Raw genomic sequence first — 55580 nt, 5'->3', positions numbered from 1 at the left:
GCGTGGCCTGCTTGGCCACCAGGCCGATGACCTCCGCGACGTACTCCAGGTGACTCTGGGTGTACGTCCGGCGGGGGAGCGCCAGCCGGACCAGCTCGAACGGGGCGAGGGTCGCCGGCTCGCCCTCGGCGCCCTCCTTGCCGAGCATCAGCGTGCCGAGCTCGACGGTCCGGATGCCGCCCTCCAGGTACAGCGCGCAGGCCAGCGCGTGACCGGGGAGGCGCTCCGGCGGGATGTGCGGCAGCAGGCGTCCCGCGTTGAGGTAGACGGCGTGCAGGCCGGGCGGCCGCACGGTGTCGACACCGGCCGCGTTCACGAGTTCGGCCAGGTAAGCCGCCGAAGCCTCGCGTGAGCGGAGATAGTGCGGATCCGTCACCTCCACGAGCCCCTGGGCCAGCATCTCCAGGTCCCGGCCCGCCAGGCCGCCGTACGTGCGGAAGCCCTCGGTCGCGGTCAGCATCACCTCGCACCGCCGTGCCAGGTCACCGTCGCGCATCGCGAGCAGGCCGCCGATATGGGCGATCCCGTCCTTCTTGAGGCTCGCCAGGCACCCGTCGGCGAGGCGGAACGCGGCCTTGGCCACGTCGCGGGGGTCGGTGTTCGCGTACTCGGGGTCACGCTGGGTGACCAGCCAGGCGTTCTCGGCGAAGCGCCCGGCATCGAGGAAGAACGGTACGCCGTGCCGCCGGCACAGCTCGGACGCCGCCTCGAGGTTGGCCATCGAGACCGGCTGGCCGCCGCCTCCGTTGTTCGTGATCGTCATGATGACCAGGCCGACCCGGTCGGCGTCCGGGCCGGTCAGCGTTGTCTCCAGGGCCGCCAGATCGATGTTCCCCTTGAACGGCTCGTGGCTGTCGAGATCCTTCGCCTCCGGGCAGGGCAGGTCCCGGGCCTCGCAACCGATGAGTTCGGAGTTCGCCCTTGTTGTGTCAAAGTGCGTGTTACTAAGCGTTATTTGGCCTGGTTTGAGCAGTGTGGCGAACAGAATCCGCTCGGCGGCGCGTCCTTGATGCACCGGATAGATGTGCTCATAGGAGGTCAGATCCTCGACCACCTCGCGAAAGCGATGGAAGGATCGCGCTCCGGCGTACGACTCGTCCCCGGTCGCCGCGGCCGCCTGCTGGGCGGCGGAGAGCGCTCCGGTGCCCGAATCGGTCAGCAGGTCGATGGTGACCTCGTCGGCGCGCAGCCCGAAAAGGTTGTACCCGGCGCGTGCCAGGGCCTGCGCGCGTTGGGTGCGGGTGGTCACCGGGATCGGTTCGACGACCTTGATCCGGTAGGGCTCCATGAGGGGCATTCGCGGGGACTCCTTGCGTCATGCGGCGCGCCGGCCGGTGGCGGGCGCGGTCGGGGGAACGGCCGATCCGCGGTCGGTGCCGAGGTGGGGGATGGCAGGTCCGAAACCGGGATTGTTGACTGGCCGACAGATGGAATTATGGCGCGTTCCATGCCGATTTGGGCGCATCAAAATCAGAATTAATGGTGAACCGGATGCATCCTGACGGTCGTCCCGCCGTTTCGCCATGCCATGGGCCTGGCCGGAAGGACGTGCCGCCCACGCCGAGGGGGGGGCCGCACGCCTATGATCCTGATTTCGTGTCAACGAACTTCGGGCGGCCGAAGGCCGTCGCAGCCGACTACGCGTGGATCGGAGCCGATGAGGACGGCGGCCTGTTCTCGGCGTACTGCCTGACCCTCGTACGCGGCATCACGCCGAGGGAGTTCATGGACCGGCTCGGCGCGCGGATCATGTTCGAGGCCCTCGAACTCGCCGATGAGTTCTTCGACCTCTCGTTCCAGTACTGGGACCAGCCGCACTACGGCGACGTTCAGTTCATCGGCGCCACGACGGTGGCCGGAGACGGCGGGGACTGGACCCTGGCGCTGGAGGTGAACGGCCATCTTGGCGTGACCCCCTCGACCATGGGCCCGGTCTCGGCGGGGACCCGGCTCGTCTCGCACCGCTACAACGGCGGCAACGGCGTCGGCGGCTTCTCCTGGATCGAGGACGGCGACGTCCGGCTGGAGTTCGAGCCGCTGTTCGCCGGCAACCGGGAGGGCAGCACCCCGGACGCCCTCCTCGAGGACATGAGGCAGATCGGGTTCGACCTGGAGGACGACCGCGAGGAGATCGGCCCGACCACGACGGCCGCCTTCGCGCTGGCCGAGCGGCTCACCGGAGTCCGCGTGACCGAGGCCATGCTCGACGACGCGGTCTACCTGTGCGGCACGGCCGCCGTTCGCTGACGGCCGCCCGTGTCCTCAGGTGTCTCGCCGATGAGCTCGTCGAGGATCAGCACCGGACTGTCGCGGAGCATCGCCCGCGCGATGGCGATCCGCTGCCGCTGGCCGCAAAGGCGCCGGTTCAGGGCCGAAGCAGGGCCTTGATGGCTCGCCGCTCGTCCATCGCGGCGTACGCCTCGGCCACCTTCTCCAGCGGCAGGGTCAGGTCGAACACCTCGCCCGGCTCGATGCGGTGCTCCCAGACCCGCTCAAGGAGGTCGGGCAGGTAGGCCCGCGCCGGGGCCGGGCCGCCGCGCAGGCCGACGTTCTTCCAGAACATGTGCTCCTGCGGGAGGTCGGTGATGTGGGGGACGCCGACCCAGCCGACCATGCCACCGGGGCGGGCGGAGCGGAGCGCCTGCGCCACGGACTCGTCGGTGCCGACGCATTCGAGGACGGAGTCGGCGCCGACGCCGCCGGTGAGCTCCTTGACCGCCTCGACACCGGCGTCACCGCGCTCGGCGACGACGTCCGTGGCGCCGAACCGGCGGGCGACCGCCTGCCGGTCCGCGTGGCGGCTCATCGCGATGATCCGCTCCGCGCCGAGCTCACGCGCCGCGAGCACGCCGCAGAGGCCGACCGCGCCGTCGCCGACCACGACGACGGTGCCGCCGGGCCGTACGTCCGCGCAGACCGCGGCGTGCCAGCCGGTGCACATCACATCGGAGAGGGCCAGGAGGCCGGGCACCAGGTCGTCGGCCGGCCGCTCCGGAGTGGCGAGCAGGGTGCCGTCGGCGTTCTGGACGCGGATGAGCTCGGCCTGGCAGCCGTCGTAACCGGTGCCGTTCTGGCAGTTGGCGTGCGCCCCGGCCCGGCAGACCGGGCAGGTGTTGTCGCTGGTGAGGAAGCCGCCGACGACGAACTGTCCGGGCCGGACCGACGTCACCGCGGAGCCGACCTCCGCGACGACGCCGACGTACTCGTGGCCGATGGGCGTGGGCTGCGGCACCTCGTTGATGCCGCGGTACCGCCACAGGTCCGAGCCGCACACACAGGTCGCGACGGTGCGGACGATCGCGTCGGTGGGCTCGACGATCTCCGGGTCGGGGCGCTCCTCGAAACGGACGTCGCCGGGGCCGTAGATGATCGTGCTGAGCATGGGCAGCTCCTGTCTGGCTAATCGGGGGGATCAGATCGTACGAGGCCGGATGGTCCGGGTCAGCGGTCGATCATGCGCATCTGGGCCTCGTTGTGGTGGTGGTGGATCTTGCCCTCGGTGACGAGGTCGGCGAGGGCGCCGATGGTGTCCTCGTTGGCGTGATCGTTTTCCTGGGTCCTCTCGCTGCCGTCGTGAGCCGCCCGCCGCAGAGGGGCCGGGGCGGCCCGGGCCGTCGACGCGGCCCATCTCCAGGAAACAGCCTTCCGCCAGGTGGCGGCAGTGTCTGTCGTTCCAGGTAATGCCAGTACCTGCTTCGCCGAGCGGCCGTGCGCATACCGTAGGGGCATGGACGATCGCGCCGAGATCAAGGAGTTCCTCGCCTCCCGCCGGGCCCGTGTCACCCCCGAGCAGGCGGGCCTGCCCGCCTACGGCGGCAACCGCCGGGTGAAGGGGCTGCGCCGGGAGGAGGTCGCGATGCTGGCCGGCGTCTCGGTCGACTACTACGTGCGGCTGGAGCGCGGCAACCTGTCCGGCGCCTCCGACGGTGTTCTGGACGGCATCGCCCGCGCCCTGCGACTCGACGACGCCGAACGCGAGCACCTCTTCGATCTCGCTCGGCGCGCTCCCGCGTCCGCCGCGACCCGCCGCAAGGCCCCCGCCCGGCGGCTACGGCCCGCACTCCAGCACATGCTGGACGCCATCGGCGACGCCCCCGCCTGGATCCGCAACGACCACCACGACGTGCTGGCCACCAACCGCCTGGCCCGTGCCCTGTACGCGCCGATCCTGGCCGATCCCCGCCGCCCCGCCAACACCGCCCGCTTCATCTACCTCGACCCCGCCGCCCGCGACTTCTTCACCGACTGGGACAAGGCCGCCGACGACATCGCAGCCATCCTCCGCGCCGACGCCGGACGTAACCCGCACGACAAGACCCTCACCGATCTCATCGGGGAACTGTCCACCCGAAGCGAGGTCTTCCGGCAACGCTGGGCCGACCACAACGTCCGGTACCACCGCACCGGCGTCAAAAGGATCCACCACCCGGCCGTCGGCGACCTCGAACTTCACTTCGAGGCCATGACCCTGACCTCCGAACCGGGCCTCACCATGATCATCTACACCGCGACCCCCGACACCCCCAGCGCCGACAACCTGCGCCTCCTGGCCACCTGGGCCGCCACCCAGGACCGGCCCGACCCCGCGCTCCACGACGACCACCGTTCCTGATCGCGGCGGCCCCGCAGTCCCGCGGGGCCGCGCGGTGGACTCGTCACCGAACCGTGCGGATCTTCCCGCCGGCGCGGTGACGGGTCATTCCGACCAGGAATAGCTGACCCGCACGCGCAGGGGGCTGCCCCAATCGATGGTGGCCCAGGTCCGGATGCCGCCCTGGTAGGGCTCGATGTTGCGGACGGTCATGCGCGCGTCTCCCATAATCGGCACGTTGTTCTCGTCCACCTCCACGATCGAGGCGAACACCAGAGTGGTCGGGGTGATCCAGGGCGCTCCGACGTCGAGGATCACGTCGCCGTTCGCGGTGAAGTAGCCCCAGCCACCGGACATCGCCGTGACGCCACGCTTGGCGGCGGGCTCGATGAGGGTGTTGATCATCTGCAGTGTCATGGTTTCCCTTTCGGTGGGATCTGCGGCCGCGTCACGAGCGGCCTTCCCGCGGGCCCACCACGCCCACCCCGGTGACACACCCGCCCTCGCCATGGCCGGGCAAAACGTCTGGTCGACGAGCCCGACGGGGCAGAGGTCAGCCGAACGGCGCGCGGAAGGTGCGGCGGCCGGCGGTGACGTCTGTCGTCTCGCCGGCCGGCAGGATCACCCGCGCGGTCGCGTTCGGCGGGACCAGCACCTCGACCTGGAGTTCCCGCGTGGCCGGAAGCAGCCGCCAGCCGGCCTCGGCCCGGCCGTACGGGGTGTCGAGGGTGGCGGAGGCGTGGGTCAGCCCGCCGCCCGGACGGGGGCGGACGAGCAGGCGCCGGTAACCCGGCTCGTCGGGGGCGAGACCGGCGACGACGCGGTGCAGCCAGTCGGCCACCGCGCCGTAGGCGTAGTGGTTGAACGACGTCATCGTGCCCGGGTTGACCGTGCCGTCGGGCAGCAGGCTGTCCCAGCGCTCCCAGATCGTCGTGGCGCCCATCGTCACCTGGTACAGCCATGACGGGCACGCGCGTTGGAGCACCAGGCGGTACGCGGTCTCGTGCTCGCCGGCGTCGCACAGCGCGTCGCAGACCAGCGGCGTGCCGACGAACCCGGTGCCGATGCGGTGCCCGTCGCGGCGGACCACCTCGGCGAGGCGCCGGCCCGCGGCCCGGCGGCCCGCCGCGTCCTCCAGCAGGCCGAAGCCGAGCGCCAGCGCGTACCCGGTCTGCGAGTCGCCCGTCAGCCGCCCGTCGGGGCCCTGGTACTCGGCGTGGAACGCCGCGCGGACGCGCCCGGCCAGGTCGTCGTACCGGTCCCGGTCCGCGGTCTCGCCGAGGACCTCCGCCGTACGGGCGACCAGGCCGGCGGAGTACGCGAGGTAGGCCGTGGCGACCAGGCCGGGCGGCGTACGGGTGGCGTCGGGCCGGTCGGGCGGCGCGGCCGGGTCGAGCCAGTCGCCGAACTGGAAACCGGTGTCCCACACGTACCGGTCACCGGCCAGCGCTGCGACGCCGTCCACCCACGCGCGCATCGACGGGTACTGGCGGCGCAGCACGTCCCGGTCGCCGAAGCGCCGGTACATCGTCCAGGGCACGATCACCGCCGCGTCGCCCCAGGCGGCGGCCGGCCGCGCGCCGTCGCCCTCGACCTTCACGTACGGAACGTACGGCGGGACGAGGCCGTCGTCGTGCTGCTCGGCGGCCAGGTCGGTCAGCCAGGAGGCGAACAGGCCGCCGCACGCGTACAGGAACGCCGCGGCCGGCGCGAACACCTGCGCGTCGCCCGTCCAGCCGAACCGCTCGTCGCGTTGCGGGCAGTCGGTGGGCAGGTCGACGAAGTTGCCGCGCATGCTCCACACCGCGTTCTCGTGCAGGCGGTTCAGCATCGGGTCGGAGGAGGTGAACCGGCCGGTGCGGGTCATGTCGGTGTGGCAGACGACGGCGCGCACGTCGGCCGGGTCGAGCGTCCCCGGCCAGCCGCGCACCTCGGCGTAGCGGAACCCGTGGTAGGTGAAACGCGGCTCCCATTCCTCGATCCCGGCGCCGCGCAGCACGTACTCGTCGGTGGCGCGGGCCGTGCGCAGTGGCCGGACGCACAGGCCGCCGCGTTCGTCGAGCACCTCCGCGTGGCGCAGCGTCACCACGTGCCCGGCCGGGCCGCCGACCCGGATGCGCAGCCGCCCGGCGATGTTCTGCCCGAAGTCGAGGATGGGGTGACCGTCCGGCGACTCGGTGACCGCCACGGGTTCGAGGACCTCGGTGCGGCGCACCGGCGGTCCGTCGGGGGCGACCAGCCGGGCCGGGTCGGCGGCCACGACGCGCACCGCCCGCCACGCCTCGTCGTCGAAACCGGGCATCGACCAGCCGGGAGGTACGGCCCGGGCGTCGTGGCGTTCGCCGTCGTACAGGTCGGACGTCACGATCGGGCCGGGCGCGCAGGCCCAGCCGGGGCCGGTGCCGACGCGGCCGGTCGTGCCGTCGGCGTACCGGACCTCCAGCTGGGCGAGCAGCGCGACCTCGTCGCCGTAGTACGCCGAGCCGTCGGCCCAGCCGAGCCGCCCGTGGTACCAGCCGTCGCCGAGGAGGGCGCCGAGCGCGTTCGGCCCGGGACGCAGCAGGTCCGTGACGTCGTACGTCTGGTACCGCAGGCGGTTCCGGTAGCTGGTCCAGCCGGGCGCCAGCACGTGGTCGCCGACCCGCGCGCCGTTCAGCTCGAGCTCGTAGACGCCGAGCGCGGTGGCGTACAACCGGGCGGAGACGATCCCGTCCCGCAGGTCGAAGCCGTGGCGCAGCATCCGGTCCGGGCCGCCGGTGACGAACGCGGCGGTCCAGTCGCCCGGTCTCAGGAGACCCGCCTCGACCGGGACCGCCTCGCTCCACGGCGACGGGCCGGCGTCGTCCGGTCCCCAGACCCGCACCCGCACCCGGCGCCGGTCCCGGGAGGCGAGCGGAGGCGCGGGCCAGGGCACCAGCACGGACTCGCCGGTCTTCTCCCGGCCGGTGTCCCAGACCACTCTGCCGGCCTCGTCGAGCACCTGGAGCTGCCGGACGGTCTGCCGCCAGCCCGTCGCGTCGGTGACCGTCGTCCACGACACCCGCGGCCGGGGTACGCCGATGCCGAGAGCCTCGCGGTGGTGTTCGAAACGGACGTCCGTCACCTTCACGCGGCGCTCCACCGGGTCATCGTGTGGCGGATGTTCGGTCGGTCGTCGGCCATGGGCGGTCCTTCGCTGGACGTTCTGATCCGTCCGCGGCGGCACCGGGCGGGTCCCGGTCCCGTTTCGAGTCCGCCGTCGGGCCGTGGGCACCGTTCCGGCCTCGGACTCTTCGCGTCGTTGGTACTGGATCATGCGCGGCGGCCGGTCCGGCCGAATAGCCCGCAGTGGGCTTCAAGTAGCACGAAATTGATATCGCGCTAATCTCGCCCCATGACCGAGCCGGTGGAGCTGTCGCGGGCCGGCCTGACGTATCTCACCGGCGGCGCGCCCGCGCACGCGGGCCGTTACGTGCACGCGCGGTCCCATGTCGCGCACACGCACAGCTTCCTGGAGATCGCGGTGGTGGTCGGCGGCGTCGGCGTGCACCACTCCCCGGCGGGCCGCCGTGACCTGCGGTCCGGCGACGTCATGGTGCTGCGCCCGGGCGTGTGGCACGGCTACGAACGGTGCCGCGACCTCGCCCTCTACAACTGCTGTGTCAGCACCGGGCTGCTCCAGCACGAGCTGTCCTGGACCCGCGAGGACCCGCTCCTAGGCCACCTGCTGTGGACCGGGCCGATGTCGGCGCAGCGGCGCGGCACGCTGAGCACGACGCTCGACCCGGCCGCGCTGAAGGAGTGCACGGCGCAGCTCCGCGAGTTGAGCCGGCTCGGGCCGGCGGCGGACCGCGGCGCCGTGATCGGGCGGCTGTTGCTGTTCACGACCCGGCTGGCCCGCGCCGTCGCGGCCGCCGAGGGGGCGCCCGCCGGGCGGCCCCCGACCCACCCGGCCGCCGTGCGGGCCATGCGACTGCTGGAGTCGCGTCCCGCGCACGCCTGGACGCTCGCCGAGCTCGCCGGCGAACTGCACATCACACCGAGCCACCTCGTGCGGGTGTTCAAGGCCGCCACCGGCCTGCCGCCGATGGCCTACCTCTCCCGGCTGCGGGCCGAGATCGCGGCCTCGCTGCTGCTGCGCACGGCGCAGCCGATCACGCAGATCAGCCGGTCGGTGGGCTGGCCGGACCAGAACTACTTCGCCCGCCGGTTCAAGGCGCACTTCGGTCTGACCGCGACCGCCTACCGGCAGCGGTTCGCCGAGCAGGCTCCGTTCCCGCTCGTGCCGCGCAAGCCGGTTCTCCCGGACGCCTGATTCGCGCGTTATCTCGGCTTTAAAACCACACGTCAACGCGTGAACTCCGGTCGGCCTGGGCGGGTGCGGCGTGGGTGCCGCCGGGTTACGGCCGGTCTCGACTGGGCTTATGTCCGATCGATAACGGGGCTTGACGTCGGTTACATGCGTGCTACAAGATCCGGAAACCACCCGACGTGGATGTGAAGATCACGGCATTGAGTGTTATGTCGCTGATCTGACGGAGGAGCGGATGGACGGTACCGGAACGCGTGCCGGCAGGCGCGGACCCGCCGGACGGCAAGAGGAGATCGCCGAGCACGTGCTGACCCACGGCTCGGCCACCGCCGCGGAGCTGGCCGAGCGGTTCCAGGTCAGCCTCATGACGATCCACCGGGACCTGGACGAGCTGGAGCACCAGGGCATCGTCCGCAAGTACCACGGCGGGGTGACCGCGCAGCCCTCCGGCGTGTTCGAGAGCAACGTCGCCTTCCGCATGAAGGCCATGCAGCTCGAGAAGGACGCGATCGCCGCGAAGGCCGCCGAGATGATCGAGCCGGGCATGGCCGTGATGCTCGACGACTCCACGACCGCGCTGGCGCTCGCCCGGCGGCTGGCGGGCATCACCCCGCTCACCGTCGTCACGAACTTCATGGAGTCGCTCAACCTGCTGTCCCAGGTGCGCGACGTACGGCTGATGGCCCTCGGCGGCGACTACGACCCGCTGCACAACTCCTTCCTCGGCGTGTCCTGCATCGAGGCCATCGACTCTCTCCAGGTGGACCTGTGCTTCGTGTCCACCTCGGCGGTCTCCGGCGGCTTCGCGTACCACCAGGAGCAGCACATCGTCTCGGTCAAGCGCGCGATGCTCGCCCGCGCCGCGCGCAACGTGCTGCTGCTCGACCACACCAAACTGAGCCGGACCGCGCTGCACCGGGTCGCCCCGCTGAGCGTGTTCCACCGGGTGATCGTCGATGCCGGGGCGTCCGCGGACGCGCTCCGCGAATTCGACGAGCACAAGATCCCGTACGAGGTCGCCGCATGACCGCGGGCCCGGCCCCGGTGCGAGATCACCGCGCACGGCGGCGCTGAAAGAACACATCACGTCTCGGGGGATTCACCGAACCACAAGGAGGACCCGATGACATCGCGATTCGAGCCGAACCGCAGGCAGTTCCTGCGGGCGGCGGGAGGATTCGCCGCCGTGGCGGCGATGCCGGCGGCGCTGACCGCGTGCGGCGGATCATCGAGCTCGGGCGGCGGCGGGAAGACGCTGCGCCTCGTCGGCGTGGCCGACCAGCAGAAGGCGCTCGACGAGCTGACCAAGCTGTACACGCAGGCGAAGTTCGCGACGTCGTACGCGCCGACGGACCAGGTGCAGACCTCGCTGCGCACCCAGCTCGGCGCGGGCAACGCGCCCGACGTGCACGTCGTCTACCCGGGCAGCGGCAGCGCGATGTCGATGGTGGAGATCGCGCAGGCCGGACTGCTCGCCGACCTCAGCAAGCAGCAGTGGACCCAGGTGATCCCGGCCGGCCTCAAGCCGGCGTTCCAGCTCGAGGGCAAGACCTTCCTGTACTCCGCGGGGTCCAGCGTGATCGGCGCGATCTACAACAAGAAGGTCTTCGAGCAGGCGAAGGTCGAACCGCCGAAGACCTGGACCGAGCTCCTCGACGTGTGCGACAAGATCAAGAAGGCGGGCAAGATCCCGATCGCGCTCGGCGCGCAGACACCCTGGGTCACCCAGCTGATCACATACGCGCTCGTGCCGTCGACCGTGTACGCCAAGAACCCGCAGTTCGACGCCCAGATGAAGGCGGGCTCGGCGAGCTTCGCGCAGTCGGGCTGGCGGGACGCGATGAACATGTACCTGGAGCTGCAGAAACGCGGGTTCTTCAACCCGAACCCCAACGGCACGACGTACGAGCAGCAGACGTCCATGGTGGCCACCGGCAAGGCCGCCATGGCCGTCCAGGTGTCGGCCGTGCTGCCCGACTTCCGCAAGGCCGCCACCAACGCCGATGACCTGGCGATGTTCCCGTTCCCGGGCGCGGACACCGAGGCGGGCGTGTGGATCCCCGCGGGCGTCGTCGTCGGCCTGGGTGTGAGCGCGCGGAGCCGGAACGCCGACGCGGCCAAGGCGTTCATCGAGTTCCTCGGCAAGCCGGAGAACATGAACCGCTGGGCACAGGCGGTCGCCTGCATCCCGCTCAAGCGGGACGCGAACTCCAAGATCGACCCGGTGCTGGAGCCGTTCCTGCCGTTCATCGAGGGCAACAAGGCGGTGCCCTTCATGGACCAGGCGTGGCCGAACGCCGAGGTCCAGCCGACCCACTTCGCCGTCGTCCAGGACCTGCTGGCCGGCAAGACCACCGTGGACAAGGGGCTGGCGAAGATGGACGAGATCTACCGGAAGAAGTCATGACGCTCGTTACCCGTCGTGCCACCCGCTCGGCGACCACGCGCCCGGCGGCGCGCGGTCGCCGGACGGGCGCGCTGATCCCGCCCTGGTGGTTCGTCGCTCCCGCCCTGCTGGTGTACGCGCTCGTCGTCCTCTACCCGAGCGTCTCGGGCGTCGTGTACGCCTTCACCGACTGGAGCGGGATCGGCGACAAGTCGTTCAACGGCCTGGCGAACTTCCGGACGCTGTTCGGTGACGAGCGGGCCGTCGGCGCCCTGCGCAACACGCTGCTGCTGACCGTCGCGATCGTCATCGTGCAGAACGGCGTCGGGCTGCTGCTCGCGCTCGGCGTGCACGCGCGGATCAAGTCGCGGACCGCACTGCGAGTGATCTTCTTCGCGCCCGCGGTGGTCAGCCCGGTGATGATCGCCTTCCTGTGGAAGTACGTCTACAACCCCGACCCGCACGCCGGACTGAACGGCATCCTCGGCATGCTCGGCCTCGGCGGGCTGCGGCAGGACTGGCTCGGCGACCCCTCGCTCACGCTGTGGTCGGTGGCCGGGATGGTCGTGTGGCAGTACGCCGGCTACTCGATGGTCATCTTCCTCGCCGGGCTGGAAGGGGTGCCACCGGAGCTGCACGAGGCCGCGATGATCGACGGCGCCGGCCGCTGGCAGCGGTTCCGCTACGTCACCTGGCCGCTGCTCGCGCCGTCCCTGACGATCAACGTGATGCTGTCCACCATCGGCGGGCTGAAGCTGTTCGACCAGGTGTACGCCGCGACCGGCGGCGGCCCCGGCTACGCCAGCGAGACCCTGTCGACGGTGCTGTACAAGCAGGCCTTCGTGTACGGCAAGTACGGGTACAGCACCGCGATCGCGCTCGTGCTCGCCCTGTTCGTCGCGGCGGTGTCGCTCGTGCAGATCGCCTATCTACGGAGAAGGGAGGTCACGGCATGACGCACCTGCGGTACGGCCTGCGGACGTTCGCCCTCGAACTCGTCATGATCGCGGTGGGCCTGGCGTTCCTGTTCCCGGTGTACGCGCTGGTCGTGCTCTCGCTGAAGGACCCCAAGCAGATCGCGAGCACGCCGTTGTCCCCGCCGACCGCGCCGACGCTGGACAACTACTCCCACGCGTGGTCGAGGGCGTCGCTGGGCTCGGCGCTGCTCAACAGCACCATGATCACCGTGGCCGGCCTGGTCTGCCTGATCGCGCTCGGCTCCTTCGCCGCGTACTTCCTGGCCCGCTGCGCCTCCCGGCTCGGCTACGCGCTGTACGTCCTCTTCCTGCTCGGCATCGTGCTGCCGTTCCAGCTCGGGATGATCCCGCTGTTCAAACTGGTCGACCAGCTCGGCCTGCTCGGCACGTACCAAGGCATGATCGTGTTCTACACCGGCATCCAGCTGCCGTTTACGATCTTCCTCTACACCGGGTTCATCCGGGCGCTGCCCCGCGACTACGCCAACGCGGCGCTGATCGACGGCGCGTCGCACCTGCAGGCGTTCACCCGCGTGGTGTTCCCGCTGCTGCGGCCGATCACCGGCACGGTGCTGATCCTCAACGCCGTGTTCATCTGGAACGACTTCTTCACGCCGCTGCTCTACCTCGGCGGCTCCAGCAAGGAGACGGTTCCAGTACGGGTGTTCTCGTTCGTCGGGCAGTACGTCTCCGACTACGGTCTCGTCTTCGCCGGTCTCGTGCTGGCGGCGCTCCCGATCATCGTGGTCTTCCTGGTGCTGCAGCGCTACGTCATCCGTGGCTTCGCCGGCGGGCTGAAGGGATGAGCGGGCTGCCCCCACGGCTGGCGGCGGTGCTGCGCGATCCGCCGCCGGAGTTCTCCCCGGCCGCGATCTGGTGGTGGAGCGGGGAACGCCTGGACCGCGCCCGCCTGCGGTGGCAGCTCGAGCGGTTCGTCGCCGGCGGCGTGCACAACCTGGTCGTGCTCAACCTCGCGCCGTCGGGGCCGATGTTCGGCTCCGACGCCGACGACCCGGCGTTCTTCACCGAGCCCTGGTGGGAACTGCTCGACGGTGTCTGCGCCGACGCGGCGGAACTCGGCGCCTCCCTGTGGTTCTACGACCAGCTCGGGTTCTCCGGCGCCGACCTGCAGGCCCGGCTGGTCCAGGAGGTGCCGGAGTACGCCGGGCGCTGGCTGCACCGCACCGGCGTGGTCCGCCGCGGCTTCGACTACCTGTCGGCGGACGCCTGCGCCACCCTCCTCGACCGCGTGCACGGGGAGTTCGAACGGCGCCTGCCGCACCGGCTGGGCTCGGTCATCGTCGGGTCGTTCCAGGACGAGCTGCCGGCCCTGCCGACGTGGTCGCCGCACTTCGCCGAGGAGTTCGAGCGGCGGCGCGGCTACGACCTCACCCCGTACCTGCCGATCCTGTGGACCGGCGAGCCGGGCGGCGCGGACGTCCGGCACGACCACCACCGCTGGACCGGCGAGCCGGGCGGCGCGGAGGTCCGGCACGACTACCACCGCACCCGCGCCGAGCTGGCCGAGGAGGCGTTCTTCCGCCCGCTCGCCGAGTGGCACGACCGGCACGGCCTCCTGCACGGCTGCGACCAGCAGGACCCCGCCCGCGCCGGGGACCCGGTGGACGGCGTCCGGCTGTACGCCGACTACGCGCGCACTCACCGGTGGTTCGGCGCGCCCGGCTCGGACCACCACGGCGACGCGCGGATCCACTCGTCGCTGGCCCACCTGTACGGGCGGCCGCGCACCTGGATCGAGGCGTTCCACTCCAGCGGCTGGGGCGGCACGCTGGAGGAGACCTTCGACTGGCTGCTGCCCTGGCTGCGGTCCGGCGCGACCCTCTACAACCCGCACGCCGTCTACTACACGACGAAGGGCGGCTGGTGGGAGTGGGCGCCGCCGTCCACCGACTGGCGTCAGCCGTACTGGGCGCACCACAAGGTCTTCGCCGACGCGGTCACCCGGCTGTGCGCCGCGCTGTCCCTCGGCGACCACGTGTGCGACGTGGCGGTGCTGCTGCCGACCACGACCGCGCAGGCCGGCGCCCGGCTCGACGGGGTCGACGACGACGCCGTACGGGCCCAGCGGATCTACCGCGAACTCGTCGGCGACATGGCGTGGTTCCACACGGTCCCCGGTGCCCTCGACCGGCTGCGGCTGGACGCCGACGTGATCGACGACGACTCCGTGCACCGGGCCACCGTGTGCGACGGGCGGCTCCGGGTCGCCGGGGAGGCGTACGCGACGATCATCCTGCCGGGCTGCACCGTGCTGGACGCCGAGACGGCCCGCCGCCTGGACGAGTTCGCCGCCGCCGGCGGCAACGTGATCGCCGTCGGCGCGCTGCCCGAACGCACCGTCGGCGGCTCACCCCTTGCCGTCCGCGACGCGTCGGAGCGCCCACGGTCCGGTTCTCCCGACGGCGCGCCCGAGCGGGCGGCGGAACCCGTCCGCGCGCGGCCCGCGGGGAGCGGCGACGTCCTGACGCGGCTGCGCGAACGCTTCGCCGACCCGTCGCTGCCCGGCGCGGCCTTCGTCGGCTCCACCGGCGAGCTGACCGTGCCCGGACCGCCGCGGGTCGCGGCTCCGGTGCCCGTCCTCGTCCGCGCGGTCGACGGCGCGACGCTCGTCTTCGTGACCGCCGCCGTCCCGCACGCCAGTGACGTGTCGGTCGGCCGCCCCGACGAGCGGGGGATCGAGCTCGGCTGGCTGGACGCGACGTACGACTTCGACCCCGGCCGGTACGCGACCGAGACACGCGTGCGAGTGCGCGGCGTACGCGGCGAGCCGCTGCTCGCCGGCCCGTTCGGCGGGACGGTGCGCCCGCTCGCGTACGAGCGGAACGGCGACGTCACCGAGGTCGTGGTCCCGTTCGACGACGGTCCCGCCGCCCTCCTCGTCTTCCCGGATCCGGCCACCGCCGGACCGCCCGACGCTCCGCACGGTCCGGCGTTCGCGGGCGCGGCCCCGACGACCCCGGTCGAAGCGGACTCTCGCGACGGCACGCCGGAGACCGCCGGCTCCGGTGACGGCCGCGCCTCCGGTTCGGGCGGGGCCGGTGCCGCGTCCGAGAGAGCCGCCCGGTGGCGCGATCTTCCGGGCGGGGCCGATGCCGCGCCCGAAGAGGCCGCCGAGTGGCGCGACCTGGGCGCCACCTGGGACATGGAGCTCATCGGCACGCTCGACAACACCTGGGGGGACTTCGCCCGGCCGGCCGGCGAGCCGCCCGGCCCGGCGCGGTGGACGTTCCGGCACCGGGTCGAGGCGGCGGGCGACGACGGCCTGCGGGACGGCTGGGCGGAGGCCGGGCACGACGACGCGGCCTGGGCGCTCGCGCACGCGACGTTCGGCCCGCACGCGCTCGCCGTCGGACCCGCCCGCCCCGGCGACCTGCCCGGGCCGTGGCCCGAGGCGGGCGCGGGGTGGCGGCCGCTCGGCTACTCCACCTCACGCGGGATCCACAAGGACCCGATCCACCGCGAGACGCTGGGCCCCAAGGGGCACGTGCCGGAGGAGTTCCTCGACCTGGGCGACGTGGCAGCGGGGCAGGCGGTACGGCTGCGCACCGTCCTGATCGTGCCGGAGGCCGTCGAGGCGACGCTCGCAATCGGCGCGCCGGCCGCCAAGATCGTCTGGCTGGACGGCGCGGAACCGCCCGTCGACGACGGCGGGTACCTCGCCACCGCCCCGGTGCGGCTCGGCGCGGGGAGACACGTGCTCGACCTGCGCCTCGTCCCCGACGAGGACGTACGGCTGCGGGCGCACATCGCCCTGGTCCGGGACCCGCGTCCGTACCGGAGGCCGGAGTGGATCGGCCCGGCGGGACCTCCACGGCCCGGCGCCCGCGTCGCGCTCGGGACGAGCGTCCCCCTGGACGCCGTGCCGGACCGCGCCGTGCTGCAGATCGCCGCGGCCGACCCCTGCCGGGTGCTCGTCAACGGCACCGAGGCCGGCCGCCAGGGCGGCTTCGACCCCTACGCCGAACACGACGCCCCGCGGGTGCGACGGTACGACGTGGCGGGCGCGCTGCGCGCCGGGGTCAACGAGCTGACCGTGGAACTCACCGAGCGCGACGTTCCCGCCGCGATCCTCGTCGACCGGGACTTCGGCGGCACGCCGGACGGGACCTGGCGAGCGGTGCGGGACGGCGTGGCGGTCGGAGTCGTCGCGCGCCGCCGGCAGTACGGCGATCCGGCCGCGCTGCACCTGTGGCGGCGACCCCACCCGCTGCCCGGCACCGCCTGGCTGGAGCCGTCCGAGGCGGGCGACGACGCCTGTGTCCTTCCGGTGGTGTTCGCCGTGCCGCGTACCGGGCCGGAGCGGGTCGAGTGGTTCCGCTTCGCCGTCCCGCCCGGCGCCACCCGGATGGAGCTGCGGCCGCACGGCGACGTGCGGGTCTTCGTCGACGGCACCGAGCACCCCGTGACCACGGCGGATGCGGCCGGGGCCGCCGAACCGCCGGTCCGCGGCGTCGACCTCGGCGGCGGCCCGGGCGCACGGTGCGCCGCCGTGCGGGTGCGGACGCTGCCGGGATACGAGGAAGGTGCCGCTTTCGCGGCACCCGTCCGTTTCGAGGTCGGCCCCGGCCGGATCGAACTCGGTGACTGGGCGACCGTGGGACTCCCGGAGCACAGCGGCGGCGTCCGGTACCGCCGCCGGATCGAGCTGGACCACGGGACGAACACGGCGCTCGACCTGGGACGCGTCCGCGGCACCGCCGAGGTGATCGTGAACGGCCGGTCGGCGGGCGTCAGGGTGTGCTCGCCGTACCGCTTCGACCTGACGGAGCTGGTCCGGCCCGGCCCGAACGAGCTGGAGATCGTGGTGTTCGGCACGCTCGCGCCCTATCTCGACGCGGTGAGTCCCACCCACTTCGTCTTCCCGGGCCAGTGCGTCTCCGGCCTCATCGGCCCCGTCCGCCTCCGGCACTGAGCCGGCCGGTCCAGTCGTCGATCCGCTCAACCGGACCGCGCCGGCGACCGTACGGCCGCCGGCGCGTGAGGCTCAGCTCAGTGCTGGACGCCGAGCGCTCGGCCGAGGGTGTGGAACAGGTCGGTCTGGTCGGTCACCCCGACCACGTTGGCGGCCTGCGGGCCCTGCGCGGCGATCCGTACCTCGGTGCCGGTGTGCTCCTGGGACTGACCCGGCGTGTTGGTCGCGTAGTTGATCTTCATGTTGGCGCCATCGGCGGTGATCAGCGTCGCGGTCTGACCGGGGCTCTGGGTCTCGACCGGGATGATCTGGCTGGTGTGCCCGTGGTCGGCCGTGACGACGACGAGGGTGTCCCGGTGGTGGCGGGCGTAGTCCAGCGACGCCTGGACCGCCCGGTCGAACTCGACGTGCTCGCCGATCTGCCCGCAGGGGTTCGCGGCGTGGTCCTGCTTGTCGATCGACGCGCCCTCGATCTGCAGGAAGAAGCCCTTCTTGCCGTGCGCGGTCTGGGCGTCGAGGAGGCTGATCGCCTTGTTCGCCATGTCGTGGAGGTGCGGGCCGCTGAACTGGCCGTTCGTCGTGCACCGGGCCGGATCCGTCCCGCCGACCTTCGCCAGCGGACCGGTCCACTCCAGCGGCAGGTTGCCGTCCGCGAACACGCCGAGCAGCTTCTTGCCCGGCTTGGCCGCCGCCAGCCCGGAGGCGTCCGTGACGACGTTGTAGCCCGAGGCGGCGGCCTGGTCGAGGACGCTCTTGCCCTTGAACGCACCGGCCTTGATCGTCTGGGCGAACCGCGCCTTGCCGCCGCCGAGGTAGATGTCGGCGCCGGTCTGCACCTGCTGCTCGGAGATCGAGCCCGGGCCGCCGTTCACCTTGTCCTGCTGCGGGCACTTGGCCATGTCGGCGGGTCCCTCACAGGAGCGGTCGGCGACGTGGGCGGCCAGCACCGCCGGGGTCGCGTCGCCCAGCTCGGCGGTGGTGACGTCGCCGGTGCGGAATCCGGCCTTCTTCGCCAGCTCGAGCACCGTGGACTGCGGCTTGCCGTCCGGCGTCACCGAGATCGCGCCGTTGTAGGTCTTGTGCCCGGTCGCCCAGCCGGTCCCGCTGGCGGCGGAGTCGGTGACATAGTCGGGCTTGCGCGGGTCGTTCTTGTCCACGGCGTACGTGGTGTACGCACCGGTCAGCGGCAAGGTGTCCATCGCCAGGCGGCCCGCGGCACCCTTGGCGTAGTTGCGGGCGATCGTGATCTCCGAGTCGCCCATGCCATCGCCGATCAAGAGGATGACGTTGCGAGCCCGGCCGCTCTTGATCGCCGCGCGTACGGAGTCGGTCCGGTCACCGCTCGAGGCGAAGGTGGGTACCGCGGCCGCCGCGCAGACGCCGACCGCGGTGACGGCGACGATGCTCCGGCGGAACAACCTCAAAGACGAGGCCATCAAGCTCTCCTCTACAAGAACTGGCTGATCGATGAGGGCACTCCACCGTCGCGAGATGGCCTCTTCCGGCGGTGTCGGTAAAGACAGCGCAAAAGAAACCCCAAGACCAGGTGAAATGAGGTGTCGCGGCTAGGAGTCGATGAGTCCCGCGTCGTGCGCGAGCAGTCCCGCCTGCGTGCGGTTGACGCACCCCAGCTTGTCCAGGGTGCGCGACACATAGCCCTTGATCGTGGCCTCGGAGAGGAACAGCCGCGCCGCGATCTGCGCGTTCGACAGGCCCTCGCCGAGCCCGGCCAGCACCTGGGCCTCCCGTTCGGTCAGCGAGCCGACCAGTTCGCGCGCGCGTTCCCGGGCCGACAGGCCGTCCGTCGACACCGCGATGAGCCGGCGGGCGGCGGCGGGCGACAGGACGGTGTGCCCCTGGGCCGCCGCGCGCACCAGCCCGATCAGCTCCTCCGGCGGCGTTGACTTGACCAGGAAGCCGGTCGCCCCGGCCCGCAGGGCACGCAGCACATACGGGTCGGCGTCGAAGGTCGTCAGCACCACGACGTTCGGCGGGTCCGCCAGCTCGTTGACGCGCTCGATCGCGGTCAGGCCGTCCATGCCCGGCATGCGCAGGTCCATCAGGACGACGTCCGGGCGGTGCCGCCGGACGGCTTCGAGGCCGGCCGCCCCGTCGTGTGCCTCGGCGACGACCTCGATGTCCTCGGCCGAACCGAGGATGGTGCGCAGGAACGCCCGCACCATGGGCTCGTCGTCCACCAACAGCACTCGGGGCATGCTCACACCGTCGATTCCGCAGTAGGCACGTACGCGGGCAGCGTCGCCTCGACGCCGAACCCGCCGTCGGGACTGGGCCCGGCACGCAGTCTGCCCTGCACCAGCTCGACACGCTGCCGCAGGTGGGTGATGCCCAGACCGGAACCGGAGCCGGCGAGGGCACTGCTGGGTCTGCCGGTCGGTGGCGTGTTGTGCACCGTGAGCCGCAACCGCGTCTCCGCGTACTCGACCCGTACGGTCACCCGCGCGCCGGGCGCGTGCTTGCGCACGTTGGTCAGGGCCTCGCGCAGCACGCGGTAGGCGATGCGCCCCATCACCGGTGAGGCGAGTGCCGGGTCGCCCTCCTGGACCAGTTCGGTGGGTATCCCCACCGCGACCGACTCGGCGACCAGGTCGTCGAAGCCTCCCACCGAGGGCGTGTGATCGCCGTCGGACGCGGCGCGCAGGATGCCGACCACGTCGCGCAGCTCCTCCAGGGCCTGGCAGCCCGTCGCCCGCAGGTCCTCCGCGGCCTGCCGGGTCGCCTCGTCCTTGGCGGTCACGCGCAGCGCGCCGGCCTGCAGCACCATCAGGCTCACCCGGTGGGTGACCACGTCGTGCATCTCGCCGGCCAGCCGCGCGCGCTCCTCCGCGCGCGCCCGCTCGGCCAGCAGGTGCTGCTCCCGCTCGGCCCGCTCGGCCCGCTCCACGAGCGCGCAGACCATCCGCCGGCGGGCGTCGAAGTACAGCGCCAGCAGCGGGCCGACCGCGGTGCGCAGCAGCCCTATCGTCATGGTCGTCACGGACGGGTCCCAGGGCCGCATGACGACGACGGTGAAGGCGGCGAGCGCGACGAGCGCCGCCTTGCGGTTGCGCTGGTAGAAGAGCGGACCGTACGCGGCCAGCATGGTGGACAGGGGGGCCCAGGAGTTCCCGTGGTGCGCCGGCGTCAGCGCGCCCACCGGTGAGATCAGCAGCGTCACCGCCAGCGTGAACGCGCCGAGCACGCCGACGACGGTGAGCGGGGCGATGCGGCGGAAGGCCAGCGACCCGCAGGCGAGCGCCTGCGCGCCCAGCATGACCCAGGCGACGGTGTCCGGGTGGTCCGGCCACCACGTGGCGTGGACCAGCGTCAGGCCGGTGTCGAGCACCCCGAACGCGACCGCGATCGCCACGTCCAGGGCGACCCGGTGCTCTCGGTGCCACCGTCTCTCCGCCATGCCCCATACCATAGGGAACGCGGGCTCCCGTCTCACCTGCGCGGGAATCACGCAGAACGTCCGTCTTGGGCGGACCCTACGAAAGTCGTATGCCACCCCCCGCGAGTGGCCCCTTCGTCGCTTCCGGAACCGACGGCCGGCCCTGTCGCACCGGGGGCCCGCCGCCCTGGAATAGAGGGCATGGCAACGACGAACGACCCCGTCACGACGACCCCCCGGCTGGGGCGCTACACGATCGATCCGAACCGCTCCTCCATCACGTTCCGAAGCCGCCACTTCTTCGGCCTGCTGCCCGTGAAGGGCACCTTCGCGATCCGTGGCGGAACGGTCGATGTGGCCGAGCCGCTCGCCGAGTCGAACCTTCGGGTGGAGGTCGACGCGGCGAGCTTCCACACCGGCAACGACCAACGGGACGCGCACGTACGGTCGGCGACGTTCCTCGACACCGGCCGCCACCCTCTGCTCACGTTCGTCTCCGACGGCGTGGACGCCACCACGGTCTCCGGCACGCTCACCGTGCGCGACGTCTCGCGGCCCGTGAGCCTGGCGATCGCGGGCTCCGAGGTGGCCACGGAGACCTTCACCGTACGCGCCACGACGCGGGTCGACCGCCATGACTTCGGCGTGACGGCGTCCCGCCTGATGGCCGGGCGGCACATCGACCTGACGCTGGACGTCACCTGCGTGCATCGCTGACCTTGACGACCACCGAAGCGCCGGAGAGAAGGACCATGACCACCGCGGTCGTGGTGGACGGCCTGCACAAGACCTACGGCGCGGTACGGGCCGTGGACGGCGTGAGCTTCACGGTCGAACACGGCGAGATCTTCGCGCTGCTGACCAGCGACCGGCGTGCCCCGGAACGCGCGCCGGAGAGGAGCGCACCGTGAGTGTCGCAGTCCCGGAGGCGGCGCACCGGCAGGCCGCACCTCGCCGCGGCGCCGGCCACGGCCGCGTCAGCAACGCGCTGAAGAACGACGGCGCCGCCGGCCTGACCATCACCGCGATGACCTCCAACGGCGACATCACCGCCCGCAGCCTTTGAGCGGCGGTCGCTATGCCCACCGCGCCGACCGGATCGCCGGTGGTGCGCACTGGGGGGCGGCGATGCGACGCCTCTCGGGGTGGTCGCGAGGGGGCGTACCGAAAGCTCGGGAAAGACCGCGCGGTGGCGCTGACATGCGGGCTTCAGCCCGTTCCCGGACCGCGATCGCCGAGCATCCGGTATGCCTTTTCGACTCGGGGCGGTACCGGCCGCGGCGGTATGCCGGAGGCGGCCACGGCCGGTACCCGCCGGGCGGCTAGGACGTCGGGGTGCCGTAGACGCTGACTTCGGTGAGGTGGAAGGTGGCGTTGGCGGTGTTGCCGAGGCCGGTCACCCGGACGTACCGGGCCTTGGCCTCGGTGTTCATCGTGTCGCCCGCGTCGGTGGCGGGGCCGGGCCCGTTCCGGCCGCCGACGGTGAACCAGTGGGTGCCGTCGGCGCTGCCCTCCAGCCGGTAGGTGTAGTAACGGGTGCCGTCGACATAGTTGCGGACGTTGACGCGGGACACGTCATCGACCGCGCCGAGGTCGACCTGCCACCAGGTCTGGCCGTACGTCATCGGCCCGCCCCAGTACGGGGAGTTGGCGCGGCTGCCGTCGTTGGCGGCCTCGGCCGGGTGGCCGGACTCCGACGACAGTGCCGTCACCGGCTTGTGGAGGCTTTGCAGGACGTCGCCGGACCCGTCGCGGGAGCTATCGGGCGCGTCGGCGATGCCGCCGGCGAAGAGCGCGATCGCCTCCTGCGCGGTGTGGGCGTTGACCGCGCTGACGAACATGCCGACGTCCTGCGTGCCCGACGCGCCGGCGACCGTGCCGGATCCGATCACGGTCCAGTTCTTGTCGTCGGAGCTGCAGGAGCCGGTCACGCGGCCGCCGTCCGTGCGCAGTCGCACGTAGACCTCGCCGGCGGTGAACCCGCCGACCTCGGTCATGTGATCGAGGCTGCCGTCGCCGTCGCCGTCGCCGTCGGCGTCATAGGAGAAGGCGCAGCCGTGCTCCGGTGTGACGGCGATGTCGGCGTACCCGGCGGACCCGGTTCTGGACAGGTCGTTGCTGACGACCAGGCCGGCGCGGGTCGAGGGGGACGCCCCGTCCAGCTTGGTCACCTTCGTGGACACCGCGTGGCCCGAGGTGAGCCCACCACCCTCGTAGACGGTCGCGAGTTCGTTGGTGGCACCCCACATGTCCTTGCCACCGGCGGCGATGCCCGTCGTATCGCCCGTTCGCGCGAACTCGGCCGGTGCGGAGGCAGCCGTCTTGTACGGCGCCGCGACCGTACTCCCGCCGACCATGAGGAGGGAGTGTGCGGTCGCCCGTCCGGGCGCGCCCGCGGCGGTACGCCAGGAGGCCGTGGCGTTGAGGTCGGGCAGGGAACCGGCCGCGGCGTCGGCCGGGGCGGTCACCGTCCAGGTCGCGGTCGCGGTCTTGCCGGGATCGACGTCGTTTCCGGGGCCGGTGGCGCCGGTCGCGGGGCGGACGGCGTAGCCGTGTGGCGCGGTCAGCTCGAAGCCCACCTTGTACGCGGTGCTCAGCGCCGAGTCGCTCGTGAAGGTCGCGGTGACGTGGACGGTACCGCCCGGGGTGACACCCTTCCGGTCGGAGGCGAGGGTCAGCACACCGGACGTCTCGTCGGCCGCCTTCGTGGCCAGTCGGTAGGCGTCGCCGTGCGGCACGGCCGCGTAGCGGGTGCCCGCGTGCGCCCAGCTTTCGGCGACCGCGCGCCAGTCGATCTGCTGCGGCTCGTCACCGGTCTTCAGCGAGTTCTTCAGCACGCCGAAGAACATCCTCCAGCGTTCGGCGTAGTAGCCGCCGACCAGGCCGTTGAAGTCCCGGCGCGCGTAGTCCTGGATCCCGGGGCTCTCGGTCTGCCACAGTGTCACCAGCGACTTCAGGTCGTAATCAAGGGTCGCGGCCTCCTTCGGGTTCGCCGCCTGGCGGGCCGCCTCCCGCTGCCACGTGCCGAGCAGGAAGTGCGGATCGGCGCCGAGCACCTCGTCCATCAGCTTCATCTCGGCCATCCACCGGTCGGTGAGTCGCCCGAAGGCGGCGCTGTCGCGGTCGCGATAGGCGGCGAGGATCTGCGGCAGGAGCGCTCTGCTGCGGTTGGCGAGCACCTGACGAGTGACATCGACGAGGTCGTAGCGGTACGCGTCGGAGTGGCGCAGCCGCGGATCCACCTGAAGCAGCTCGTGCAGTGCCTTCTCGAACTCGGCGGGGTCGTACTGCAGTGCCGCCTGCCCGGTGTCGGTGAGGCTCGGCTGGTCATCGAACAGGGCGGTCACGTGCCGGGTGTCCTTGCCCGCGGGCCAGGAGTACGCCGTGCGCTCGATGATCTGCCAGGCCGCCACGGCGTGCGGGTCGGCGGCACCGTAGCGGGCGGTGGCGTACTCGGCGAACCAGGCGTCCATGTCGACCGGGCCGTTCTCCCACGGCATGTCGGCGAAGAACTCCACCGCGGCCGGGTTGTTGTCGATGGCCTCGGGCATCAGCGCGATGCCGTTCATGGCGTTGCCCGGTTTGGCGCGCCAGGCGTTGAACTTCTCGTTCCACACGGTGAGGCCGGCACCGAAGTTCTGGTGGCCGCCGAAGTTCCAGATCGTGCCGAAGGCGTACTGAGTGCCGAGGAAGTCCTTGTCGCGGTCGGTGATCCCGGGCTGTTCGCTGAGGCCGTCCACGACGAACATCTTCGATCGGTCGACCGCCTGGAGCGTCGCCGGAAGGGGATTGCTCTGCCAGCCGAGGATCACCCAGATCGCACCCGGGTGGGCGGCCTCGAGCGCGTCCTGGACGGCCTTCGACGCCGGGCCCACCGGTACCGACCCGGCGGTGCCGCCCTCGTGGAGCAGGTCCATCTTGTACATCGTGGAGGTGCCGAAAAGCTTGGTCTGTGCCTGGTAGAACGCCGCCGCGACCTTGCCGAACTGCGGTCCGGTCGGGTCGAGCCAGTCGGGACGCCGCAGGCCGTTCCAGGCGCCCTGCGGGACGGTGTTCGCCCCCGGGTTCCGTGCGGCGAAGTCCGTCGGGACCGTGCCGTAGTAGCCGGGGAGCACCGGCGTCATGCCCAGTTCGCGCAGCCGGTCGATGATGCGCCGGGCGAGCGCGGCGCGACGGTCGATCAGTTGCTGGGAGATCGGTGAGCCGGTGCAGCACATGTTCTGCAGCAGCCACCACGCCTGGTGGGCCGGCTCGGGGATCCACTTCCGCATGTCCGCCGCGCTGTAGCCGAACTGCTGGAAGGCCTGCTCGTAGACGGCCTCCTGCCCCTCGTAGACCAGCACCTGGTTGATGCCGAGCAGTGCGAGCACGTCGAGGCGGTGTTCCCACTCCTGCCAGCTCAGGTACGCGCCGCCGTATCCCTCATTGGTGTCGTTGAGCGCGAACCGGTTGGCGACCGACGCGTTCTGCGCGATCGGCGCGGACGGCAGCGGCAACCGCGAGGGAAGGTCGAGCTGCGAACCGCCGATCGAGACGTTGGCGTGCGCGACCTTGCGCAGGTACCAGCCGAACCCGGTGAGCTGCACGGCCGGGGAGGTGCCCGCGACCAACAGGTGCCCGCCCTCGGCGGAGACCTGGAAACGGTCGGCGCCCGTGCCCTTGTCGATCGTCCGGAGCGTGACCTGGTCGGCCCGGCTCTTACCGAGGATCCGCTCCAGCGCCTGGGCGGCCGGTCCGTTGTCACGCGCGGCGTTGTCACGCGCGGCGGCCGTCGCGCGTGTGGGTTCCGCCGTCGCCGGTGGCGCCACGGCCATCGGCACGGCCAGCGCCGCCGCCATGGCGGCGATGAGTGTACGAGATCGGCGCCTGATGTCCGATCGTCTTCCTGGTCGTCGGCCCAACACGATGGTGGCACCTCCAGCGAAGGAAGTTTATTAAGGTCTTTACAAAACCTCGCATTCATAATGTGCATGCGGGACTCTGGGGTCAAGGGGGCCAGTGGATCTTTCGGAGGAAACAATGGGAGACGAGCGTGCGGTCGGCACTCCCGTTCTGCGCCGCCTCAACACCGCTTCCGTGCTGCGTGCGGTGCGCGACTGCGCACCCGACCCCGTACGGCTGGCCGAACTGGTCAAGCTGACCGGCCTCACCCGTCCCACCGTGGGCCAGGCGGTGGAGGACCTGGTCGAGGCGGGCTGGGTCCAGCACCACCACCCGGCCGCCGCCTCCCGGAAGGGCGGCCGTCCGGCCGTCCGCGTCTCCCTCCGGGGCCGCGCCGCACCCGTGCTGGGCCTCGACGTCGGCCCGCACACGGTCAGCGCGGGGATCGACGACCTGGCCGGCCGCCGCCTCGCCGCGGTGCGCCGATCGGTCGACCGCAACAGGGCCAGCCGCCTCCTGACCGTGGTCGACGCGGTCATCGCGCGCGTCCTCGAGGAGGCCGGCCTCGATGCGGACGAGATCGCCGCGGTGGTCGTCGCCACCCCCGGGATCGTCGACTCCGGCTCTGGCCGGATCCTCCTGGCGCCCAGCGTGGCGGGATGGACCTCGGTGAACCTCTCCGATCATCTCCGCGACCGGTTCCGCTGCCCGGTGCGGGTGGAGAACGACGCCAACCTCGCCGCCCTGGCCGTCGCGAGGGAACGGACCGGGTCCGGCACTCTGCTGGCCGTCCAATGGGGAGAGCGGCTCGGTGCCGGCGTCGTGATCGACGGACGTCTCCACCGGGGCACCGGGGCGGCGGGCGAGATCGGCTTCATCCGGCCACCCGGTCGCGTCCCCGACACCGACGACGGCAGAGGCCCCCTCGAACGCGCCATCGGCGCCGAGGCCATCACCGAACAGGCCCATCGGGCCGCCCGTACGCACCCCGAATCGGTCCTGCGCGACGGCCCGATCGACGCCGCCGCCGTCTTCGCCGCGGCCGCCGCCGGGGACGCGGTGGCCGAGCGTGTCGTGGACGACGTCGCCAGGACCTTCGCCCACGCCATCGCGCCGGCCGTCCTGGTCCTGGCGCCCGACGCGGTCGTGATCGGCGGCGGGGTCGCCCGCGCCGGGCCCGTCCTGCTCGCGGCCATCACCCGGCACCTGGCCGATCTGACCCTCACCCCACCCGACGTGGGAATCTCCGGTCTGGCCGAGGACACGATCCTGACCGGCGCCCTGCGCATGGCCCTGGACGAGGTCTGGCGCCAGCTCCCCGCCTGACGACCGCTGAACTGAGTCCGGGGTACGACTCGGGCGAACCGCGGGCAGGCAGGCCGGCCCGAGACCGCCGGACGGCTCGAGTTCCCCCGGGTTCCCGCAAGGCAGGACACCGGCCGAAGAACGAGCCCACCACCGTCGTCGCCCGACATGGCCGGCCGAGGACGGCAATCTGAAGTCCGCGCGAGCGGCTCGTCTGGGGTACGGGATGCCCGGCACGGCGACCATGCGCGCTCCCGGTGCTCCCGCCGACGCCTCCCAAGGGCCGCGATGTGAAGGCCGCCGAGCAGACCACGGTCGTCTACGCCGGCGGTGTTCTGCGGATCGAGACCGCGGTGAAGAACCAGCACTTCGGCCCGTCCGGGTCCATCGAGGTGGCGGTCCGGCTGCCCGCGGGTTCCGGCATCGAGGCCAGGGCCGCCGGCGCCGAATTCTCGACCACCGGACGGCTCGGCGACATCACCGCCCACAGTCTTTGATCAGCAGCCGTTGCAGGCGGCATCGCCGCCCTCGCCTACCTCTGGGCCAACGAGACCATGAACCGGCCGAACAGGGCCGTCGGACCATCAGGTCGGACGGCCCTGAACCTTTCCGGCCCGCCGCGCCGCCCGGATCGCCGGTGCTGCGGACTGAGGGGCGGCGATGTGTCGCCTCTCGGGGTGGGCGCGCGGGAGCGTACCGAATGCCCGGGAAAGGCCGAGCGGTGGCGCCGATATGCGTGCTTCGCCCCCTTGCCAGACCGCGATCGCCGAGCTGTTCGGTCACGCCTGGGGCGGCGACCGCCGTCGCGAAACGGCCCCGAGGCGGAGACTGGGCGCTCTCGGTGGGACCGAGAGCGCCCAGCTCACTGCCGGTGCGCCGCCAGGGACTCGAACCCCGAACCCGTGGATTGAGAGTCCGCTGCTCTCGTGTCAGATCAGTGCTCTCACTGCCGGTCTATGCCGGATCGTCCGCGACTCGACCGGTTCACGTGAAAGGTGGCCGCCTCGACGGTGTGTGAGATCTTGCGGGAGGCCGGTATCGACCCGGCTCCTGAGCGCGCCTCCAGCACTTGGGCTGGCTTCCTGCACTCCCAGGCTGAGGCCCTGCTGGCGTGTGACTTCTTCGAGACGGTCACCCTCTCCGGAGCGCGCATGTACGTGTTCGCGGTGATCGAACACGCCAGTCGCCGGATCCGGATCCTGGGCGCGACCGCGCACCTGACCACATCCTGGGTGGCGCGGCCGCCAGAAACCTCGTCATGGATCTCCCGATCCCTGCCGAAGAGCTACACCCTTCAGGGGTCGCCGCGACCCGTCGGCTGAGGGGCAGCCCAGTCTGTCGGTGTCCAGGGGATCGGCCACTCGTTCTCGGTGGTGTCGAGCCGCTGCTGCGCCACGGCCGCCCTGGGGTGGCTGATCTTCTCGAAGAGGTGAAGTGCTTCCTGCCAGGCGTGACGGGCTTGGTCGAAGTGGCCGGCGGTGGCGTGGGTCTCACCGGTGCCGAGGAGCGCGTCGGCCTGGACGAAGGTGTCAGACAACAGCAGAGCGAGGTGTTGTTGTTCGCGGAAGAGATCGAAGGCGCTGTCGAGGTCTGTGTTGACAAGGTGGAAGAAGGCGAGATTGCCGATGGCCAGGGCTTCGCCGCGGCGGTAGTTCAGCTGCCGGTAGATCGCGAGGGCCTGCTGAGTGTCGGCGAAGGCTTGAGCCAGGTGTCCTAAACGTTGGTGGAACACTCCCCGGTTCTGCAGCGCTGTCGCGCGGGCCCGACGCGTGTCTGGGTCGTGGAGCAGGTCAAGGGCCTGGGTGAGGAGGGTGACGCTATGCTCGTGATTCCCGCGTTGGCCTTGGACCGCGCCGTAGTCGATCAGCGCTGAGGCATGGCCGGAGGGGTCGACGACAGTGCGGTAGATCTTTAATGCTCTCAGGCAGTTGTCTTCTGCTTCGTCGAGGCGGTCCATCCTCCAGTGGATGCTGCCGAGTCCGGACAGCATCAGGGCCTCGGCGGCCTGGTCGCCGGCGGTCTGCGCGGCCACGACAGCGAGTTGCTGTACGGCGAGAAAGTCGTTGAACTGCTGGCGGGTGATACAGAATTCCTTCTGGACCGCGGCGATTTGCCACACATGGCGGTGAAGTCCTGCTCGGGCAGCAGAGTCCTGGATGGCGGCGAGGTTCTGGCGTTCGTTGTCGAACCACGCCAGGCCCTTGTCGTAACTGGCGAAATGGCCCGGCCTTGCGGCCTGTCCGGCCGGGACACCGGACAGGGGCGGGGCGCCGATGGCGCGTGCCGCGGCATGGCCGGTGGCTACCGCCCAGGTCGCCAGCCGGGCCACAGGTGCGGTGGGGTCCGGCTCGGGGTCGGCGTCGGTGAGTTCGGCGGCGTAGGCCCGCAGCAGGTCGTGGAGTTCGTAGCGGCCGGGGGTGTTCTGGCGGATCAGGTTGTCGTCCTGGAGCTGCTCGAGGGCGGCCTCGGCCTCGTGATCAGGGCTGTCGGCGAGCGCGGCGAGGAGGGCAGGGGTGAAGTCGGGACCGGGATGGTGGCCCAGGAGGCGGAAGACGCGCTGGAGCGGCTCGGCGAGACCCCGGTAGGACAGGTCGAAGACGGGGCGTATCGCGCGGCCGCCGGCGCGGATCGCCTCCAGTCGCCCGGCCTGCATCCGGTCGGCGTGCTCGGCAAGGCTCCACGCGGGCCGGGAGCGGAGCCGTGCTGCAGTCAGTGCCAAGGCCAGCGGGAGACGGTCGCAGTACTCCACGATCCGGGTGGCCGCTTCGGGTTCGGCGGTGACGCGGTCCCGTCCGGCGATCCGCATGAGCAGGTCGAGTGATTCGGTGTCGGTGAAGGTGTCGATCCGGTGCGGGGTGACGCCGTCAAGGCCGGCGAGGCTGCGGCGGCTGGTGATCAGGACCAGGCAGGTCGGGCCGGCGGGGATGAGGTCGCGGACCTGGTCTTCGTCGGCGGCGTTGTCGAGCAGGATCAGCGCACCGCGTTCGCGTAGCCGGTCACGGTACATCCCCGCCCGCTCCTCCCGGCTCACGGGGATCTGCTGCGCGGGCACACCGAGCTGCCGCAAGAACGCCTCCAGCACCGCGGCGGGGTCGGCGGCCGGGACATCGGGGTCGAAGCCGCGCAGGTTCACGTGCAACTGGACGTCGGTGAAGTGGCCGGCGCGGACCAACTCGTGGGCGACGCGGACGGCGAGCTGGGTCTTGCCCACCCCCGCCATGCCCTCGATCGCGGAGATCACGACCGTTCGAGCACTCCCGCTGCCGTGCCGGCGTGTAGCCGTTTCGATGAGCCGCGTCAGCTCATCCTCACGGCCGGTGAAGGTCGCGAGTTCCGCGGGAAGCTGACCGAACACGCCGACCGGACCGCCTGTCTTCGCCAGCCCGTGGACCCTGACGCACGCCTCCCGCCAGCGAGCCACACCGTCCTCGTCCACCCCCAACGCCCGGACGATCGCGACCACCAGGTCCAGATCCAGGCGACGCCGGCCGGCCTTGAAGGCGTCCACGACCGTGAATGGTGACACAACCCGCGGAGGCTTCATGAAAGGCCCGGCCTGTCTGGCCAGCGTCCGATAGGACGGCGTCCCCGCCCACACGCGCAGCTCACCCAGCAAGCCGATGAACTCCGCCAGATCCGTGGCCTTACCCGGATCTGGCATCACACCCCCGTGTCGTACCACAACGCCCCCCTGAAAGGCCGTACACCCCGGAACAACACGGTAAATGAGCGTGTGTGGGATGTGTGGATTCGTGTGGGAAGCGAGACTTCGCCGGGCTTCCTCCCGCAGAGTGATTGTGCTGCGAGGGCGGGTCATACGACCGGACTGGGTGGCCGAGACCGGTCACGCGGCCGGGCGGGTGACCTTGCTCCCTCGGTCCCAGGGGTGAAGTGGGTGACCGTTCCGGCCGATCCGGCGAGAGTGACCGAACCACCGCAAGAGCGCCTAACCCACCATCGGCACAAACAAAGGAGGAGCACACAACAACTGTCGACAACTGGCTACCAGGCAAGGCCCCTCCGCCACACCGCGCGAAAGCTCACGCCACTGGCCGACTGTCGATGGGGATTGTCCGTGCCACTGGCACCTCCCTCAAGGAAAAGGAGTACCAAGTGAGGCAACCGTTCTCCGGCCGCCGCCTCGGCGCTGCCACTGCACTGACTGCGGTCACCCTCGTCGGTGGAGGCTTGGCGATGGCGCCGGCCGCATCCGCCGCGGTGACCGCGACCGCGCCCGCGAAACCAGCGTCGTCGGGCCAGTGCCAGTACGTCCTCATCACCAGCGGCTACCCGATAACAACCACCCGGGCCCAGGCCTGTGAAAACGGAGCTGGAGGTAGCTGGATTTCCTTCGACCTGTGCTATATCGGACTTGTAGGAACCAACGTGTCGGACTATGTCGCAACGCTGGCCTGCAACGCGGCCGGCGACTGACGACTCGGGGCAGCAGGCCGCGAAGACGGCCCGCCGCTCGGGTCCATGTCACCAGCCGCAAAGTGGAGCGTTCATCCAGGTCACGACCCGGCTCAGAACCATCTCTCAGAACGTCGAGGTTGTGAGATGTCAACGGTGCTGCAATGTGGGCTCTGGCACGGATTCCGTGAAGTGACGTGGCCTTCGACCTTCCCGGAGTTGTAGGACAGGGTCAGACCGGCGCGGGCGGCGTCCAGGTCTCGGTGGAGCCCGGTGACGAAGGAGCGCAGTTCGGGCAGGTCGCTGGATTCGACCGGGCTCATCCAGCGTTCGAGCTGGTCACCGTGCAGGTGCGGCACCATGTGAGCGAATCCGCGAACGTGTTCCTGGACGCTGGCCAGCGCCGGGCTGGCGGCGGTGAGCGCCTCGAGTTGCTGCCGTTCACCGGGCTGGAGATTGTCCGGATGGCGCAGGATCCAGCCGGTCACCTGCCGGAAAAGGCGACGAGGCTGTTGGCGTCGACCAGAAGCGCGGCCAGCATCTTGGCCTGCCGCGGTCCGTCGAGCCGGACCTCGCGGGCGGCGGCGGTCACTCCCGTGCGCTTGGCATGCCCATGTGGGATTCGAATACCGACACCGGGGGAGCAGACGCCACTCGTCGTTCAAGCCGACGGCAACCTCGTCATCTGGAACACGACCTTCAACTATGCGATGTGGGCGTCGAACACCGGCAAAAGCCTCCTGAAAGGACTTCCAAAGTGTCCGTCTGGACGAGATTCGCCGTCACCGCCGCGACTGTCGCCGCGACGTCCGCGGCAGTAGCCGCGCCCGCGCAGGCCGCTGTCGCACATCCGTCCGCTGATATGAGAGGGCAGATGGCGGCCCAACTGAAGCGCCACCCGGGTGGAAAGATCACCGCCCCCAACAAGATTCACTATGCCAACGGAGATGTCACCCTCACCTTCTCCGAGCCCGCCAAGAAGGGGGCCATGTCCGCGATGTCGTTCATGGGATGCCCGGACGGCAGTGTCTGCCTATGGACCCAGCCGAACTTCCAGAGCGGCACGCTGAAACTGCAGACCGGCTCGGAGTGGTGCCCCAGCGACGGAACCGGCATGGGCATGGCCCTGGACCTGAACGACTACGGGCTGTACGGCAACGTCCGATCCGTCGACAGCGAGAACGGCTACACCGCCGTGGGCTGGTGGTACGCATTCGGCTGGTCGAACGTGCAGTGGACCCTCCACCCATACGGCGACCTGGCGTCGGTCAGTGCCAACCACATCGACCACATCGACATCTGCCCGTGATCATTCCATGAGCTCTCCGACCGAGCCCGGCGCCGTAGGCACGGTCGGAGAGCTCTCAGCTCAGTATCTCTAGGGGTGCGGCAGAAGAAGTATCAGCCTTCGTCGCAGATGTGGCTGACGAGTCGCGAGCCGTCGTAGCCCGGCCGCGTCGACGGTGCGAGGTTACGCGGCGCACTGGACCGCACGACGGTCACCGCGCTGCGCGAGCACCGCGCCCGCCAGGACGCCGAACGAGAAGCGGCGGGCACAAGGCCGCCGAAGCCGTCGCCGTCCACGTCCCGCAGGCGGGTCGTCTGGTGCGGGGCACTGATCGGCCACGACGCCGCGCCCCTACCCGACGACGAAAGTCTGCTGAGATGATCTCCGTCGGCGTCAGGCCAGGTGTTCATCCGGGACGTCAGATCAGCCGGCCACGGGCCCTGCAGATCGAGTTACCCCGGTAGGGACGTCCCTCATAGCCACCTCGTCGCAAGGCGCCAGCCGATACCCGCGGCAGCAATCGAAAGGGCAGGCTGAACACCGGATCAATGCTCGGGTGCACCAGTCGCCTCGAGCACGGGGATTGCCGCGCCCTTCACCACCGGGACACGTGGGTGGTGTCTGGTAAACGCCTGCAGTCTGAGGTCTTGGGATTGCGGCCTCATTGGGGCCTCAGTCTGGCCCCATACAAGATCGGCGGCGATGCCCGTGTTGAGCATCGCCGCCGATCACTGCCGGTGCGCCGCCAGGGACTTGAACCCCGAACCTGCGGATTAAGAGTCCACTGCTCTCGTACCAGATCAGCGCTCTTACTGTCGGCCTATGCCGGTTCGTCCGAGATTCCACTCGTTCCGATGCCGCATGGTGCCGCCACGTGACGGCACGTTACTCGGCATCCGAGCACACGCCGAGCACACATCGCCGATGCGACGGATGGCGTCAGACGAGCCGATTCATCATCCACGGGTCATGCCACTCATAGGGTGGCGTCGAGCTTCCGGCCGTATCCTGATTGGCGATGGGTACACGAGGCGTGGAGGGCGCGTATCAGGGTGCGCTTCGGGCGTTCCAGAACCCGATGCTCGATCTGCTCCACCGGACCTATGCGCCGTTCGTGGTGACCGTACTGGCGATGATGTTCACGCCGGAGCGGTCGACGGTGGCGGTGGCGGACGCCCATGCGGAGATCGCTGACGCCCTCGACCAGTTGCGGGCCGCGGGTTACGGCGATGAGGGCGACCAGCCGTTGCCTTCTGGGAACGCCCGCGACCTGTGCAGGCAGTGGGTGCACGCGGGCTGGCTGGTGCGGCAGGTCTCCGACGACGTTGAGGTGTACCGGCTATCCGCACATGGCGTCGGTGCGCTCGAGGTGGCCGGTCGGGTCGGCGGGGCGCGGACCAGAGTGTCGGAGTCCCGGGTCCGGACGCTGTTGGAGGCGGTCGAGCGCCTCGCGCAGGACGCGGACCCGGACGTGATGGCCCGGATGGCGCGCCTCCAGACGGAGATCGATCAGCGTCGGCGAGAACTCAGCCGACTCGAACGTGGCGGAGTCATTGACGCGGTCGACGATGACCAGTTGCTCGAGGCGGCGGAGAACGTGCTGCATCTGGCGCGGGAGCTGCCCGCCGACTTCGCACGCGTCGCGGAGTCGATCAAAGCCATGCAGAGGGACGTCGTCGCGGACCTGCGGCAGGATGTGCGGCCGACCGGGGAGGTGCTGCGTGAGTACCTGGAGCGCGGTCGGCAGATCATGGACGCGACTCCGGAGGGCCGGGCGTTCGCCGGGGCGTTGCGTCTGATCGGTGACCCGGCTCAGATCGACGATCTGTGGAACTTGCTGCGCACCGTGCTGCGGCATGGGTTCACCGAGCTGATGCCGGAATCACAGCGGCGGGAACTCTCGGAGATCGCACGCCGGATCGAGCAGGGCGTCAAGGAGGTGCTGACCGCGCAACGGCAGGCGTCGCACGTCATCACCACTCAGGTGCGCAACCATGACCCGATGCGGGACCGCCAGGTGGACGAACTGCTGCGGGACGTGATGTCGGCCTTCCACACATGGATGCCCGGCTCGCGCCGCAACACGGTCATCGCCCCGCTGCGCCGCCTACCGGTGGCCGACGTCGCCCAACTGCGGCAGACCATTAGCGACCTTCAGCCGCCCCAGCCGCCCCCGCCGCTGCGGGAATGGGATGAGGCAGAAGACGTACCGGCTGCGGACACCCGGGCATGGGGTGGCCCGCAGTACGCCGAGCTGCGCGCGCATCTGGAGGCGTTCGCGGGCGACGCGGACGGCGTCGACGTCGCGGCCGCGTTCCGCGTGGCGGCCGAGCGGCTACGGCGGCCGGTGGATCTGCTCGGTCTGCTGGAGATCGCGCATGAGGTCGGAATGACCGATACCGCTGAGGTCGCAGTGGTCGACGTGGTACGGCCGGACCGGACTCGGCGACGGCTCGCGTTCGGCGGCGTGGTGGCGGCGAACCTGGCGTCGACGCGCGCCGCGGACAAGAGACCGGGAAACGACGATGAGTGAACCGGATGGCGCGGACGACGGCTGGTCGACCGGCGCGGCGGCCGGCTTCATCGAGCCGGTCCCGATGGAGGACGACCCGACCGAACTGTTCGCCGGTGACAGTGGCACGCTGGACGTGGATGTGCGGCGGGTGCTGGTACGGCTGCTGCAACGCAGGTTCCTGCTCGCCGAGAAGAACCCGGCGCAGTGGCGCACGCTGCTGGAGAACCAGCAGATCATAGAGTCGCGCTTGCATGACCTGTTCGTCCGGCTCGTGATTGATCACGACCGGGGCGTCGCCTACAAGCAGCAGGTGCGCTCGGCGGAACTCGATGTCCCGATCCTGCTGAAGGACGACCCCTACAACCGGGCCGAGACTCTGGTGCTGGTCTACCTTCGGACCGTCTTCCAGCGGGAACGCGGCACCGGTGAGACGTCCGCGCGGGTCGATATCGAAGAGCTGGAACAGACCGTGCTGACTTATTTCGATCCGGACGATCACAACCTTGCCCGCGGCCAGCGCGAGATCCGCAAGGCGGTGGAGCGACTGGTCACCGAGGGCCTGCTCGCGGAGGAGTCCGCGGGCCGGTACCGGATCACGCCGCTGGTCGAGGTCGTGTTGAGCATCGAGAAGCTCACCGAACTGAACCAGTGGTTGCGGGGACAGAATGAGGTTGCGCCTTGAGCATGATCGACACGCTTTTCGGGTTGATCCCGGCGGCGTCGCGGGGGCAGCAGTGGGTGGCGCGGGATCTGCAGTTGGTCAACTGGGGCGGCTACGACGGATATCACCGCATCCGGTTCGCCCCCGGCGCGACCCTGTTCAGCGGCGGTTCCGGGTCGGGCAAGTCGACGCTCATGGACTCCTACATCGCGTTGCTGATGCCACACACCACGCCGTTCAACGGGGCGTCCAACGGCGGGGTGGTCGGCCGCCCCCGGGGCAAGGACCAGCGCAACATCCTCTCCTACGCGCGCGGGAAACTCGACGAGTCACGGGCGGGCGGTGAGACCAGGCCGCGGGTGCTGCGCGGGGACGGCCGCGACACTTGGTCGGCGATCGCGATGACGTGGGCCGACCGCAGCGGAGCGATGTTCACCGCGCTCCGGGCCTGGTACGTGCCATCGTCCGCGCGCGCCCTCGACGATGCCGTTGTGGTCCGCGCTGTAAAGGACGACGCCTACGACCTGCGTGAGCTGGAAGGCCCAGCGGGCAGCAGGCTCGCCCAGGCCGCGGTCACCGCGACGGGCGTGACCTGCTTCGGCACCGACCGGGACTTCACCGCCCGGCTGCACACCACGCTGGGGATCGGCGCCGCCGGGGACGGGCACAAAGCGGTCGGCCTGCTCGGTAGGATCCAGGCCGGTCAGCAGATCACCACCGTCGACGCGCTGTACAAGACGATGGTCCTGGAGGAGCCGTCCACCCTGGCCACCGCGGACGAGGTGGTGCAGCAGTTCGACGAACTATCCGGCACCCGGGACCGGATGATCACCGCCCGCCAGCAGGTACGGGCGCTGGCCTCGATCCGCGACCACCGCCACACCATCGACCGCGCGGCCGGTCGGTTGCGGGTCATCGACGAGATCGGATCGTTCACCGACCCGGCGTCGCCCGCGGCGCTGTGGCGGCACGCACGCCGGCTCGACCTGCTGCGCGCGGCCGAGCGGGACCTGAGCGGGCGGCACCGCCGGGCCGAGGAGGAGGTGCGGGAGACGGCCGCGCTGATCGCGGCGGCGGAGTCCCAGCGGGACGCGGTGGTCGAGACCTTGCGCGCCTCCGGCGGCGACCGGCTGGAGACCGCGCGCCGGGAGATCCGTGGAGTGGACCAGCGGCTGGCCGACGTCGAACGCGCACGGAATCGGTTGGACCGCGCTCTGGACGCCGTCGGCGCCACCGTGTCGACCGGCCAGGATTTCGCCGCGCTGGTCGAGACGGCGCACCGGGCGCTGGCCGACGCAGGCGCCCGGAAGACCGCGCAGAACGCGTTCGCCGAGGCGACCTCGGAGCGCAAGGCCGCCGAACGCGACCTGGCCGCGCTGCGCGCCGAGCACAGCGCGGTCAAGGCCCGCCGCGGCAACATTCCCACCGACCTGCACGCCGCCCGTGACCTGCTGGCCGACGCCGCCGGGCTCACACCGGACGACCTGCCCTTCGTCGGTGAGCTGATCGAGGTGCGCACGGAGTTCGAACCGTGGCGGGAGGCGTTCAACCTGGCGCTCGGCGGGTTCGCAAGCCGGATGCTGATCGACATCGGCCGGCTGAACGCGTTCCGCGAGGCGATCAACGCGGTGCGCGTCGCCCGGCGCATCCAGTTCGAAGGTGTCCGCACCGGCATGCGCGACGAGGTCGGGTTGAACGACAAGACCCTCCCCGGCCGGCTCGACTACCGGCCGTCGCCGTTCACCGCCTGGCTCAAGAGCGAACTCGCCAGCAGGTTCGACTTCGTCTGCGTCGAGACGCCCAGACTGTTGGCGCAGTACCCCAAGGCGCTCACGATCACCGGCCAGACATCGCAACACGGCCGGGGCGCCCACGGCGGGCAGGGCCGGCCCAACCTGCTGGGATTCACCAACACCAGGCTGCTCGCCGACCTCGACACCCGGATCGGCCACGCCGAGGAACGCCATGATGACGCCCTCGAGCAGGCGACGAAGGCCGAACAAGCCCTCAACTCGTTCGAAGAACGGCGCACCGCATACCAGACCGTGACCGAACTGTCCTGGGACCAGGTGGACGTCGAGTCGGTCGTCGCCGAACGAGACCGCTGGGAGCGGGTCATCACCGAGGTCCGTGCGGGCAACCCGGAGATCGACCGGCTGCAGCGCGAGGCAGAGGAGCTCAAACAACGCGTCACCGAACTGACCGAGGGAATCGGCGGACAGAAGAAGGAGCTGGAGGAGCTCGGCCGGTCATGGGAGTCGATCGTCGACGAGGTGGACGCCGCCCAGCGGGCCCTCGACGCCGCCGCGGCGACCGGCACGGAGGTCAGCCGGGAGCATCAGGAGTACCTCGCCGGGCTGTTCGACGACGCCCCGGACGGCGCCGACCCGGCGAGGGCACTGGCGGACTTCGACGCCGCGCACCGGCGCGGCGTCGAACGGATGCACAAGGATCGGGAGTCGGCGGAGGAATCGATCGGCCGGTCGCGGACGGCGCTGCAGGAGACGTTCTCGACGTTCCTCGAGCGCTGGCCGAACCCGAACCTCGGCACCGAACCGGAGGCCTCCTACCGCGACTTCGACCGCCTGCTCACCGACCTGGAGACCAGCGGCCTGCACGAGCTGGAGACCGAGTGGCGCGACAGCCTGCTCAAACTCTCCGGCAACGACCTGACCAGCCTGGACAGCGAACTCTCCGCCGCCGTCCGGGAGATCCGCGATCGGATCGACCCGGTCAACCGCATCCTTGCCGAGCTGCCCTTCGCCGACGACGACCACCGGCTGCGGATCGACCCGCAGGAAAGTCACTCCGCGGTGCGCGCGCGGTTCCGCAAGGAGCTGCGCGAGGTACGTGCCGCCATCGACAAGGCAACCACGGACGCCGACCGTGAACGCGCCTACCACCGCATGGCCAAGGTGATCGACCGCATCCGCCGCACCGCGCCTGACTTCGCCGACCTGATCGACGTGCGCAACCACGTCCGGATCAGCGCGGAGAAACGCGACCTCGCCGGCGAGCACGTCGCGGTCTACGACCACATCGGGGAGAAGTCCGGGGGAGAGTCCCAGGAACTCGTCGCGTTCATCGTGGGCGCCGCGCTGCGCTACCAGCTGGGTGACGCGGGCGCCGAACGCCCCCGCTACGCCCCCGTCTTCCTCGACGAGGCGCTGATCAAGGCGGATGCGCATTTCACCGGGCGAGCCATCGGCGCATGGCGCGGGCTGGGCTTTCAACTCATTATCGGCGCCCCCAACGACAAGCACAGCGCCATCGAACCCCACGTGGACGCGGAATACCTGATCCTCAAGACCGCCGAGGGACGGTCACGGGCGAAACCCATCGTCGCGGTGCCCGACACATGACCCCCCGACTGATCACCTCGGCGGACGCGGTCGAGTCACTCCGCCGCAAGGTCGACCAGAAGTGGGCGGAAGCCGTGTGCGCGGACCTCGGCGTCGGCGACCCGGTCACGTTCTCCGTCCCGCTCCGCCCCGGCGTGTCGACCGGGAGCGCGGTGGCGCGGATCGGGCACGCCGCCTGGCACGACTGGCACATGCGCTGGCGTGAGTTCGCCGACCGGCACCCCACGGGTGTGGTGATCGTCCGCAAGCCGGTGTCCGTCCAGGGCGTGACGGACGCCTACCCCGCCACGCTCGTCGCGGACCTGGACGCCGCCGTGGCGTTGCTCTCCGAGACCGAACCGCCGACCGTGGACGTCGCCCGCGCCCGTGCGCTCGCGTCGTCGCTGCGGTCCGCCGGCGCGGTCCTCACCCCGGCCACCGTCCGGGCCGCCTACCAGCTCGACGCCGACGACGCCGAGGTACTGCTCAGTGCGGTGAGGTGGCTACGCCGACACCCGGACGCGGGCGCATGGACCGCACGTCAACTTCCCATCCCCGGCATGCACACCAAGTGGCTCGACACCCATGGCGCGTTGCTGCGCGACGTCGCCGGACGGGATATCCGGGATGAGGTCCGGTTCCGGCCGGCCGTGCTGCACCTGACCTACGTCGACCCCGAGCACGCCGCGTCGGGCCGCCGCAGGCATGACGCGTGGACCACCGGCGACACGCACGACATCGCCTACCGGCCGCAGATCGTTCTCGTCGTAGAGAACCGCGACTCCAGGCTCTGGTTCCCACCGGTGCGGGACACGATCGTGGTCGAGGGCGGTGGAAAGGCGGCCGCCGCCGTGCTCGCGAACGTGCCCTGGATCCGCGCTGCGGACCACGTCGTCTACTGGGGGGACATCGACGCGGACGGATACGCGATCCTCGACCGGTTCCGCGCCGCGCTGGCCGAGCCCGCACCGGACGGCGCGCCATCGAAACCGGTCACCTCGATCCTGATGGACGTCACTGACCTGCACCGCTACGCCCAGCACGGGGTGAGCCATGACAAGGCGGGTCACCCCATCAAGCCCTCACCGGCGATCCTGCCGCACCTGACCGAAGCCGAGGCGACCGCCTACGACATCGTCGCGACCGCAGGCCCAACCCCATTCCGCAGGATTGAACAGGAAGCCGTTCCCCTCGCCCACGCCGCGACCCGCTTGCTGGACGTCCTCTGAGATTTCCTCCGTACGTGGTACGCCCTCCCGGGCAACCGTAAGCCGATGCGGACGTTTCTGGTGCCGGTCACTCGTGATAGCCGATCTCTGCGCACAATCCGGCGAGCGTTGTCATCGCCTTTTTGTACGGCATCGTCGCGACGGCGGACCAGCGCGGATCTTTCACCCGGCCGGCTTGCTGCTGGGCAAGCGCGGCACCCAGGGCGACATCTGGGCTCGGGCCGGCTCCCTGACGGGCCTTGTCGTATTTCACCCAGCCGAAGCAGGCGAGGCTCTCGGCTTCCTTGTCCGCCACCGAGGCCGAGTGCGAGGCGGAGACGGTCGCCGCGATTGACGGCTTGTCGGCGTTCGGGCTGGAGTGGTTGCGGCTACAGGCGGACAGGGCCAGCGCAGCGGCGGCGATCAGCACCAGAGGGATTCTTTTCACCGGAAAGTGGACGCCGCGGGTGGCTCAGCGGATGACTCGTCTCTTCCCGATGCGAGCGTTGTCGATCAGACCCCACCGGCTACGTCTACGACGCCACCGGCACGCTGATCGAATGCCGTGCCCCCGGCGCCGCTGCCTGCCCGCCCTTGCCCTCGAACTGGTCCACCTGCCGGATACCGTGTGCGCCCGCGGCGTGGTGGTTCGGGACCTGTCGCCGAAGAACCTCGTCCTCGACGGCTCGGGCCGGGGCATTTGGTCGACTTCGAGACCTCCTGCTACGACGGCTGCTTGCGGGGGAGTTCGCGTTCGAAGTCAGCGTTGGACCCTTCTTCCGCCGCCGGCCTTCCCCCGTCCTTGCCATTGCGACGGCGGGCGAGGGCACGTTGCGCGATCTGCTTGAGCCCTGACTTGGCGGTAGCCGATTCCGGGTCTGTGTCCGCCTTCGACTGGACCCGGCGTACGGCGTCCTGATCCCACTTGGTCATGCCGGGGTGATACCCGGCGACACCTGATCTCAGCAGCCGAACCGGCGATGTGGCAGCAGATGCCAGCGGCACCTCGCCGACAGCTTCTGAGCAGCGGCCGGCCCCGCGCCGTACGCGACGCGGGGCCAAGATCGAGAGCGGGCGGGATTCCAGCGGCTCTACAGGTCCATCGGCTGGCTCCAGGGGGAGGGGAACTGGATGAACAAACTCTTCGGCTGCGCGTGGAACGTGGGTGGCGGGAACTGCGACCGCCAGAGTGTTCAACGCCGGGATTAGGGGCTGGCGCACCGCCCAGCGTCGCGTCGCGATCCGCTCCACGGGGGACACTTCAAAAGCCGCCGACGGGGATGGTTATCCAAGGCGAGGTGGAGCAGGCTCAACCTTTGAGGTGGAGCAGGCGCAACGTCAGATTGGGCAGCGTGTGTCAATGTCTTTCGAGGTCGGCCCTGTGAGGCTGTTTCTGCCTGGCCGGAGGTTGGCCTGGCTTTCTGCGAACGCTTCACGAGGGGATTGACATGGCTGTTCGATCTTTGGGCAGGAGCATGGCCGCTTCGGCGGGGGCGGTGCTGTGCGCGGTCGCCGTCGCTGGGACACCGGTGCACGCCTCGGCTGGGCGCGAGCCGATGGCGCTCCAAACGGTGCTGGACCGGCTCGTCCGCGAGGAGGGGATCCCCGGAATACTCGCCACCATCACCGAGCCCGGGCCTCAGGGCCGCGTGACGACCTTGCGTGCCGGAACGGGCGATCTGAGAACGGGACGTCCGGTGCCGACGAACGGGCGGATACGGATCGGCTCGGTCACCAAGGCATTTGTCGCCACGGTCGTCATGCAGCTTGTCGGCGAGGGCAGGATCGGGCTTGATACGGCGGTGGAGCACTACTTGCCCGGGGTGGTGCGGGGGAGAGGCGGCGACGGCCGTGCCATAACGATCAGGCAGTTGCTCCAGCACACCAGTGGCCTACCCGATCCCGGCGACCTGCTGCCGCACGATGAGGATTTCGTGCGTCAACGGTTCGACCATCACGACAGAGGCGAGCTGATCCATCATGCACTGGGTAAGCCGCCCACGTTCGTCCCGCCGGGGGCGAAGGGCAAGTGGTCTTACACCAACACCGGGTACCTGCTGCTCGGAATGGTCATTGAGAAGGTCACGGGGGCGAGGAGCTGGCACGATGAGGTCCAGCGCAGGATCGTTGCGCCTCTGAGGCTGCGCGGGACCTCTTCCCCCCGCCCCGGCTCGTACGGCATCCAGGGATCGCATCCACGCGGGTACATCCGGGTGGCGTCCGGGATGGCCGACGTGACCGAACAGGACACCGGCTACCTGGACGCCGCTGGTGACATGGTCTCCACACCGGACGACGTCGACCGCTTCTTCCTGGCCTTGCTGGGCGGCGAGCTGGTGCGTCCTGCCGAGCTCGATCAGATGACCCAGATGATCGACGCCGCGCCCGGCGGGCCGGTGGACCGCTATGGCCTCGGTCTAGAACGCAACGAGCTGTCCTGTGGCGGCTTCGTCGGCCATTCCGGCCAGATGCACGGCTACTCGACGGCCGCCGGGCTCCTTCTTGACCGAACCGGTCGCCCTGGTCGCGCCCTTACCATGACGATCACCACGGAGCCACGTGACATGGACGACTTCCACCACCTGATGAAGGCCGTGGACACTGCCCTGTGCGACTCCCGCCCATCACCTGCCGCGAGCTGACCCGCAGCGCACACCGGCCGGCAATCTCGGCTCCACCGCTGGGATGCCCGCTCCCATGTGCCGGATCTCGGGCTGCCGGCGTCGGAGGAGACTACTCCGACGGCGGCAGGCTCGCCTAAGAATGGATTCACGGAGCCGCTCGTGTGGCCGGCAGAGGGGCGAAGCGGTCGAGGTCGATGTTGCCCCAGCTGATCATTACGCCCACTCACAACACCACCCGCAGGATTCGGGGGCGTGTCCAGTTAACGGCACCTCTCTGTGTCAAGCCGCTGCGAGCAGAGAGGTATCCGTGTCCCGGAGCATGGTCCGTTAGACCACGTCGCATAGGCGCCGTTTCAGGCAGCGCAGGGCCTCTTTGTGACTCTTGCCCTGGGTGCGTTTGCGCTGGTAGGAGGCCTGACCTTCGGCCGGGCGCCGGATTTGGGTGATGGCCATGATGTGCAGGGCGGAGTTGAGTTGCCGATCGCCTGCGCGCGAGAGCCGGTGACGTTTCACATCGCCGGAGGAGGCTGCAAGCGGTGCGGCGCCGCAGTAGGAGGCGAACGCGGCGGCGGACCGGAACCGGGTGACGCCCGCGGTGCGGGCGAGGACCTTGGCGGCGAGCAGGTCCCCGATCCCATGCAGGTCGGTGAGGCTGGTTCCGGACTGGGCGACGGCGGCGGAGATCTGCTCGGCCGCCGCTGTGATCCGGCGGTCCAGTCGGCGGACCTCGGCCACTAGCTCCATCGCCAGGCCGCGTAGTGTCCGGCCCAAAGCGGTGCGCGGCCGGATGCCGCGCAGCGACCTTCGCGATGCTGCTCGGCGCGGCGTTGGTCGCTCCCGCTGCCAATGCCGACACCTCACCTTCGTCTTCGGCGACCTCCGCCGGCAACAGCACCGGCCGTCACCGCATCGCACCACTGCCTCCAACACCCGACAGCCCCTGCCCGGCACCCGGATCGGAAGGCCCACCGTAGGTCAAGGCCCTGAAGCAGACGTCTTCCCTGCCCAGCTGCGCGGCCGCAGCCAGCGCTCTGCGGGCGGCGAAGGGCAAGTACAAGGCCGCTCCGTGCTGGGATCCCTCCATCCACATCGTTCACACCGATGGCCTGGAGCCCGACCCGAACTGGGATGACCACCCAGAGTTCTGTCAAAAGGGCAAGCAAGTCCTGATGCTGTTTCATTAGCCGTCACCCGAACCCATGGAGAAGGCGATGGAACACGCTGGGCCGGTGCCGACCATCTACGGCTACTACTACGTTCGCGACGATCAGGCGGCAACGCCCGACGCGCCCGGAGGTGAGCTCATCAACGATGAAGCGGATGAAGGATCCTTCAGCGTAGCGGCGGATACCGATTCGGCACAGGTCCAGGTCACCGTCCGCACCCTCCAGGCCGCCCCGGAGCGGGCCAGCGGTGACTGGGACAGGACGGCAGAAACCGAGTTGGTGAGTTCCAGCGGCCAGGTGTACGTCTGCGAATGGGGGGCTGGACCCGTCGACGATCTGCCCAACCTCGCCGCATCCGGGCCCGGCGCCTACATGATCCGGGTCCACAGCCGGAAACGATCCGACACCGAGGAACACCTCATCGAGGTCTGGCCGTCCTAAGAGTCAACGTAGAGTGCCGGGGCGAGCCGCACCGAACAACTTGGCGCGGCTTGCCCCGGCACCCTGCAACGACCAGACGCGGCGCGGGCCTGTGCGGCGCACTCGCGGACGTCGGTGAGGTAGCGGACGCTGCCCGGTGGCGGGTCGCCCGGGACGTTGTGGGTCAGTACGAAGACGGGGACGCCGTCGTGGTGGTCGCCCTGCCAGCGGTCGGCGTGTTGGTAGGTGCGGCGGCCGGAGATGACGGCGCGGGTGGCCAGCGCCTCGGCGTAGACCTGTCCGCTGGGTCCTGGGTCGTTGCGCCGGTCGAGCCAGTTGAAAAGCCGGAACCCGCCGATGCCCATCGGCGTGTCCAGGATGTCCTGCGGCCCGGTGACGTAACCGTCCAGGGACGTGGTCATGTACAGCCGGATGAGCGCCATCGCCTCAGCCCCCCGTCCGCACGCGGTAGCGCAGATGCGTCACGCCCGGCCCGTCCAGGGCACGGAGCAGTTCGAGCTCGATGTGGTCGGGTGGCATGTCCTCAAAAAGCGGTTCGTCCTGTCCGATCAGGACCGGGACCAGGTGAATCTGCAATTCGTCGAGGACACCTGCGGCAAGTGCCAGCCGGGCGGTGCGGGCTCCGTGGACCAGTACGTCCTTGTCGCCGGCCACGTCCTTGGCCATGTTCATCGCGGCCGTTACGTCGCTCACATAGGTGACCCCGGGCCATTGCAGCCCGAAATCGGGCTGATGGCGGCTCGGGACGAAGATCGGCACGCCATCGTGGTGGTCGCCGCCCCAGCCGTCGGCGAGCTCGAACGTCCGTCGGCCGACTACGACCGCCCCGGTCGCCATGACCTCATCCATGACCTCACGGTTCACGCCCGCCAGGTGGTCGAGGTCTCTCCTGTGATCGGCGTCGGCGTCCGGCAGAAACCACTCATGCAGCCGATGCCCTTTGTCGCCGAGCCCGTTGCCCGGCGCCGCGTTCGGCCCGGCGATGAACCGGTCCACCGACATCGACATGTAAAGCACGGTCTTACTCACGTTCCTGGTCCTTAATCAGTTCTGGGAGTTGTCATCCGGCGGCCTCCTGGCGGGTAGCCGCTGGCAGGTGAGCACTCTTGGGTCCTGGACGTTGAGTCTTGAGAGCTACGACGCTGGTCGATACCGCTTCGATGGGCCCATCGTCCTTTCCGCGGCGCCGTCGGCTGCACCGTGCGGGTGACCTGCGCAACGACCTGCTCATCTCGGTGGCCGAGCCGGGAGTCGTGGCCGTCGCCCGCATGCGCCCGCTCAGCCGTCGACGGCCTCTACCGCGGCGGCGATCGGCTCGAGCCCGGCGACCAGCTCGTCGAGCTCGTCCGCGCTGAGCACGTCGTACGCCGGCGCCGCCAGCTCGTCGGTGAGGGCCTCGATCTTCTCCTTGGTCTCTCGGCCGGCGTCGGTGAACTCGCCGTTGTCGTCTACGAGGCCGCGGCCGCGCAGCCCGTCGACGACGGCGGCAAGCTGTGCCTTGGGCAGGTGATGGATCCGGCCGAATTCCTCCGGCCTCATTCCGAGGGAGAGAGCGAGGAGGACGTGGGCTTCGGTGCCGCCGATGCCGTGGGCGAGGAGGGCGGCATTGTGGCCGTCCCCGCGGTGTTCGCGCAGCAGCGTCGCCGCGTGCCAGAGTCTGGCCACCGGCTCCTCGGGCACGTCGAGCGCCCGGAGCCCGGCGTACAGCGCTCGGCCCTCGGTCGGCGCGCTGATCGCTGCTCGGGTGGCGAGGTCGGCGACCCATACCACGCCGGGGGAGTCGGCGAGCCCCCCGATGATCTGCCGCAGAGCGGCGGCGCTGCCCCGCTCGCGCACGGCGATCGCCTCCTCCGGGGTGGTCTTCCCCCAGACCCACGGGATGTGGCGCGCCACCTCGCCGTCGGCGAAGTTGTAGAAGACCGCGTGCACCACCTCGACCGGTGCCAGCCCCAGCGGCGCGGCCCGGCCCGCGAAGTATCCGTCCCAGTAGTTGCGCATGCCGAGGGCCAGGAACGCCTGGTTGGGCACCTCGGAGAAGGTGACGGTGGCGATCGGCTCGACGAGCTCGAACATGCGGTGGACCTTGGCCCGTGGGTGCGGCATCGGTCGCATCTCCTGTGGTCGTGGCAGCGCCCCTGGTGGGCGGCCTCTCACCCTGGCTACGAACGACGCGGCCCGGATCCGACAACTCCGGCCGTTCTGCCGGGCAGTTTTTTTTAGGTCACGCGGACTCAGTCGCCGCTTGGTCGCCGTGGTCTGGTTTCTCGCGGCGGATCCGGTCGATGGCCTTGCGGTTGGCGGTGGTGGTCAGCCAGGCGCCGGGGCTGGGCGGTACGCCATCGGCCGGCCACCACTCGACGGCGGTCGCGAACGCCTCAGCCGCCGCCTCCTCGGCGATGTCAGATCACCGAAGCGCCTGGTCACGGCGGCGACTACGCGGGCCCACTCCTCATGGTGGGTCCGGTGACCACCTCGCGGACGTGGCCGCCGAACACGCCCGCGGCCTGCTGGACGGGGACGAGCGCGCGCTGGACCGCGCGTCCGTGGACCACGCCGACCCGTGGGCACGCGCGTCCGCGGCGGAGGACCTCGGCGCACTGGCCGCGAGCCGGGGCACCGGGTCACGGCAGTCGGCCATCGCCAGCCTGGACCAGGCGCTGGCCGGCTACGACCGCATCGGCGCGGCCTGGGACGCCGCTCGGGTGCGCCACCGGCTTCGCCGGCTGGGCGTGCGGCGCCGCCACTGGACACAGGGCGACCGTCCTGTCTCGGGCTGGGGCAGCCTCACCGACACCGAGCGCCGGATCGCCGAGTTGGTCGCCCAGGGACTGACCAACCGGCAGGTGGCCGACCAGCTGTTCATCAGCGTGCACACGACCGCCTTCCACCTCCGTCATATCTTCCGCAAGCTCGAAATCGGCTCACGCTTCGAGCTGGCCCGGCGGGTCATGGAGGAGAACCGGCAACGGACGCCGTCCGACGCACGTCTCGGCGCCGCGACACCGGTCAGCGCACCTCCCCGGCCACGTCAGGGTCGTCGCGATCGAGCCGGCGGTCCACTGCCCGAATGAGCTGGTCAACCGCATGGCAGGGCTCATCCAGCGAGGCCAGGGCCACATCGAGATCACGGATGGCCGGTCCGGACGCAAGCGGCCCGAAGGCGAAGATCGCCGGGAGGTGCGGGCGGCGTAGCGGAAGTACGACGACATCGAGGTCGCCGCGGCCGACCTGCACTGCATGCTCGACAGGCTGAAGTAACGCCCCGAGGTCTATCGCTGCGCGTTCCGGGCGACTGCAGCGAACTCGTCCAGCGCCCGTGCGGTCTCATCCGCGGGGAGCGTGGGCAGGTCGAACAGCACCCGGTCCACGCCCGCATCCGCGAGCCGGGCGACGATGCCACGATCGCCGGGTACGGCGTAGATGGTCACGGGGATCGGCCCGCGCCCGGCGTCGGACGCCCGCCGCCGCAGGTCGGCGATCTTGCGGGCGATCTCCTCGACGCCCAAGTCGTAGGTCGGCATCCAGCCGTCGCCGTACTCCAGCACGCGATCGAGCGTTCTCGGCCCGGAACCGCCGACGAGGATCGGGGGATTCGGGCGTTGTACGGGTTTGGGCCAGGAGAAGATCGGGTCGAAGTCCACGAAGTCGCCGTGGAACTCGGCCCGTTCCTTTGCCCATATCTCCTTCATCGCGAGGACCCGTTCGCGCAGCAGACTCATGCGGGTCTTCGGATCGGTGCCGTGATCGCGCATCTCCTCGCGGTTCCAGCCGGCGCCCACGCCGACGACGACCCGTCCGCCGGAGACGTGGTCGAGGCTCGCGATCTCCTTGGCCGCGATGATGGGGTCGCGCTCGATGAGGAGGAGGATCCCGGTGCCGAGCAGGAGCCGTTCGGTCGTCCCGGCCATCGCGGTGAGGGCCACGAACGGATCGAGCGTCCGGTAGTACTTCCGCGGAAGCTCGCCCCCCTCGGGCCACGGCGACTCCCGCTTCACCGGGATGTGCGTGTGCTCGGCGATGAACGCCGACTCGAAGTCGCGCCTCTCGAGCTCGCCGCCCAGCCGCGCAGGATGAATGCCCTCGTCCGTGACGAACGTAGCGATGCCGAATCTCATAGGTGCCCCCGAATCTCCCTCCTGATTCCTTCCCCAAAGCGGGCGTTCCGGCAAACGCGACATCATCCAGCCGCACGGGACCGCCCATATCAGCCAGGGCTGAGGACGCGACCGGCCGCACGATGAGCGAGCGTCGAGATGTAGCCCTATTGACGCAGGGCCTCGGGCGTCTGAGCCGGTCACGAACCGCCAAGTGACCGACCAGCTCTTCATGAGCGGGCACACGGTCGCCTTCCACCTGCGACACGTCTTCCGCGAGCTCGAGGTGACCGCGCGGGTGGAGCCGACGCGGCTCGTCATGAAGGCGAGCAAGTGATCAGGACGGGGCCGTCGCGAGTGACCGGTGATCCGGGGCCCTCCGGAACGGCCTAGCCGATTAGGGGATGCCGCTCGAAGTCCCGGTGCATAGCGTCAAGGGCATGGAAACCGTTGAGGACCAGGCGAGCGCCGCTCGTCTCTTCATCACGGAGGCGCTCACCACGGATCCCAGGATGAGCCACGAGAAGCTCATGGCCGCTCAGGCCGAGGCCGCACTCGCGATCGCGTCGGCGCCGGACGGCGTGGCGGCGGCGGTCCGGGCCGGCAGGGGCGGCGTGACGGCGTAGACGCAGAGCCGGTGGGAGCGGTCTCATCGGCGGGCCGCGGTGCCGCAGTCGACGGGGCATCACGGCATCAACCGAGAAAGGAAGCCCAGGGCAGATGTCAACCGGCAGGGTCGAGGAAGGCCCGCACAAGGTCGTGCTGGGTATGTACGGCAGCCATGAGACGGCTCAGCACATTGTGGACGTTCTCGCCCAGCACAAGTTCCCGGTGGAGCATGTGAGCATCGTGGGTACGGGCCTCAGGCTGCAGGAGGCCGTACTCGGCCGCCTCGCTCTGGGGCGGGCCCTGGGCTCCGGAGCGCTCACCGGTGGCTGGATCGGGCTTCTCGTCGGGCTCGTGTTCCTGATCGTCAGCCCGTGGGCGGCGGCATCAGTGATCTCCGCGGTCGTGATCGGCATCGTGTTCGGCCTCATCTGGGCGGGGGTCGCATACGTGTGGCGGCGGTCGTCGTTCGTCGCGGTGCCCGCCGTCGTCGCCGACCGTTACCAAGTGCTGGTCGACGCACCGTTCGCCGAGGAGGCGCGGCGCGTACTGGCCGCGGCCAGGGTGGCTCCGGCCGACAACGCGAGCCGGCTGGTGTGACCCTTCGGGAGGAGATCGAGATGAGCCAGGCCACGACGGTCGACCGCGGCAAGTGGACGGAGTTCTTCGACACGCTGAGCGCGGATCACGCCGGTCACAGCGCCGCCATCGAACTGCTCGACGCCGACTTCGGCGACCAGTTCGAGACCGAGCGGCTGCCGTTCGCGTACGCCTCCTACGATCCCCGCGACGATGTGGTCGTCATCGGAGTCGGGGGGAACTCGGCGCGATTCCCGGTTCTGCTCCGCCACATGATCGACCATCCCACGGAGATCGATTTCACGGTCCTCGCCCCGGCCGAGACCGACGTCCGGATCGTCGGCGGGGACGGGACCGCGACCCTGCTGCGCCTGCGTCCGGAACCCGCCCTGCCTCCCTGAGCCCGCCGGTGGACGCCGTGTGGCGGCCGTCCGGTGCCGCAGGCCCGGCGCGCCGTGGAGGCCTCGAGCTCCGGGCGGCCGTGTCGGCGGGCCTGAGCCCGCCTCCGGCCTACGGAGGCGTCCGCGTTCTGGACACGTCGCTCACCCTCCGCCACACCGTCCGAATCATCCGCTGAGACGCTCGTGGACCAGCCGGACGGCCATCGCGCCTTCGCCCACGGCCGACGCGACCCGCTTGATGGACCCGCTCCTGACGTCGCCGACCGCGAACACGCCCGGCAGGCTGGTCTCCAGGGGCAGCGCGTCGTCGCCGGTGCGAATGAAGCCTTTCCCGTCCAGCTCGACCTGGTCGGCCAGCCAGCCGACACAGGGGTCGGCGCCTATGAAGATGAACAGGTTCCGGGCCTCGTGGACGCGCCGTTCGCCGGTGCGGCCGTCCTCGACGACGACCGCCTCCAGCGTCTCGTCGCCGACCAGTTCGCGCACCTCGGTGCGCAGGTGGACCTCGATGCCCGGAGAGCGCTCGATCTGGTCGATCAGGTAGCGGGACATGCTCTTGCCCAGGTCACCGCCCCGGACCAACAGCCTGACCCGCTTCGCGCGCTCAGCGAGATAAAGGGCGGCCTGGCCGGCCGAGTTGCCGCCGCCGACGACCGCGACGGGCATGTGGACGCACTGCAGCGCCTCGACCTCGGTGGCGGCATAGTAGACGCCGCAGCCCTCGAACCGTTCGAGGCCAGGGACGTCGAGCGACTTGTAGCGGGCGCCGGTGGCGAGCACCACCGTGCGGGCGCTGATCCGGCCGCCGTCGCCGAGGGCGACGCCGTAGCCGGCGTTCTCGACCTCCAGCGCGGTGGCCTCCGCGGGGACACCGAGCCGCGCATCGAACTTCTCGGCCTGGATGACCGCGCGCTCGGCGAGCTCGGCGCCGGAGATTCCAGAGGGGAACCCCAGGTAGGCTCGCGGCGGCACGGAACAGGCGCTGAAACTGTGGGATGCCGGTCGGGGGCATGGGTAACCTCCTGCCCCCAGCATCGTTCGGTGGCCCGCCTCCGGCATCCCACGATCGGACGGGTCTGAGCCGCCCCGGCGGCACAATCCGGGTGCAGCGTCCTCGGCGCGCTTCCGCCGTCCGACGGGCGGGATCAGCGCGCAGTACTCGACGACGAGTTGCTCGTCGCAGATGGATTCGAATCTCTTCCCGCGCCGGCGGTCGTACGAGCTCCGTACGCAGATCCGGCAGGTCACCCCGAAGGTACGACGGGTGCGCCGCGGCGTGGAGTGGGCGCCCGTCGTCATTGTGCGGGCCACCGTGAGCGTCACCTGAGCGCGCCGTCGGCGGGGGATCTTCCGGCCGGCCGCGTCGGCCGGAAGGGGGACGTGTGAGCCGTCCCGAGTTGCGACGGACCTGGCCGATGCGGCGTACGGCCGCCGGTCACGCCTCCTCGAGGACCGCCGCCACGGCCGCGGCCACGGCCCGGGGGTCGGCGGGCACGGGCACCCCGTCGACCATGACGGTCGGCGTCGCGCCGACGCCGCGCCGGCCGGCGGCGAAGGTCACGTAGGCCGCCCAGCCCAGGTAGGCACTGCCGAGCACGCAGCGGGCGAAGCCGGGATCGGTCAGTCCCACGGACCGGCCTCTCTCGACCAGCTCCTCGTCGGTCAGGCCGGGCCCGCCCTCGGGCGGCTGGACCGCGAACAGCGCCCGGGCGTACTCCCGGAACCGTCCGCCGTCGGCCGCACAGCCCGACGACGACGCGGCGCGCGACGAGTAGTGATTGGTCGACAGGCGGTCCAGGAACGACATCGGGTGGTAGTCGATGTTGATCAGCTGGTCGGCTACGAGCCGGTCCAGGGTCGGCCCGGCGACCTCTTCGAACCGCTTGCAGTACGGGCACTGGAAGTCGATGTAGGCGTCAACGGTGACGGGACCGGCGCCGACCACGACGCCGTCTCCGCCGGCCGACGCACCGGCCGGAACGCGGTCCGGTGCGGGGGCCATGGGCATCCATGTGGTCACGAGGCCTCCTTTGAGTCCAATTGGGGCGGGCCGACCGGTGTTCTGGCATCGCACCTGATCAAAGGCCCATGCCGGTTGCCCTGACCCTGCCCTGACGGCGTGACCTAAACACCGGCGGCGCCTTTGCCGGGCTGTGCCGGCGCCCATGAGGCGTGAAGCCTGGCTCAAGTCTTGCCAGGCAGTTTGGCCCACGCCGGAAGACGAAGTTCCGTGGAAGAAGACGGGCATCGCGCTTGGAGTGGGGGAACGTATGAGCGAACGAGATCATCATCCGTTCCGTGGGCTGGCCGGGGCCTGGGCCCCGCGAGCCTGGGCCTGGGCGCGGCGCAGCTCACGGCGCCGAACGCCGTCCGCCACATGAGCCGCGTCGACGACTCGGCCGTGGCGTGCGTCCTGGTGCCCGACAACGACTTCGCCGCCAACGCCGTGGCGCCGGTGTGCTTCGGCACCGAACCCTCCGGCGGCTGCTGGCACCACAACCACGGGATCGACGAGTGCCCCGGCGGCGGCCGCCCGGCCCGTCATGGGGACGATGGCCAGAGCCGGTCCATGAACGGGGGGTTGCGATGACGATGTTGGTCGACGTCGCCGTCGAGCGCTACAGGTTCGTCTGCGGGCGCTGCGGCCAGACCTGGACCGCCGACTACGACGTGCAGTACGTGACCGACGACGTCGGCGCCACGTTCGCGTTCTATCGGCTCGACGGCGTGCCGGTGCCGCCGCCGACCGGTGGAGAGGTAACCTGCCCGAACTGCGGCGCCATGGGCGTCGCCGTGATCCCCGAGGGGCGACGCGACAGCCCGCCCGCGCGCCTGGACAGCGACGAGCCGCGCGAGCGCGTCACCACCACCGCCGAGCAACGCCGGGCGTCCATGCCGCACCTGCCGGGGCTCGTCGGCGAGAGTGGAGGCCGGGCCGGCGGTCGGCCGTAGCGGGCCGTCGGGCCGGTCGCGGGGCGATCGGCGCCCGGCAGGGTGCCGCATGCCCGGTGGGGTACCGGGTGTCCGGTGGAGGGTGTCCGCGCGGGCCCCGTAGGCCCTCGCGGCGCGCCCGTCCACCCGGCCGTCCTCGATGAGCTCCCGCCCGGCCGCAGGGTCTGCTCCTCCCCGGCGCGATGACGTCGCGGCGATCCTCATCTACCCGGTGCGCGGCCCGGATCGGCCTGGCGGCCGGCCGTCCGCGTCGTTCACGGGAGCGCGTCGATCGGGACGACGTCGATGAGCTTCTTGTTGACGAACTCCTGCATGCCGAGCGCGGACAGCTCCCGGCCGTAGCCGGAGTCCTTGGTCCCGCCGAACGGCAGCTCGGGCGAGGTCCACGTCGGATGGTTGACGAACACCATCCCACTGTCGATGTGCCGGGCGATCTCCCGGCCGTGTTCCTCGTCGCCGGTGAACACCGAAGCCCCGAGCCCATAGCGGGTGTCGTTGGCGACGGCGATCGCCTCGGCCTCGTCCCCGACCCGGAAGAACATTGCGACCGGGCCGAACAGCTCCTCACCGTAGATCGGGTTGTCCTTCGCCACCCCGGTGAGGATCGTGGGCTGCACGAACGCTCCGGTCGTGGGCACGGGATCGCCGACCTCGGTCGCCCGCGCGCCGTGCTCGACCGCCTCGGCGACCTGCGCCCGGAGTTTCTCGGCGGCGGTTCGCGACGACAGCGGCGGCAGCGTGGTCCGCTCGTCCATCGGGTCGCCCGGGGTCAGCGTGCCGAGCGCCGCCGTGAACTCCTCGAGGAACTTGTCGGCGATCTGCTCGTGGACGAGCAATCGCTTGCTCGCCACGCAACTCTGGCCGCAGTTGTGCATCCGTCCCCACACGGCCCAGTGCACCGTCGCGCCCAGGTCGGCGTCGGGCAGGACGATCAGCGGGTCGCTGCCGCCCAGTTCCAGGGTGGTCTTCTTCACCACCTTGCCGGCGCGCGTCGCGACGGCGGCGCCCGCCTCCGTGCTGCCGGTCAGCGCCACGCCCCTGACGCGTGGGTCGTCGATCACCGTCGCGGCCTGCTCCTTGGTGATGAACAAGTTGGTGTAGACCCCCTCGGGCGCGCCCGCCTCGCGGTACAGCCGCTCGAAGGCCAGCGCGGACTGGGGCACGCTCGACGAGTGCTTGACCATGACGACGTTGCCCGCCATCACGTTCGGGGCCGCGAAGCGGACCAACTGGTAGTACGGGAAGTTCCACGGCTGCACCCCGAACAGCACACCCATCGGGCTGCTGACGACGACGGCGTCCCCCGTACGAGCGTCGAGGTGGACCGGTCTCAGGAAGTCCTCCGCGTTGTCGGCGTAGTAGTCGAAGATGTCGGCCGTCAGGACGACCTCCTCGATGCTCTCGCCGATCACCTTGCCCATCTCCAGGGTCATGAGGCGGGCGAACTCCTCCTGCCGTTCCCGCAGGATGCGTGCGGCGCGCCGGGTGACGGCCGCGCGCTCGTCGAAGCCGCGTTCGCGCCAGGTCTCGTACGTCGACCGGGCACGCGCCAGAGCGCTCTCCAGTTCCGCTGCGTCGAGTTCGTCGAAGGTGGCGAGCACCTCATCGCTGTAAGGATTCACCGATTGGTAGGGCATCTCTCTCAACCCTTTCGCCGACGGCTCACCGTGCTGCGGACGGATTGGGCCACGACGTGTGCAAGCCCGATCAGGGGCGTAGGGATATGGCGCGCCTTTCTCGGCGGCGCCGGGAGCCAGTCGTCGTCGACGCGAGCGTGAGGCCGCCCGATCTGGCGGCGACCCTGAATCAGCATCCCCGGCGCGGTCGCATGTCAAACCGCCGGGTCGTCGCGCCGGGAGGTGCGCGGGGCGCGGCTCCGAGAGCGAGAGCTCCCGGACCCGGGTCAAGAGACGGCCACGATTCTCCAGACCGCGCTCAACTCTGATACCCGTCCCTTTCACCCGAGACCGCCGGAAAGGTCCGGTAGAAGAAGGCATACGTACGAAAGATTGGGGAAGTCATGACATTGCGGATGAGGCGCACCAGGGGCGGCCGGCTGCACGGAGTGGAACCGACCACCGTGGTACTGCCACGGGATCCGTTCGCCGATGTACAGGAACTGCTCAGCCGCATGACCGGTCTGATCCAGCCGGCCGCCGAGACGGAGGCCGATCGGCCCTGGGTCCCGGTCGCGGAGATCGACGAGAACGACCAGATTCGCGGCATTTCGCGAGTTCATCCACACGGTACAGAGCGGCGCCGGTCTCGACGCTGACGCGGCTGAACGCGCGGCACGGGCGACGCTCACGACGTTGACCGGGTGACCGCGCGACGCATGGGCGGCTGCTCATCGCGGTGGGCACGGCGCACGCCGCCGCCCACGGGTTCGCCGCCGAGGCGCGAATCGATCACCGGAGCCATGCCGGAGAGTAAAGCTTTCTCGTCTGCGTTGACACCGGTACGAGAGGTGGGAAGCTCGAAATAGGGGCACTGGCCTGCGGATATTCCTATTTCCGGCAGGCGTTGGGTGATT

Annotated in this window: 55 protein-coding genes and 1 tRNA gene (1 of these 56 running past the window's edge); 31 read left to right on the top strand and 25 right to left on the bottom strand. The window is 70.5% G+C overall.

The window, feature by feature from the left end; genetic code table 11:
• A protein-coding gene (locus tag AB0K82_RS14890; protein ID WP_364396918.1) for a tryptophanase crosses the window boundary here: on the bottom strand, positions 1-1297 show its 5' portion. The gene continues 80 nt to the left of window position 1, outside the view; only the first 1297 of its 1377 coding nucleotides appear in the window; it begins with the start codon at positions 1295-1297; the stop codon falls past the left edge of the window.
• 299 nt (positions 1298-1596) lie between these two features.
• On the opposite strand from AB0K82_RS14890, the gene AB0K82_RS14885 reads away from it, so the two are divergent.
• Positions 1597-2247, top strand: a complete 651-nt coding sequence (locus tag AB0K82_RS14885) for a DUF6461 domain-containing protein (RefSeq protein ID WP_364396915.1) — start codon at positions 1597-1599, stop codon at positions 2245-2247.
• Here the strand turns inward: AB0K82_RS14885 and AB0K82_RS14880 are convergent.
• From AB0K82_RS14880 to AB0K82_RS14870, 3 genes are read right to left on the bottom strand one after another with little or no spacing between them, the layout of a single operon-like run.
• Complete coding sequence (locus AB0K82_RS14880; protein ID WP_364397028.1) at positions 2217-2369, bottom strand: ATP-binding cassette domain-containing protein; 153 nt, start codon at positions 2367-2369, stop codon at positions 2217-2219. The two genes, AB0K82_RS14885 and AB0K82_RS14880, sit on opposite strands and share 31 nt — an antisense overlap.
• Entirely contained in the window at positions 2366-3382 is a 1017-nt protein-coding gene (locus AB0K82_RS14875; protein WP_364396912.1) for a zinc-dependent alcohol dehydrogenase family protein, read from the bottom strand. The genes AB0K82_RS14880 and AB0K82_RS14875 overlap by 4 nt, the downstream gene beginning before the upstream one ends.
• A 59-nt stretch (positions 3383-3441) precedes the next feature.
• Positions 3442-3729 carry a hypothetical protein gene (locus AB0K82_RS14870; RefSeq protein WP_364396909.1) on the bottom strand — a complete coding sequence of 96 codons (288 nt, stop codon included), beginning with the start codon at positions 3727-3729 and terminating at the stop codon, positions 3442-3444.
• Here AB0K82_RS14870 and AB0K82_RS14865 point away from each other — a divergent pair.
• Positions 3728-4612 carry a helix-turn-helix transcriptional regulator gene (locus AB0K82_RS14865; RefSeq protein WP_364396907.1) on the top strand — a complete coding sequence of 295 codons (885 nt, stop codon included), beginning with the start codon at positions 3728-3730 and terminating at the stop codon, positions 4610-4612. The genes AB0K82_RS14870 and AB0K82_RS14865 overlap by 2 nt on opposite strands.
• An 84-nt stretch (positions 4613-4696) precedes the next feature.
• Here the strand turns inward: AB0K82_RS14865 and AB0K82_RS14860 are convergent, their stop codons facing one another.
• Together AB0K82_RS14860 and AB0K82_RS14855 are read right to left on the bottom strand one after the other, a co-directional pair.
• Complete coding sequence (locus AB0K82_RS14860) at positions 4697-5008, bottom strand: hypothetical protein (RefSeq protein ID WP_364396904.1); 312 nt, start codon at positions 5006-5008, stop codon at positions 4697-4699.
• A 136-nt stretch (positions 5009-5144) separates the two neighbouring features.
• Positions 5145-7700 carry a family 78 glycoside hydrolase catalytic domain gene (locus tag AB0K82_RS14855; RefSeq protein WP_364396901.1) on the bottom strand — a complete coding sequence of 852 codons (2556 nt, stop codon included), beginning with the start codon at positions 7698-7700 and terminating at the stop codon, positions 5145-5147.
• Between the two features lie 264 nt (positions 7701-7964).
• On the opposite strand from AB0K82_RS14855, the gene AB0K82_RS14850 reads away from it, so the two are divergent.
• From AB0K82_RS14850 to AB0K82_RS14825, 6 genes are all read left to right on the top strand, one after another.
• Positions 7965-8885 carry a helix-turn-helix transcriptional regulator gene (locus AB0K82_RS14850; protein ID WP_364396898.1) on the top strand — a complete coding sequence of 307 codons (921 nt, stop codon included), beginning with the start codon at positions 7965-7967 and terminating at the stop codon, positions 8883-8885.
• 232 nt (positions 8886-9117) lie between these two features.
• The gene (locus tag AB0K82_RS14845) at positions 9118-9909 is read left to right on the top strand and encodes a DeoR/GlpR family DNA-binding transcription regulator (RefSeq protein ID WP_364396895.1); all 792 of its coding nucleotides are present in this window, start codon (positions 9118-9120) and stop codon (positions 9907-9909) included.
• Positions 9910-10005: 96 nt separating this feature from the next.
• Positions 10006-11289 (top strand): extracellular solute-binding protein, encoded by a 1284-nt coding sequence (locus AB0K82_RS14840; protein ID WP_364396892.1) that lies wholly within the window; start codon positions 10006-10008, stop codon positions 11287-11289.
• Complete coding sequence (locus tag AB0K82_RS14835) at positions 11286-12224, top strand: sugar ABC transporter permease (protein WP_364396889.1); 939 nt, start codon at positions 11286-11288, stop codon at positions 12222-12224. The genes AB0K82_RS14840 and AB0K82_RS14835 overlap by 4 nt, the downstream gene beginning before the upstream one ends.
• Positions 12221-13051: a carbohydrate ABC transporter permease gene (locus tag AB0K82_RS14830; protein WP_364396886.1), complete on the top strand. Its 831-nt coding sequence runs from the start codon at positions 12221-12223 to the stop codon at positions 13049-13051. The genes AB0K82_RS14835 and AB0K82_RS14830 overlap by 4 nt, the downstream gene beginning before the upstream one ends.
• Positions 13048-17178, top strand: coding sequence for a glycosyl hydrolase (locus AB0K82_RS14825; RefSeq protein ID WP_364396883.1), 4131 nt, complete (start codon positions 13048-13050; stop codon positions 17176-17178). Before AB0K82_RS14830 ends, AB0K82_RS14825 begins: the two co-directional genes overlap by 4 nt.
• 77 nt (positions 17179-17255) lie before the next feature.
• Here the strand turns inward: AB0K82_RS14825 and phoA are convergent, their stop codons facing one another.
• The 3 genes from phoA to AB0K82_RS14810 form a co-directional block, all read right to left on the bottom strand.
• Entirely contained in the window at positions 17256-18614 is a 1359-nt protein-coding gene (gene phoA, locus AB0K82_RS14820; RefSeq protein ID WP_364396880.1) for an alkaline phosphatase, read from the bottom strand.
• A gap of 129 nt (positions 18615-18743) precedes the next feature.
• A complete protein-coding gene (locus AB0K82_RS14815; protein WP_364396877.1) occupies positions 18744-19394 on the bottom strand; it encodes a response regulator transcription factor in 651 nt (216 codons plus the stop codon).
• Between the two features lie 2 nt (positions 19395-19396).
• Positions 19397-20593, bottom strand: a complete 1197-nt coding sequence (locus AB0K82_RS14810; protein ID WP_364396874.1) for a histidine kinase — start codon at positions 20591-20593, stop codon at positions 19397-19399.
• Between the two features lie 180 nt (positions 20594-20773).
• Here AB0K82_RS14810 and AB0K82_RS14805 point away from each other — a divergent pair, with 180 nt between their 5' ends.
• From AB0K82_RS14805 to AB0K82_RS14795, 3 genes are read left to right on the top strand one after another with little or no spacing between them, the layout of a single operon-like run.
• On the top strand, positions 20774-21289 hold the full coding sequence (locus AB0K82_RS14805) for a YceI family protein (RefSeq protein ID WP_364396871.1): 516 nt from the start codon (positions 20774-20776) through the stop codon (positions 21287-21289).
• A gap of 35 nt (positions 21290-21324) precedes the next feature.
• Complete coding sequence (locus tag AB0K82_RS14800) at positions 21325-21483, top strand: hypothetical protein (RefSeq protein WP_364396868.1); 159 nt, start codon at positions 21325-21327, stop codon at positions 21481-21483.
• On the top strand, positions 21480-21638 hold the full coding sequence (locus AB0K82_RS14795; protein ID WP_364396864.1) for a hypothetical protein: 159 nt from the start codon (positions 21480-21482) through the stop codon (positions 21636-21638). The genes AB0K82_RS14800 and AB0K82_RS14795 overlap by 4 nt, the downstream gene beginning before the upstream one ends.
• 256 nt (positions 21639-21894) lie before the next feature.
• Here the strand turns inward: AB0K82_RS14795 and AB0K82_RS14790 are convergent, their stop codons facing one another.
• The gene (locus AB0K82_RS14790) at positions 21895-25410 is read right to left on the bottom strand and encodes an alpha-N-acetylglucosaminidase TIM-barrel domain-containing protein (protein ID WP_364396861.1); all 3516 of its coding nucleotides are present in this window, start codon (positions 25408-25410) and stop codon (positions 21895-21897) included.
• A gap of 181 nt (positions 25411-25591) precedes the next feature.
• Between AB0K82_RS14790 and AB0K82_RS14785 the strand changes: the two genes are divergently transcribed.
• The 3 genes from AB0K82_RS14785 (at position 25592) to AB0K82_RS14775 (ending at position 28080) form a co-directional block, all read left to right on the top strand.
• Positions 25592-26779, top strand: coding sequence for an ROK family protein (locus tag AB0K82_RS14785; RefSeq protein ID WP_364396858.1), 1188 nt, complete (start codon positions 25592-25594; stop codon positions 26777-26779).
• A 269-nt stretch (positions 26780-27048) separates the two neighbouring features.
• The gene (locus AB0K82_RS14780; protein ID WP_364396855.1) at positions 27049-27255 is read left to right on the top strand and encodes a hypothetical protein; all 207 of its coding nucleotides are present in this window, start codon (positions 27049-27051) and stop codon (positions 27253-27255) included.
• Positions 27256-27753: 498 nt separating this feature from the next.
• Complete coding sequence (locus AB0K82_RS14775) at positions 27754-28080, top strand: hypothetical protein (RefSeq protein WP_364396852.1); 327 nt, start codon at positions 27754-27756, stop codon at positions 28078-28080.
• On the opposite strand, the gene AB0K82_RS14770 is transcribed toward AB0K82_RS14775, so the two are convergent.
• Entirely contained in the window at positions 28053-30575 is a 2523-nt protein-coding gene (locus AB0K82_RS14770) for a tetratricopeptide repeat protein (protein ID WP_364396849.1), read from the bottom strand. The two genes, AB0K82_RS14775 and AB0K82_RS14770, sit on opposite strands and share 28 nt — an antisense overlap.
• Positions 30576-30871: 296 nt before the next feature.
• Here AB0K82_RS14770 and AB0K82_RS14765 point away from each other — a divergent pair, with 296 nt between their 5' ends.
• Positions 30872-31192, top strand: coding sequence for a hypothetical protein (locus AB0K82_RS14765; RefSeq protein WP_364396846.1), 321 nt, complete (start codon positions 30872-30874; stop codon positions 31190-31192).
• A gap of 92 nt (positions 31193-31284) precedes the next feature.
• Here AB0K82_RS14765 and AB0K82_RS14760 read toward each other — a convergent pair whose 3' ends face one another.
• On the bottom strand, positions 31285-31659 hold the full coding sequence (locus AB0K82_RS14760) for a transposase (protein ID WP_364396843.1): 375 nt from the start codon (positions 31657-31659) through the stop codon (positions 31285-31287).
• Positions 31660-32045: 386 nt separating this feature from the next.
• Between AB0K82_RS14760 and AB0K82_RS14755 the strand changes: the two genes are divergently transcribed.
• Positions 32046-32480: a hypothetical protein gene (locus tag AB0K82_RS14755; protein ID WP_364396840.1), complete on the top strand. Its 435-nt coding sequence runs from the start codon at positions 32046-32048 to the stop codon at positions 32478-32480.
• Between the two features lie 720 nt (positions 32481-33200).
• On the opposite strand, the gene AB0K82_RS14750 is transcribed toward AB0K82_RS14755, so the two are convergent.
• Positions 33201-33265, bottom strand: a tRNA-Lys gene (locus tag AB0K82_RS14750).
• A gap of 212 nt (positions 33266-33477) precedes the next feature.
• On the opposite strand from AB0K82_RS14750, the gene AB0K82_RS14745 reads away from it, so the two are divergent.
• From AB0K82_RS14745 to AB0K82_RS14730, 4 genes are read left to right on the top strand one after another with little or no spacing between them, the layout of a single operon-like run.
• Positions 33478-34992, top strand: coding sequence for a DUF3375 domain-containing protein (locus AB0K82_RS14745; protein WP_364396837.1), 1515 nt, complete (start codon positions 33478-33480; stop codon positions 34990-34992).
• Entirely contained in the window at positions 34985-35656 is a 672-nt protein-coding gene (locus AB0K82_RS14740) for a DUF4194 domain-containing protein (RefSeq protein ID WP_364396834.1), read from the top strand. The genes AB0K82_RS14745 and AB0K82_RS14740 overlap by 8 nt, the downstream gene beginning before the upstream one ends.
• A 2-nt stretch (positions 35657-35658) precedes the next feature.
• A complete protein-coding gene (locus AB0K82_RS14735) occupies positions 35659-38997 on the top strand; it encodes an SbcC/MukB-like Walker B domain-containing protein (protein WP_364396831.1) in 3339 nt (1112 codons plus the stop codon).
• Entirely contained in the window at positions 38994-40205 is a 1212-nt protein-coding gene (locus AB0K82_RS14730) for a Wadjet anti-phage system protein JetD domain-containing protein (protein ID WP_364396829.1), read from the top strand. Before AB0K82_RS14735 ends, AB0K82_RS14730 begins: the two co-directional genes overlap by 4 nt.
• Before the next feature lie 67 nt (positions 40206-40272).
• On the opposite strand, the gene AB0K82_RS14725 is transcribed toward AB0K82_RS14730, so the two are convergent.
• Together AB0K82_RS14725 and AB0K82_RS14720 are read right to left on the bottom strand one after the other, a co-directional pair.
• Positions 40273-40614 (bottom strand): hypothetical protein, encoded by a 342-nt coding sequence (locus tag AB0K82_RS14725; protein WP_364396826.1) that lies wholly within the window; start codon positions 40612-40614, stop codon positions 40273-40275.
• Positions 40615-40907: 293 nt separating this feature from the next.
• A complete protein-coding gene (locus tag AB0K82_RS14720) occupies positions 40908-41117 on the bottom strand; it encodes a hypothetical protein (protein WP_364396823.1) in 210 nt (69 codons plus the stop codon).
• Positions 41118-41659: 542 nt separating this feature from the next.
• On the opposite strand from AB0K82_RS14720, the gene AB0K82_RS14715 reads away from it, so the two are divergent.
• Complete coding sequence (locus tag AB0K82_RS14715; RefSeq protein WP_364396820.1) at positions 41660-42826, top strand: serine hydrolase domain-containing protein; 1167 nt, start codon at positions 41660-41662, stop codon at positions 42824-42826.
• Positions 42827-43135: 309 nt separating this feature from the next.
• Here the strand turns inward: AB0K82_RS14715 and AB0K82_RS14710 are convergent, their stop codons facing one another.
• The gene (locus tag AB0K82_RS14710) at positions 43136-43543 is read right to left on the bottom strand and encodes a transposase (RefSeq protein WP_364396817.1); all 408 of its coding nucleotides are present in this window, start codon (positions 43541-43543) and stop codon (positions 43136-43138) included.
• A 494-nt stretch (positions 43544-44037) separates the two neighbouring features.
• Here AB0K82_RS14710 and AB0K82_RS14705 point away from each other — a divergent pair, with 494 nt between their 5' ends.
• Positions 44038-44415 (top strand): hypothetical protein, encoded by a 378-nt coding sequence (locus AB0K82_RS14705; RefSeq protein WP_364396814.1) that lies wholly within the window; start codon positions 44038-44040, stop codon positions 44413-44415.
• Here AB0K82_RS14705 and AB0K82_RS14700 read toward each other — a convergent pair.
• The 4 genes from AB0K82_RS14700 to AB0K82_RS14685 all read right to left on the bottom strand — a co-directional run bounded on the left by AB0K82_RS14700 (position 44412) and on the right by AB0K82_RS14685 (position 46813).
• Positions 44412-44837, bottom strand: coding sequence for a hypothetical protein (locus tag AB0K82_RS14700; protein ID WP_364396811.1), 426 nt, complete (start codon positions 44835-44837; stop codon positions 44412-44414). The two genes, AB0K82_RS14705 and AB0K82_RS14700, sit on opposite strands and share 4 nt — an antisense overlap.
• Positions 44838-44841: 4 nt before the next feature.
• Positions 44842-45444 carry a dihydrofolate reductase family protein gene (locus tag AB0K82_RS14695; protein ID WP_364396808.1) on the bottom strand — a complete coding sequence of 201 codons (603 nt, stop codon included), beginning with the start codon at positions 45442-45444 and terminating at the stop codon, positions 44842-44844.
• 249 nt (positions 45445-45693) lie between these two features.
• Positions 45694-46518, bottom strand: coding sequence for a hypothetical protein (locus tag AB0K82_RS14690; RefSeq protein ID WP_364396805.1), 825 nt, complete (start codon positions 46516-46518; stop codon positions 45694-45696).
• Between the two features lie 118 nt (positions 46519-46636).
• Positions 46637-46813: a sigma factor gene (locus AB0K82_RS14685; protein ID WP_364397026.1), complete on the bottom strand. Its 177-nt coding sequence runs from the start codon at positions 46811-46813 to the stop codon at positions 46637-46639.
• On the opposite strand from AB0K82_RS14685, the gene AB0K82_RS14680 reads away from it, so the two are divergent.
• Positions 46812-47486, top strand: a complete 675-nt coding sequence (locus AB0K82_RS14680) for a LuxR C-terminal-related transcriptional regulator (protein ID WP_364397023.1) — start codon at positions 46812-46814, stop codon at positions 47484-47486. The genes AB0K82_RS14685 and AB0K82_RS14680 overlap by 2 nt on opposite strands.
• Before the next feature lie 198 nt (positions 47487-47684).
• Here AB0K82_RS14680 and AB0K82_RS14675 read toward each other — a convergent pair whose 3' ends face one another.
• Complete coding sequence (locus AB0K82_RS14675) at positions 47685-48530, bottom strand: TIGR03619 family F420-dependent LLM class oxidoreductase (RefSeq protein ID WP_364396802.1); 846 nt, start codon at positions 48528-48530, stop codon at positions 47685-47687.
• 193 nt (positions 48531-48723) lie between these two features.
• On the opposite strand from AB0K82_RS14675, the gene AB0K82_RS14670 reads away from it, so the two are divergent.
• The 4 genes from AB0K82_RS14670 (at position 48724) to AB0K82_RS14655 (ending at position 50095) form a co-directional block, all read left to right on the top strand.
• Positions 48724-48846: a hypothetical protein gene (locus tag AB0K82_RS14670; protein WP_364396799.1), complete on the top strand. Its 123-nt coding sequence runs from the start codon at positions 48724-48726 to the stop codon at positions 48844-48846.
• A gap of 103 nt (positions 48847-48949) precedes the next feature.
• Positions 48950-49135 carry a hypothetical protein gene (locus tag AB0K82_RS14665; RefSeq protein WP_364396796.1) on the top strand — a complete coding sequence of 62 codons (186 nt, stop codon included), beginning with the start codon at positions 48950-48952 and terminating at the stop codon, positions 49133-49135.
• 94 nt (positions 49136-49229) lie between these two features.
• Positions 49230-49715, top strand: a complete 486-nt coding sequence (locus AB0K82_RS14660) for a general stress protein (protein ID WP_364396793.1) — start codon at positions 49230-49232, stop codon at positions 49713-49715.
• A 20-nt stretch (positions 49716-49735) separates the two neighbouring features.
• Positions 49736-50095 (top strand): DUF5335 family protein, encoded by a 360-nt coding sequence (locus tag AB0K82_RS14655; protein WP_364396790.1) that lies wholly within the window; start codon positions 49736-49738, stop codon positions 50093-50095.
• Between the two features lie 165 nt (positions 50096-50260).
• On the opposite strand, the gene AB0K82_RS14650 is transcribed toward AB0K82_RS14655, so the two are convergent.
• Complete coding sequence (locus AB0K82_RS14650) at positions 50261-51067, bottom strand: NAD(P)/FAD-dependent oxidoreductase (RefSeq protein ID WP_364396788.1); 807 nt, start codon at positions 51065-51067, stop codon at positions 50261-50263.
• A 211-nt stretch (positions 51068-51278) separates the two neighbouring features.
• Between AB0K82_RS14650 and AB0K82_RS14645 the strand changes: the two genes are divergently transcribed.
• Positions 51279-51422 (top strand): hypothetical protein, encoded by a 144-nt coding sequence (locus tag AB0K82_RS14645; RefSeq protein WP_364396785.1) that lies wholly within the window; start codon positions 51279-51281, stop codon positions 51420-51422.
• A gap of 108 nt (positions 51423-51530) precedes the next feature.
• On the opposite strand, the gene AB0K82_RS14640 is transcribed toward AB0K82_RS14645, so the two are convergent.
• On the bottom strand, positions 51531-52115 hold the full coding sequence (locus AB0K82_RS14640) for a thioredoxin domain-containing protein (protein ID WP_364396782.1): 585 nt from the start codon (positions 52113-52115) through the stop codon (positions 51531-51533).
• A gap of 357 nt (positions 52116-52472) precedes the next feature.
• Between AB0K82_RS14640 and AB0K82_RS14635 the strand changes: the two genes are divergently transcribed.
• Positions 52473-52685 carry a hypothetical protein gene (locus AB0K82_RS14635; RefSeq protein WP_364396779.1) on the top strand — a complete coding sequence of 71 codons (213 nt, stop codon included), beginning with the start codon at positions 52473-52475 and terminating at the stop codon, positions 52683-52685.
• Complete coding sequence (locus AB0K82_RS14630) at positions 52682-53047, top strand: hypothetical protein (RefSeq protein ID WP_364396776.1); 366 nt, start codon at positions 52682-52684, stop codon at positions 53045-53047. Before AB0K82_RS14635 ends, AB0K82_RS14630 begins: the two co-directional genes overlap by 4 nt.
• Before the next feature lie 254 nt (positions 53048-53301).
• Here AB0K82_RS14630 and AB0K82_RS14625 read toward each other — a convergent pair whose 3' ends face one another.
• Positions 53302-54684: an NAD-dependent succinate-semialdehyde dehydrogenase gene (locus AB0K82_RS14625; protein ID WP_364396773.1), complete on the bottom strand. Its 1383-nt coding sequence runs from the start codon at positions 54682-54684 to the stop codon at positions 53302-53304.
• Between the two features lie 428 nt (positions 54685-55112).
• Here AB0K82_RS14625 and AB0K82_RS14620 point away from each other — a divergent pair, with 428 nt between their 5' ends.
• Complete coding sequence (locus AB0K82_RS14620) at positions 55113-55322, top strand: hypothetical protein (protein ID WP_364396770.1); 210 nt, start codon at positions 55113-55115, stop codon at positions 55320-55322.
• 29 nt (positions 55323-55351) lie between these two features.
• On the opposite strand, the gene AB0K82_RS14615 is transcribed toward AB0K82_RS14620, so the two are convergent.
• On the bottom strand, positions 55352-55580 hold a 229-nt coding region (locus AB0K82_RS14615; RefSeq protein ID WP_364396767.1), incomplete at its 5' end, for a hypothetical protein.

Origin of the sequence: Actinoallomurus sp. NPDC052274, assembly GCF_040679475.1 — a bacterium.
Classification (GTDB): domain Bacteria; phylum Actinomycetota; class Actinomycetes; order Streptosporangiales; family Streptosporangiaceae; genus Actinoallomurus; species Actinoallomurus liliacearum.
This window is presented reverse-complemented; position numbering and strand designations above follow the sequence as displayed.

Bases quoted from the DNA above. Each gene is read 5' to 3' on its own strand.
- AB0K82_RS14875 (WP_364396912.1), bottom strand. From the start codon at position 3,382: ATGCTCAGCACGATCATCTACGGCCCCGGCGACGTCCGTTTCGAGGAG.
- AB0K82_RS14865 (WP_364396907.1), top strand. From the start codon at position 3,728: ATGGACGATCGCGCCGAGATCAAGGAGTTCCTCGCCTCCCGCCGGGCC.
- AB0K82_RS14870 (WP_364396909.1), bottom strand. From the start codon at position 3,729: ATGCCCCTACGGTATGCGCACGGCCGCTCGGCGAAGCAGGTACTGGCA.
- AB0K82_RS14860 (WP_364396904.1), bottom strand. From the start codon at position 5,008: ATGACACTGCAGATGATCAACACCCTCATCGAGCCCGCCGCCAAGCGT.
- AB0K82_RS14850 (WP_364396898.1), top strand. From the start codon at position 7,965: ATGACCGAGCCGGTGGAGCTGTCGCGGGCCGGCCTGACGTATCTCACC.
- AB0K82_RS14845 (WP_364396895.1), top strand. From the start codon at position 9,118: ATGGACGGTACCGGAACGCGTGCCGGCAGGCGCGGACCCGCCGGACGG.
- AB0K82_RS14840 (WP_364396892.1), top strand. From the start codon at position 10,006: ATGACATCGCGATTCGAGCCGAACCGCAGGCAGTTCCTGCGGGCGGCG.
- AB0K82_RS14835 (WP_364396889.1), top strand. From the start codon at position 11,286: ATGACGCTCGTTACCCGTCGTGCCACCCGCTCGGCGACCACGCGCCCG.
- AB0K82_RS14830 (WP_364396886.1), top strand. From the start codon at position 12,221: ATGACGCACCTGCGGTACGGCCTGCGGACGTTCGCCCTCGAACTCGTC.
- AB0K82_RS14825 (WP_364396883.1), top strand. From the start codon at position 13,048: ATGAGCGGGCTGCCCCCACGGCTGGCGGCGGTGCTGCGCGATCCGCCG.
- phoA (WP_364396880.1), bottom strand. From the start codon at position 18,614: ATGGCCTCGTCTTTGAGGTTGTTCCGCCGGAGCATCGTCGCCGTCACC.
- AB0K82_RS14815 (WP_364396877.1), bottom strand. From the start codon at position 19,394: ATGCCCCGAGTGCTGTTGGTGGACGACGAGCCCATGGTGCGGGCGTTC.
- AB0K82_RS14810 (WP_364396874.1), bottom strand. From the start codon at position 20,593: ATGGCGGAGAGACGGTGGCACCGAGAGCACCGGGTCGCCCTGGACGTG.
- AB0K82_RS14805 (WP_364396871.1), top strand. From the start codon at position 20,774: ATGGCAACGACGAACGACCCCGTCACGACGACCCCCCGGCTGGGGCGC.
- AB0K82_RS14800 (WP_364396868.1), top strand. From the start codon at position 21,325: ATGACCACCGCGGTCGTGGTGGACGGCCTGCACAAGACCTACGGCGCG.
- AB0K82_RS14790 (WP_364396861.1), bottom strand. From the start codon at position 25,410: ATGGCGGCGGCGCTGGCCGTGCCGATGGCCGTGGCGCCACCGGCGACG.
- AB0K82_RS14785 (WP_364396858.1), top strand. From the start codon at position 25,592: ATGGGAGACGAGCGTGCGGTCGGCACTCCCGTTCTGCGCCGCCTCAAC.
- AB0K82_RS14770 (WP_364396849.1), bottom strand. From the start codon at position 30,575: ATGACCCGCCCTCGCAGCACAATCACTCTGCGGGAGGAAGCCCGGCGA.
- AB0K82_RS14755 (WP_364396840.1), top strand. From the start codon at position 32,046: ATGGCGGCCCAACTGAAGCGCCACCCGGGTGGAAAGATCACCGCCCCC.
- AB0K82_RS14745 (WP_364396837.1), top strand. From the start codon at position 33,478: ATGGGTACACGAGGCGTGGAGGGCGCGTATCAGGGTGCGCTTCGGGCG.
- AB0K82_RS14740 (WP_364396834.1), top strand. From the start codon at position 34,985: ATGAGTGAACCGGATGGCGCGGACGACGGCTGGTCGACCGGCGCGGCG.
- AB0K82_RS14735 (WP_364396831.1), top strand. From the start codon at position 35,659: ATGATCGACACGCTTTTCGGGTTGATCCCGGCGGCGTCGCGGGGGCAG.
- AB0K82_RS14730 (WP_364396829.1), top strand. From the start codon at position 38,994: ATGACCCCCCGACTGATCACCTCGGCGGACGCGGTCGAGTCACTCCGC.
- AB0K82_RS14720 (WP_364396823.1), bottom strand. From the start codon at position 41,117: ATGACCAAGTGGGATCAGGACGCCGTACGCCGGGTCCAGTCGAAGGCG.
- AB0K82_RS14715 (WP_364396820.1), top strand. From the start codon at position 41,660: ATGGCCGCTTCGGCGGGGGCGGTGCTGTGCGCGGTCGCCGTCGCTGGG.
- AB0K82_RS14700 (WP_364396811.1), bottom strand. From the start codon at position 44,837: ATGGCGCTCATCCGGCTGTACATGACCACGTCCCTGGACGGTTACGTC.
- AB0K82_RS14690 (WP_364396805.1), bottom strand. From the start codon at position 46,518: ATGCCGCACCCACGGGCCAAGGTCCACCGCATGTTCGAGCTCGTCGAG.
- AB0K82_RS14680 (WP_364397023.1), top strand. From the start codon at position 46,812: ATGTCAGATCACCGAAGCGCCTGGTCACGGCGGCGACTACGCGGGCCC.
- AB0K82_RS14675 (WP_364396802.1), bottom strand. From the start codon at position 48,530: ATGAGATTCGGCATCGCTACGTTCGTCACGGACGAGGGCATTCATCCT.
- AB0K82_RS14665 (WP_364396796.1), top strand. From the start codon at position 48,950: ATGGAAACCGTTGAGGACCAGGCGAGCGCCGCTCGTCTCTTCATCACG.
- AB0K82_RS14660 (WP_364396793.1), top strand. From the start codon at position 49,230: ATGTCAACCGGCAGGGTCGAGGAAGGCCCGCACAAGGTCGTGCTGGGT.
- AB0K82_RS14655 (WP_364396790.1), top strand. From the start codon at position 49,736: ATGAGCCAGGCCACGACGGTCGACCGCGGCAAGTGGACGGAGTTCTTC.
- AB0K82_RS14645 (WP_364396785.1), top strand. From the start codon at position 51,279: ATGGATTCGAATCTCTTCCCGCGCCGGCGGTCGTACGAGCTCCGTACG.
- AB0K82_RS14635 (WP_364396779.1), top strand. From the start codon at position 52,473: ATGAGCCGCGTCGACGACTCGGCCGTGGCGTGCGTCCTGGTGCCCGAC.
- AB0K82_RS14630 (WP_364396776.1), top strand. From the start codon at position 52,682: ATGACGATGTTGGTCGACGTCGCCGTCGAGCGCTACAGGTTCGTCTGC.
- AB0K82_RS14625 (WP_364396773.1), bottom strand. From the start codon at position 54,684: ATGCCCTACCAATCGGTGAATCCTTACAGCGATGAGGTGCTCGCCACC.